Origin of the sequence: Pseudomonas sp. NBRC 111133, from assembly GCF_001320605.1 — a bacterium.
GTDB classification, from domain to species: domain Bacteria; phylum Pseudomonadota; class Gammaproteobacteria; order Pseudomonadales; family Pseudomonadaceae; genus Aquipseudomonas; species Aquipseudomonas monteilii.
This window is the reverse complement of sequence record NZ_BCBJ01000031.1, coordinates 1-56,479: the sequence shown is the minus strand read 5'-3', so window position 1 is coordinate 56,479 and position 56,479 is coordinate 1. Positions and strand designations below refer to the sequence as shown.

General features: G+C 61.5%; 49 protein-coding genes and 2 pseudogenes (1 of these 51 cut by a window edge). 23 read left to right on the top strand and 28 right to left on the bottom strand.

Annotation, left to right across the window (positions count from 1 at the left end):
• On the bottom strand, positions 1-591 hold the start of the coding sequence (gene pyk / locus APH36_RS06655; RefSeq protein ID WP_016713620.1) for a pyruvate kinase. Its footprint begins 864 nt before the window's first position; the window shows 591 of its 1,455 coding nt (coding positions 1-591); its start codon is at positions 589-591; the stop codon falls past the left edge of the window.
• Positions 592-821: 230 nt separating this feature from the next.
• On the opposite strand from pyk, the gene APH36_RS06650 reads away from it, so the two are divergent.
• From APH36_RS06650 to sbcB, 3 genes are all read left to right on the top strand, one after another.
• Positions 822-1,208 carry a hypothetical protein gene (locus tag APH36_RS06650; protein WP_016713621.1) on the top strand — a complete coding sequence of 129 codons (387 nt, stop codon included), beginning with the start codon at positions 822-824 and terminating at the stop codon, positions 1,206-1,208.
• A 123-nt stretch (positions 1,209-1,331) separates the two neighbouring features.
• Entirely contained in the window at positions 1,332-1,691 is a 360-nt protein-coding gene (locus tag APH36_RS06645) for a PilZ domain-containing protein (protein WP_060497981.1), read from the top strand.
• Positions 1,692-1,733: 42 nt separating this feature from the next.
• Positions 1,734-3,167 (top strand): exodeoxyribonuclease I, encoded by a 1,434-nt coding sequence (gene sbcB / locus APH36_RS06640; RefSeq protein ID WP_060497980.1) that lies wholly within the window; start codon positions 1,734-1,736, stop codon positions 3,165-3,167.
• Positions 3,168-3,240: 73 nt separating this feature from the next.
• Here the strand turns inward: sbcB and mvaT are convergent, their stop codons facing one another.
• Positions 3,241-3,618, bottom strand: coding sequence for a histone-like nucleoid-structuring protein MvaT (gene mvaT / locus APH36_RS06635; protein WP_060497979.1), 378 nt, complete (start codon positions 3,616-3,618; stop codon positions 3,241-3,243).
• A gap of 285 nt (positions 3,619-3,903) precedes the next feature.
• Between mvaT and purU the strand changes: the two genes are divergently transcribed.
• Positions 3,904-4,755, top strand: coding sequence for a formyltetrahydrofolate deformylase (purU, locus tag APH36_RS06630; RefSeq protein WP_016713625.1), 852 nt, complete (start codon positions 3,904-3,906; stop codon positions 4,753-4,755).
• Positions 4,756-4,960: 205 nt separating this feature from the next.
• Here the strand turns inward: purU and APH36_RS06625 are convergent, their stop codons facing one another.
• From APH36_RS06625 to APH36_RS33110, 5 genes and pseudogenes are all read right to left on the bottom strand, one after another.
• Complete coding sequence (locus tag APH36_RS06625; RefSeq protein WP_060497978.1) at positions 4,961-5,953, bottom strand: lysylphosphatidylglycerol synthase transmembrane domain-containing protein; 993 nt, start codon at positions 5,951-5,953, stop codon at positions 4,961-4,963.
• The gene (locus tag APH36_RS06620) at positions 5,950-6,714 is read right to left on the bottom strand and encodes a DUF2334 domain-containing protein (protein ID WP_060497977.1); all 765 of its coding nucleotides are present in this window, start codon (positions 6,712-6,714) and stop codon (positions 5,950-5,952) included. Before APH36_RS06620 ends, APH36_RS06625 begins: the two co-directional genes overlap by 4 nt.
• Positions 6,707-7,828 carry a glycosyltransferase family 1 protein gene (locus APH36_RS06615; protein ID WP_060497976.1) on the bottom strand — a complete coding sequence of 374 codons (1,122 nt, stop codon included), beginning with the start codon at positions 7,826-7,828 and terminating at the stop codon, positions 6,707-6,709. The genes APH36_RS06620 and APH36_RS06615 overlap by 8 nt, the downstream gene beginning before the upstream one ends.
• Before the next feature lie 222 nt (positions 7,829-8,050).
• Positions 8,051-8,647, bottom strand: a pseudogene (locus APH36_RS33115) (methyl-accepting chemotaxis protein); the annotation flags it as partial.
• A 261-nt stretch (positions 8,648-8,908) separates the two neighbouring features.
• Positions 8,909-9,868 (bottom strand): annotated as a pseudogene (locus APH36_RS33110) (cache domain-containing protein); the annotation flags it as partial.
• 225 nt (positions 9,869-10,093) lie between these two features.
• Between APH36_RS33110 and APH36_RS06605 the strand changes: the two are divergent.
• Complete coding sequence (locus tag APH36_RS06605) at positions 10,094-11,569, top strand: helicase HerA-like domain-containing protein (RefSeq protein WP_060497974.1); 1,476 nt, start codon at positions 10,094-10,096, stop codon at positions 11,567-11,569.
• Positions 11,570-11,684: 115 nt separating this feature from the next.
• Positions 11,685-12,020, top strand: coding sequence for a DUF2834 domain-containing protein (locus tag APH36_RS06600; RefSeq protein WP_060497973.1), 336 nt, complete (start codon positions 11,685-11,687; stop codon positions 12,018-12,020).
• Between the two features lie 107 nt (positions 12,021-12,127).
• Here APH36_RS06600 and APH36_RS06595 read toward each other — a convergent pair whose 3' ends face one another.
• On the bottom strand, positions 12,128-13,600 hold the full coding sequence (locus APH36_RS06595) for an inorganic phosphate transporter (RefSeq protein ID WP_060497972.1): 1,473 nt from the start codon (positions 13,598-13,600) through the stop codon (positions 12,128-12,130).
• 323 nt (positions 13,601-13,923) lie between these two features.
• The gene (locus APH36_RS06590; protein WP_003259583.1) at positions 13,924-14,124 is read right to left on the bottom strand and encodes a hypothetical protein; all 201 of its coding nucleotides are present in this window, start codon (positions 14,122-14,124) and stop codon (positions 13,924-13,926) included.
• A gap of 477 nt (positions 14,125-14,601) precedes the next feature.
• Between APH36_RS06590 and pcaR the strand changes: the two genes are divergently transcribed.
• From pcaR to pcaC, 7 genes are all read left to right on the top strand, one after another.
• Positions 14,602-15,477: a pca regulon transcriptional regulator PcaR gene (gene pcaR / locus APH36_RS06585; protein ID WP_016713633.1), complete on the top strand. Its 876-nt coding sequence runs from the start codon at positions 14,602-14,604 to the stop codon at positions 15,475-15,477.
• 321 nt (positions 15,478-15,798) lie between these two features.
• Positions 15,799-17,145, top strand: coding sequence for an MFS transporter (locus APH36_RS06580; protein ID WP_060497971.1), 1,347 nt, complete (start codon positions 15,799-15,801; stop codon positions 17,143-17,145).
• Positions 17,146-17,364: 219 nt separating this feature from the next.
• The gene (gene pcaF / locus APH36_RS06575; RefSeq protein WP_016713635.1) at positions 17,365-18,567 is read left to right on the top strand and encodes a 3-oxoadipyl-CoA thiolase; all 1,203 of its coding nucleotides are present in this window, start codon (positions 17,365-17,367) and stop codon (positions 18,565-18,567) included.
• A gap of 201 nt (positions 18,568-18,768) precedes the next feature.
• Positions 18,769-20,058, top strand: coding sequence for an MFS family transporter (locus tag APH36_RS06570; protein ID WP_025753926.1), 1,290 nt, complete (start codon positions 18,769-18,771; stop codon positions 20,056-20,058).
• A 9-nt stretch (positions 20,059-20,067) separates the two neighbouring features.
• Positions 20,068-21,420 (top strand): 3-carboxy-cis,cis-muconate cycloisomerase, encoded by a 1,353-nt coding sequence (locus APH36_RS06565; RefSeq protein WP_060497970.1) that lies wholly within the window; start codon positions 20,068-20,070, stop codon positions 21,418-21,420.
• An 11-nt stretch (positions 21,421-21,431) separates the two neighbouring features.
• Positions 21,432-22,223: a 3-oxoadipate enol-lactonase gene (pcaD, locus tag APH36_RS06560; protein WP_016713638.1), complete on the top strand. Its 792-nt coding sequence runs from the start codon at positions 21,432-21,434 to the stop codon at positions 22,221-22,223.
• A gap of 10 nt (positions 22,224-22,233) precedes the next feature.
• Positions 22,234-22,626: a 4-carboxymuconolactone decarboxylase gene (pcaC, locus tag APH36_RS06555; protein ID WP_010952489.1), complete on the top strand. Its 393-nt coding sequence runs from the start codon at positions 22,234-22,236 to the stop codon at positions 22,624-22,626.
• 3 nt (positions 22,627-22,629) lie between these two features.
• Here the strand turns inward: pcaC and APH36_RS06550 are convergent, their stop codons facing one another.
• The 6 genes from APH36_RS06550 to ttgA form a co-directional block, all read right to left on the bottom strand.
• Positions 22,630-23,139 (bottom strand): DUF962 domain-containing protein, encoded by a 510-nt coding sequence (locus APH36_RS06550; RefSeq protein WP_060497969.1) that lies wholly within the window; start codon positions 23,137-23,139, stop codon positions 22,630-22,632.
• A 74-nt stretch (positions 23,140-23,213) separates the two neighbouring features.
• Positions 23,214-24,137: a LysR family transcriptional regulator gene (locus APH36_RS06545; protein ID WP_060497968.1), complete on the bottom strand. Its 924-nt coding sequence runs from the start codon at positions 24,135-24,137 to the stop codon at positions 23,214-23,216.
• A gap of 140 nt (positions 24,138-24,277) precedes the next feature.
• The gene (locus APH36_RS06540; RefSeq protein ID WP_060497967.1) at positions 24,278-25,531 is read right to left on the bottom strand and encodes an OprD family porin; all 1,254 of its coding nucleotides are present in this window, start codon (positions 25,529-25,531) and stop codon (positions 24,278-24,280) included.
• Positions 25,532-25,781: 250 nt separating this feature from the next.
• Positions 25,782-27,236, bottom strand: a complete 1,455-nt coding sequence (locus APH36_RS06535; protein WP_060497966.1) for an AdeC/AdeK/OprM family multidrug efflux complex outer membrane factor — start codon at positions 27,234-27,236, stop codon at positions 25,782-25,784.
• Positions 27,233-30,385, bottom strand: coding sequence for a multidrug efflux RND transporter permease subunit TtgB (gene ttgB, locus APH36_RS06530; protein WP_060497965.1), 3,153 nt, complete (start codon positions 30,383-30,385; stop codon positions 27,233-27,235). The genes APH36_RS06535 and ttgB overlap by 4 nt, the downstream gene beginning before the upstream one ends.
• Before the next feature lie 3 nt (positions 30,386-30,388).
• Entirely contained in the window at positions 30,389-31,543 is a 1,155-nt protein-coding gene (gene ttgA / locus APH36_RS06525) for a toluene efflux RND transporter periplasmic adaptor subunit TtgA (RefSeq protein ID WP_060497964.1), read from the bottom strand.
• Positions 31,544-31,800: 257 nt separating this feature from the next.
• Between ttgA and ttgR the strand changes: the two genes are divergently transcribed.
• Complete coding sequence (gene ttgR / locus APH36_RS06520) at positions 31,801-32,433, top strand: efflux transport transcriptional regulator TtgR (RefSeq protein WP_021785779.1); 633 nt, start codon at positions 31,801-31,803, stop codon at positions 32,431-32,433.
• Between the two features lie 83 nt (positions 32,434-32,516).
• On the opposite strand, the gene APH36_RS06515 is transcribed toward ttgR, so the two are convergent.
• Entirely contained in the window at positions 32,517-33,968 is a 1,452-nt protein-coding gene (locus APH36_RS06515) for an MDR family MFS transporter (protein ID WP_060497963.1), read from the bottom strand.
• Positions 33,969-34,331: 363 nt separating this feature from the next.
• Between APH36_RS06515 and APH36_RS06510 the strand changes: the two genes are divergently transcribed.
• Entirely contained in the window at positions 34,332-35,201 is an 870-nt protein-coding gene (locus APH36_RS06510) for an oxaloacetate decarboxylase (RefSeq protein WP_003259571.1), read from the top strand.
• Positions 35,202-35,458: 257 nt separating this feature from the next.
• On the opposite strand, the gene APH36_RS06505 is transcribed toward APH36_RS06510, so the two are convergent.
• Positions 35,459-36,364, bottom strand: coding sequence for a LysR family transcriptional regulator (locus tag APH36_RS06505; RefSeq protein WP_060497962.1), 906 nt, complete (start codon positions 36,362-36,364; stop codon positions 35,459-35,461).
• A gap of 102 nt (positions 36,365-36,466) precedes the next feature.
• On the opposite strand from APH36_RS06505, the gene APH36_RS06500 reads away from it, so the two are divergent.
• Together APH36_RS06500 and APH36_RS06495 are read left to right on the top strand one after the other, a co-directional pair.
• Positions 36,467-37,342 carry an MBL fold metallo-hydrolase gene (locus APH36_RS06500; RefSeq protein WP_060497961.1) on the top strand — a complete coding sequence of 292 codons (876 nt, stop codon included), beginning with the start codon at positions 36,467-36,469 and terminating at the stop codon, positions 37,340-37,342.
• Positions 37,343-37,369: 27 nt separating this feature from the next.
• Positions 37,370-37,984 carry an NAD(P)-dependent oxidoreductase gene (locus APH36_RS06495; RefSeq protein ID WP_060497960.1) on the top strand — a complete coding sequence of 205 codons (615 nt, stop codon included), beginning with the start codon at positions 37,370-37,372 and terminating at the stop codon, positions 37,982-37,984.
• A gap of 35 nt (positions 37,985-38,019) precedes the next feature.
• On the opposite strand, the gene APH36_RS06490 is transcribed toward APH36_RS06495, so the two are convergent.
• On the bottom strand, positions 38,020-38,895 hold the full coding sequence (locus tag APH36_RS06490; RefSeq protein ID WP_060497959.1) for a LysR substrate-binding domain-containing protein: 876 nt from the start codon (positions 38,893-38,895) through the stop codon (positions 38,020-38,022).
• Between the two features lie 114 nt (positions 38,896-39,009).
• Here APH36_RS06490 and APH36_RS06485 point away from each other — a divergent pair, with 114 nt between their 5' ends.
• Entirely contained in the window at positions 39,010-40,647 is a 1,638-nt protein-coding gene (locus APH36_RS06485) for a 5-guanidino-2-oxopentanoate decarboxylase (protein WP_060497958.1), read from the top strand.
• Positions 40,648-40,720: 73 nt separating this feature from the next.
• Here APH36_RS06485 and APH36_RS06480 read toward each other — a convergent pair whose 3' ends face one another.
• Positions 40,721-41,641: an AraC family transcriptional regulator gene (locus tag APH36_RS06480; protein ID WP_060497957.1), complete on the bottom strand. Its 921-nt coding sequence runs from the start codon at positions 41,639-41,641 to the stop codon at positions 40,721-40,723.
• Positions 41,642-41,843: 202 nt separating this feature from the next.
• Between APH36_RS06480 and APH36_RS06475 the strand changes: the two genes are divergently transcribed.
• Entirely contained in the window at positions 41,844-42,137 is a 294-nt protein-coding gene (locus tag APH36_RS06475; RefSeq protein WP_016713654.1) for a putative quinol monooxygenase, read from the top strand.
• Between the two features lie 16 nt (positions 42,138-42,153).
• Positions 42,154-42,420: a hypothetical protein gene (locus APH36_RS06470; RefSeq protein WP_016713655.1), complete on the top strand. Its 267-nt coding sequence runs from the start codon at positions 42,154-42,156 to the stop codon at positions 42,418-42,420.
• On the opposite strand, the gene APH36_RS06465 is transcribed toward APH36_RS06470, so the two are convergent.
• Together APH36_RS06465 and APH36_RS06460 are read right to left on the bottom strand one after the other, a co-directional pair.
• Positions 42,421-43,026, bottom strand: a complete 606-nt coding sequence (locus APH36_RS06465) for a flavin reductase family protein (RefSeq protein WP_016713656.1) — start codon at positions 43,024-43,026, stop codon at positions 42,421-42,423.
• A 117-nt stretch (positions 43,027-43,143) separates the two neighbouring features.
• Positions 43,144-43,509 carry a hypothetical protein gene (locus APH36_RS06460; RefSeq protein ID WP_060497956.1) on the bottom strand — a complete coding sequence of 122 codons (366 nt, stop codon included), beginning with the start codon at positions 43,507-43,509 and terminating at the stop codon, positions 43,144-43,146.
• A 342-nt stretch (positions 43,510-43,851) separates the two neighbouring features.
• Here APH36_RS06460 and APH36_RS06455 point away from each other — a divergent pair, with 342 nt between their 5' ends.
• A complete protein-coding gene (locus APH36_RS06455; RefSeq protein WP_060497955.1) occupies positions 43,852-44,604 on the top strand; it encodes a hypothetical protein in 753 nt (250 codons plus the stop codon).
• 164 nt (positions 44,605-44,768) lie between these two features.
• Here APH36_RS06455 and APH36_RS06450 read toward each other — a convergent pair whose 3' ends face one another.
• The 4 genes from APH36_RS06450 to bglX form a co-directional block, all read right to left on the bottom strand.
• The gene (locus APH36_RS06450) at positions 44,769-46,088 is read right to left on the bottom strand and encodes an MFS transporter (protein ID WP_060498004.1); all 1,320 of its coding nucleotides are present in this window, start codon (positions 46,086-46,088) and stop codon (positions 44,769-44,771) included.
• 255 nt (positions 46,089-46,343) lie between these two features.
• The gene (locus tag APH36_RS06445; RefSeq protein WP_060497954.1) at positions 46,344-47,678 is read right to left on the bottom strand and encodes a sigma-54 dependent transcriptional regulator; all 1,335 of its coding nucleotides are present in this window, start codon (positions 47,676-47,678) and stop codon (positions 46,344-46,346) included.
• Positions 47,672-49,429, bottom strand: a complete 1,758-nt coding sequence (locus tag APH36_RS06440) for an ATP-binding protein (RefSeq protein WP_060497953.1) — start codon at positions 49,427-49,429, stop codon at positions 47,672-47,674. Before APH36_RS06440 ends, APH36_RS06445 begins: the two co-directional genes overlap by 7 nt.
• Positions 49,430-49,512: 83 nt before the next feature.
• Positions 49,513-51,804, bottom strand: a complete 2,292-nt coding sequence (bglX, locus tag APH36_RS06435; RefSeq protein ID WP_060497952.1) for a beta-glucosidase BglX — start codon at positions 51,802-51,804, stop codon at positions 49,513-49,515.
• A gap of 187 nt (positions 51,805-51,991) precedes the next feature.
• Here bglX and APH36_RS06430 point away from each other — a divergent pair, with 187 nt between their 5' ends.
• Positions 51,992-52,609: a TPM domain-containing protein gene (locus APH36_RS06430; protein WP_060497951.1), complete on the top strand. Its 618-nt coding sequence runs from the start codon at positions 51,992-51,994 to the stop codon at positions 52,607-52,609.
• Positions 52,610-52,665: 56 nt separating this feature from the next.
• Positions 52,666-53,880: an SAM-dependent methyltransferase gene (locus APH36_RS06425; protein ID WP_060497950.1), complete on the top strand. Its 1,215-nt coding sequence runs from the start codon at positions 52,666-52,668 to the stop codon at positions 53,878-53,880.
• Between the two features lie 18 nt (positions 53,881-53,898).
• Here APH36_RS06425 and APH36_RS06420 read toward each other — a convergent pair whose 3' ends face one another.
• The 3 genes from APH36_RS06420 to APH36_RS30615 are packed head-to-tail and all read right to left on the bottom strand — an operon-like array spanning position 53,899 to position 56,383.
• On the bottom strand, positions 53,899-54,810 hold the full coding sequence (locus APH36_RS06420) for an EamA family transporter (protein WP_060497949.1): 912 nt from the start codon (positions 54,808-54,810) through the stop codon (positions 53,899-53,901).
• Complete coding sequence (locus tag APH36_RS06415) at positions 54,807-55,538, bottom strand: hypothetical protein (RefSeq protein WP_060497948.1); 732 nt, start codon at positions 55,536-55,538, stop codon at positions 54,807-54,809. Before APH36_RS06415 ends, APH36_RS06420 begins: the two co-directional genes overlap by 4 nt.
• A gap of 17 nt (positions 55,539-55,555) precedes the next feature.
• Positions 55,556-56,383, bottom strand: a complete 828-nt coding sequence (locus APH36_RS30615; RefSeq protein WP_082426351.1) for a saccharopine dehydrogenase C-terminal domain-containing protein — start codon at positions 56,381-56,383, stop codon at positions 55,556-55,558.
• Positions 56,384-56,479: the final 96 nt, after the last annotated feature.

Sequence of the window (56,479 nt, the reverse complement as noted above, 5' to 3'; positions counted from 1 at the left end):
ACGCGGGAAGGACACGGCCAGGTAGTCCAGGTCCATTTCCGCCGCCAGCTTGATGTCGGCCTTGTCTTTTTCGGTCAGGGCCGGTGCGGTCAGGCCGCCACCTTTGCGGTTGATGCCTTTGTGGTCCGACAGCGGGCCACCGATGATCACCACGCAGTGCAGGGCATCTGCAGTGGCGGTTTCGACGCGCATGACCACGCGGCCATCGTCCAGCAGCAGTTCGTCACCGACGCCGCAGTCCTTGACCAGGTCGGGGTAGTCGATACCGACGATGTCCTGGTTGCCTTCGGTCAGCGGGTGGGCGGTAGAGAAGGTGAACTTGTCACCGATCTTCAATTCGATGCGCTTGTTGGCGAACTTGGCGATGCGGATCTTCGGACCCTGCAGGTCGCCCAGCAACGCTACATGGCGGCCGTTCTTGGCGGCGATGTCACGGATCAGGCGCGCGCGGGCCTTGTGCTCGTCCGGAGTGCCGTGGGAGAAGTTCAGACGTGCCACGTCCAGGCCAGCGAGGATCAGCTGTTCGATCACTTCCGGCGAGTTGCTGGCGGGGCCAAGGGTGGCGACGATTTTGGTACGGCGGATGCTCATGCACAGACTCCTATAGTGAAGCGCAGCGAAAGGCTACTCCTGAATCTCGCTGTAGTCATTGTTCCATTGCACTACCTGCGACCTTCTGGGTAGGGCAGCTGCAAGCTACAAGCGGCAAGCTACAAGTAAAAGCGCGAGTGGCGCAGGCGCTGCTTTTTCTTGCAGCTTGCAGCTCGCAGCTGAAGAAAACCCGATAGCGGCCGATATACTTCCCATCTAAGGAGATCCCCATGCGAGCCCTGATCGTTTTAGCCCTGGCCGCCAGCGTCGTCGGCTGTACCCGCTGGTCGATGGACCACCACCTGAACAATGCCTACCGTGCCTACGACCGTGGCGATTGCGCCCGGGTCATGCTGGAGCTGTCGCAGGTCGACCGCACCAGCCGTGCGCGGCCATTTATCCACCCCGAGGTGTCGCTGCTACGCGGCCAGTGCCTGGAGCGCCAGGCGCTTTATGTGGATGCCGCGCAGACCTATCAGTACCTGATCCAGCAGTACCCGGGCAACGAGTATGCCTATCGCGCCCAGGCCCGCCTGCAGACGCTGGAGAAACTGGGCCATTTGCGCGGCGGTGAAACGGCGGTGGCCAAGCCGGTGACGACCGTACCTTGGCGTTAACACCAAGGTGTGGTTTATTTCACGAGATTTGCAGCGCGTGCTGCGCTAATCTGTAACTCAGCTGTTACAACAACCGCCAGTTCCTTGTATTCCTGGCATCAGGTACGGAATACACTCGCGATCATGTTCAACAAGCGCCATATCGAACGCCATCAGCTGCCTTGTGTCCTCAAGGTGTTCAACCGGTTTACCAATCAGGAAATCGGCCAGCTAGGCAATGCCTCCGAAGATGGCTTGATGGTCATCAGCCAGCTGCCCGTGCTGGTCGGGCCGGATTACGAGCTGCAACTGCGCATGCCATTGGTCGGCGGAGGGCATCAGTTCGTCAACCTCACCGCCAGTTGCCTGTGGTGCCGTGAAGACCAGACGCCCGGGCACTATGATTCGGGCTTCATGCTGCTGCAGGCCCCGCGCGAATACGACGAGTTCGTGCATTCGTTGCGTGACTACTTCAGCTTTCACCCCGCCAACGCTTCTGTCTGAGGCTGCGCTAGAATCGGGTCGACCTCGATACAGGACGACCCCGTGACCTCCAGCATTTTCTGGCACGACTACGAAACCACCGGCATCAACCCGCGCTGCGACCGCCCACTGCAGGTGGCCGGTGTGCGCACAGACTTTGACCTCAACGAGATTGACGAGCCGATCAGCCTTTATTGCCGGCCCTCCGACGATATCCTGCCGCATCCGGCCGCTTGCCTGGTGACCGGCATCACGCCACAGCTGCTGGCCGAGCAGGGGCTGTGCGAAGCCGAGTTCATGACCCGGGTGCATGCACAGCTGGCTCAACCGGGCACCTGTGGTGCCGGCTACAACACCCTGCGCTTTGACGATGAAGTGACCCGCTACAGTCTGTACCGCAACTTTTTCGACCCTTATGCCCGTGAGTGGCAGGGCGGCAACAGCCGCTGGGACCTGATCGATATCGTGCGTACTGCCTATGCCCTGCGCCCGGACGGTATTGAATGGCCGCAGCAGGACGGCCGCACCAGCCTGCGCCTGGAGCTGCTGAGCAAGGCCAATGGCATTGATCACGGGCATGCCCACGAAGCGCTTTCCGACGTACGGGCAACCATTGCCCTGGCCCGCCTGATTCGGCAGAAGCAGCCCAAATTGTATGAATGGCTGTTCCAGTTACGCAGTAAGCATAAAGTGATGGAGCAAATCCGTTTGTTACAGCCGCTGGTGCATATATCCGGGCGCTTTTCGGCGGCGCGTAATTACCTGGGTGTCGTATTGCCACTGGCCTGGCACCCGCGTAATCGCAATGCACTGATTGTGTGCGACCTGCATCAGGAAACCCTACCGTTACTACGGGAAAGTGCTGAAGTTTTGCGCCAGCGTTTGTACACCCGGCATGATGAATTGGCCGAGGGTGAATTACCGGTACCGCTCAAACTGGTGCAGATCAATCGCTGCCCGGTACTGGCGCCGTTGTCGGTATTGCGCCCGGTCGATCAACAGCGATTGGGCCTGGACTTGACGTTGTTACAATTGCGCGGTGAAGCGTTGGCCAATCAACAGGCGCAATGGCAAGACAAGCTGGAGCACATCTATGGCAAGGATGAGTTTGCCCCGAGCGAGGACCCGGAACAGCAATTGTACGAGGGTTTTATTGGTGACCGTGACCGACGCTTATGCGAACAAGTTCGTGCGCTGGAACCGGCGCAGTTGAGCCATGGGCAGTGGATGTTCGATGACCCGCGCTTACCGGAACTGTTGTTCCGCTATCGGGCGCGCAACTTCCCCGATACCTTGAATAGCGAAGAACGCCAGCGCTGGCATGGCTTCTGCCAGCAGCGCCTGAGCGACCCGCGATGGGGGGCACCGAATACGCTGGGTGACTTTGAGCAAGCACGCCAGCAAGCCTGGGAGGGCGCTGACGAAGCGGGCCGGCGTGTGCTGGAGGCTTGGCAAGTGCATGCCCGGCAATTGCAGGCACAATTTGCAGTTGGCTGATCACCAGACAAACAAAAACGCCGGCGATGTGCCGGCGTTTTTGTTGCGATAAGCAAAAGGCGTAGATGGACAATCAGTCCAGTAGGGTCGCCCAGCTTTCAACCACATCGCCACCCCAAGTGGCTTTCCACTCTTTCAGGGTTTTGTGGTTGCCGCCTTTGGTTTCGATCACTTCACCGTTGTGCGGGTTTTTGTATTGCTTGACCTTGCGTGCACGCTTGGTGGCAACAGCCTTGACCGCACCACGAGGTGCCTTGCTCAGTTTCGACTCTGGGTCGAGCAGGGCAATCACGTCGCGCAGCGACTTGGAGTACTCGCCCATCAGCGTGCGCAGTTTGCCTTCGAACTCCAGTTCTTTCTTCAGCTTGTCATCCTGCGACAGGTTGGCCAGGCGGGCCTGAAGTTCCTTGATGGCTTCTTCGGTGGCGCGGTACTCGTTGATCAGGGACATGGAGTGTTCCTTAATGCGTGTTCAGAAATGTGTGGGGCAATAATAGACAGGCGATAGTCGCAAGTAAACATGCTATTGGGCAGTTAACTGTTAATTAAGCTGTGACAACATTTCTCCAGGTGAACAAAAATTTACATAAAGGCCCGCTATTTCGTCATGTCTGTCAGACAAGGCGCGCTGCTGCGTTTGCTGGCCAGCATTGATCCACGCGGCTGCGATCAATACTGCGTTTTTTCTGTCGGGCCGCTAGAATAGGCGCCTTTGCGAAGTTCTGGAGTCTCATTCATGCGCACCTATCGTCTGGTGATCGCCTGCCCCGACCGCGTAGGCATCGTGGCGAAAGTCAGTAATTTCCTGGCCTTGTACAATGGCTGGATCAACGAGGCCAGCCACCACTCTGATGAGCACAGCGGCTGGTTCTTCATGCGCCATGAAATCCGCGCCGAATCGCTGCCGTTCGGTATCGAAGCCTTCCGCGAGGCGTTTGCGCCCATTGCCGAAGAGTTCTCCATGACCTGGCGCATTACCGACTCGGCGCAGAAAAAGCGCGTGGTGCTGATGGCCAGCCGCGAGTCGCACTGCCTGGCCGACCTGCTGCATCGCTGGCATACAGACGAGCTGGACTGCGAGATCCCCTGCGTGATCTCCAACCACAACGACCTGCGCAGCATGGTCGAGTGGCACGGTATTCCGTTCTTCCATGTACCGGTCGATCCCAAGGACAAGGCCCCGGCCTTTGCCGAAGTGTCGCGCCTGGTCAATGAGCATGCTGCTGACGTGGTAGTGCTGGCCCGCTATATGCAAATCCTGCCGCCGCAACTGTGCCAGGACTATGCCGAGAAGGTGATCAACATTCACCACAGCTTCCTGCCGTCGTTCGTTGGTGCCAAGCCTTACCATCAGGCCGCTCTGCGTGGCGTGAAGCTGATCGGTGCGACCTGCCACTACGTTACCGAAGAGCTGGACGCCGGCCCGATCATCGAGCAGGACGTGGTACGCGTCAGCCATGCCGACAGCATCGAAGACATGGTCCGCTTTGGCCGCGATGTAGAAAAGATGGTGCTGGCCCGTGGCCTGCGTTATCACCTGGAAGACCGGGTGCTGGTGCATGGCAACAAGACCGTGGTGTTTGACTGATACTGGCCGGTTGGCTCTGAGACTCTGGGGCGCAAAGCGCCCCCGGGAATCTTGAAAGGAACTTCCATGGCCAAGCAACGTAACACCCCCACTGCTTCACCCCCGCCCACCCTCGGCGAAGGCTGCCTGGCCCGCTACGACCCCGAAGCCCTGGATGACACTGACGGCACCGACTTCCCTGGCGCCGCCGAACTCTGGCAGCAGCTCAACCCGCCTGACGCCGCCAGCGCTCCAGCAACGGACGCGCCAGCAGGCACACGAACACCGGCCCACCCGCCAGCAGATAAAAGTAGTAAGTAACTGCCCGCCATATCAGGACCGCCGCCGCTGCGGTCGAACTGCCCACCAAGGGCGTCAGCAGGCTGGCCGACGTCAACTCGGCGGCCCCTGCCCCTCCAGGCAACAGGCTGAACTGGCCGGCACTGAGCGATAGCATCTGCACCAGAAAGCTGGGTATCCACGCCAGGTCCACACCCAACCCTCTCAATACCAGGTACAGCACGCTGTAGCGCAGGCCCCAGTGGGCGCAGGTCAGGGTGAATACCAGGCTCAGGGTGCGTTTGGGCAGGCGCCAGGTCTGCGCCAGTGCATCGATGAAGTGCAGCAGTTTGCGCGCCCAGCGGCGCTGGCGCAGCCGGCCTACGCCCAAGTGCTGCAGCAGCCTGCCGTTCATGCGCATTACCATGCGCCGGTAGCGCAACAGCCCGATCACCCCGGCCAGTGCCGTGCAGAGCAGCAGTGCGCTGCCCAGCAGCATGCTTTCCTGGCTGCGGCCCAGGCTGTGGAACAAGGCGTAGCCGGCTATCGCGAGCATTGCGCAGAAGAAGAACGCCAGATCGTTCAGCTGGTCCATGGCGAACACGGCGCCGCTGCGTGCCGGGCCGATGCGGTGACGCGCCAGCAGGGCCATCAGGGTCAATGGCCCGCCACTGCCACCGGGTGTCGTGCAGATGGCAAACTCCGTGGCCATGACCACGCCGAGGCTGCGTGCGTGGCTTAACTGTTTTGCCTGCTCACCCAGCAACAAGCGCAAGCGCAGCGTGTTGATGACCCAGCACGACAGAATCATGCCAAACAATATGAGCAGCAGTTGCGGGTCGAACCGGCTTAGTCTGGGAAGCAGCTGGCTACCTCCCAACAGCGCTGGCACCAGCGCTGCGCCCAACAATGCCAGCGTCAGCAAGGCCCAGCGGTTCATGCTGCCACCTGGCGCTCCAGCCAGGCCGATTTGGTCAGCGGTTCGCGGCCATCCTTCAGCAGTTGTTCCAGTGTTCGCAGCCAATAGTCGCGGGACGAGCGATGGCGCATGTCTACCGGGTGCAGCCCCAGGCGTAATGTGGTCGCGCCTTTCCAACGACGGCATTGCCAGTCGCACAGCACGCGGGACAACGTGCGACGCCATGCACTGCGGGCGCTCCAGACAAGGCCTGGTGCATCGATGGGGATGAAGTCAGGCAAACGGTACAGATGCTGCGGTGTGCTGGTGTACTTCAGCGGCAGGCGACGCAACGCTTGCCGAGTGCCCTGGCTCATGAGCCAGGCCGGTGCGACAAACCCTGCCACAGGCCAACCTTGGCCCTCGAACAGTGCCAGGCCCTCCTGCAGGCGGGTAAGTGCTTCGGCTTCATCGAGGCTGTAGAACTCGCCCTCATGGGTATAAATGCGCCGCATGAAGTAGTCGATGGGGCGGCGCGGTGGCGGCCCTTCGTCAGCATGGGCGTAGCCGTGCAGCGCCAGTTCGTCCCCGTTGGCCAGGCGTTTGTCCAACAGACGGCAGAACGAGGGTGCCAGGTGCAGCGGATTGCGCCGATGGAAGTCCGGAACCACTAGCCATGTCATGGGCACATTGCCCAGCGCATCGACGGCCTCTACGAACGGCTCGTAGTCCGGCCAGGTTTCCGGGGCTACATCATGCAGTACCAGCATGAGGCTGCGGTGGCTGGAGGCGGGCTCAGGCATGGGCACGCACCTGTGGCTGATAGCCGAGCACGGCCTGGTAGTGCTGGAGCAGGCCCGCGACCACGTTATCCCACGAGTAATGCTGTTCTACATGCCGACGGGCCTGCGCCCCCAGCTTGCCTACGCCAGCCTCGAACGCTTCGCGCACAGCGGTTGCCATGGCGCGGCCATCGTTGGCGCGGCACAGGAGGCCGCACTGATCATTGATGATTTCACCAAAGGCACCCGCGCGCACGGCCACCACCGGCGTAGCGCTGGCCATGGCTTCGAGAAGGACCAGGCCGAACGTTTCCTGGTCGCCCGCGTGCACCAGCAGGTCGGCGCTCGCCATCAGCCGGGCCACCTCTGCAGCCGGGCAGAAGTGGTCGATGACGCTGACATTGTGTGGCACGTTGGCGGGCATGCTCGAACCTACCAACACCAGGTGGTAGGGGGCGCCGAGCTGCTGCATGCAGTCGAGCAGCACCGGCAGGTTCTTTTCCCGCGAACCGCGGCCGGCGTAAATCAACAGGCGGCTGGTGTCGGCAATGCCCAGCTGCGCACGCAAGTGCGGGTCGCGCTGGTCGGGGTTGAACGTGGCCAGGTCCACGCCCAGGCGTTGCACATGCACGTCGCGTATGCCCAGGCGGCGCAGTTTGTCGGCCATGACCTGGCTGGGCGCCAGCACCCGGTCGAAATTGCCGTACAGCTTGCTCACGTAGGCCTCGACATTGGGCGTGAACCAGTTGCCCATGCGGTTGCTGACCAGCAACGGCAGGTCGGAATGGTAGAAGCCGATCACCGGCACATCCAGTTGGCGCCTTGCCTCCAGTGCCGCCCAGGCGGTCAGGTAGGGGTCGCCGACTTCGATCAGGTCGGGTTTGAGCGTACGCAGTGTCTTGCACCAAGGGGCCAGGCGTACCGGAAACCGGTAGCCCTTGCCAAACGGCAGGGGTGGGGCGGGTACCTGAAAGATGCCATCGGCATGCCGGGCGCTGGCCCCGGGAATCAACAGGCTATGGCGTACGCCGTGGATGGCGTCGAGGCGGTGGTGTTTGGCATCAAGATAGGTACGTACGCCACCGCTGGCTGGGGCGTAGAACATGGTGATGTCGGCGATGTGCACGATCAGCATCCCTCCGGGATCGTCTTCGGGTCTGTCATCCGGCGGTAACGGGCCGGCGATGACACGCCTAAAGGTTGACCTTTCAGAAGGATAGTTTGTTCGATCGGGGTTGGGCGGGGAGCGGCGTTGGCTTCTTCGCGGGTAAACCCCTATACAGGAGGCCGCGCAAGTATCAAGGCCTGCGCTGTCTCTGTGGGGGCTTGCCCGCGAAGCAGGCGACGCGGTACGTGCTTAGATGCGGAAGCTGCCCACCAGATGTTTAAGGCGACCAGCCTGCTGCTCCAGGTCGGAACAGGCGCGCAGGGTGGCCTGGAGGTTCTCCACGCCTTCCTGGTTGAGCATGTTGATCTCGTTGATGTCCATGTTGATGGCCTCGACCACGGCGGTCTGCTCTTCGGTAGCCGTGGCCACGGACTGGTTCATGCCGTCGATCTCGCCAATGCGCACCGTCACGCTGTCCAGCCGCTCACCGGCCTGGTTGGCGATCTGCACACTGTCCTGGCTGTGACGCTGGCTCTGGTCCATGGTCTCGACCGACTCACGGGCGCCGACCTGCAGCTCTTCGATCATGGTCTGCACTTGTTGCGCCGATTCCTGGGTGCGGTGCGCCAGGTTGCGTACTTCATCGGCGACCACGGCAAAGCCACGCCCGGCTTCACCGGCGCGGGCCGCCTCGATAGCGGCGTTCAGCGCCAGCAGGTTGGTCTGCTGGGAAATGCTGGTAATCACTTCGAGGATCTGGCCAATATTCACGGTCTTGCTGTTCAGCGTTTCGATATGCTCGCTGGACGTGACGATCAGGTCGGACAGGCGGTTCATCGCGGCAATGTTGCGCTCGACCACTTGCTGGCCTTCCTCGGCCAACAGGCGCGCGGAGCTTGCATGCTGTGAAGCCTGGGCAGCGTTGCCGGCAATTTCCTGGGCGGCGGCACCCAGTTCGTTGATGGCGGCTGCCACGCTGTTGGTACGGTTGGACTGCTCGTCGGAGTTGGTCATCGACGAATTCGAAGCACTGATCACACGCAGGGCCACTTCGTTGACCTGCTCGGTGGCCGAGGACACTTCGCGGATGCTGCTGTGAATGCGCTCGACGAACCGGTTGAAGGCGTTACCGAGGATGCCGAACTCGTCGTGGTTGTGAATGCGCAAGCGTTTGGTCAGGTCGCCTTCACCTTCGGCAATGTCTTCCATGGCGCGCGTCATGGTGTGCAGCGGCTGCATCAACACGCGGATCAGCAGGCCCAGCAGGCCGATGATGATCACCACCGCTACCACCGTGGCGATCACCGCCGAGGTGCGGAAAGTGCTGAGCATCGAGAAAGCCTTGTCCTTGTCCACCGACAGGCCGATGTACCAGTTGGCCGACGGCAGGCCGGTAATCGGGGTGAAGGTCAGCAGGCGGGCCTGACCATCGCTCTGCACTTCGGTCAGTTCGCCGGTCAGTTTCGGCGTGTGCTGCGGGAACAGGTCCGACAGCGACTTCATCACCAGGTCTTTGTCCGGGTGCACCAGGACCTTGCCTTGATCGTTGACCAGGAAGGCGTAGCCCATGCCGCCGAAGTTCAGCGAGTTGATGATCTGCACCAGGCCGTCCAGGGCCAGGTCGCCACCCACCACGCCGACACTGCTGGACACCTTGCTGAGGATGCCAATGACCATCTTGTTGGTGGTCATGTCGATGTACGGCTCGGTCAGGGTCGCGCCTGCCGCATTCATGCCGTCCTTGTACCAGGGGCGGGTGCGCGGGTCGTAGCCATCGGGCATCTTGGCGTCCGGGCGTACGCTGAAGCCGCCGTCGGTTTTGCCCAGGTAAACGGTAAGAAAGCTGGAAATCAGGGCATTCTGGCCCATCAGTGTTTCGGCCTTGGTCGGGTCCTGGGCAATGTTCTGCGCCAGGTTCTCTACCAGTTTGATACGGCCTTCGAAAAGGTTACGAATGTTGGTCGACGTGGAGGCGCCCATTTCAGCCAGATAGTTTTCCAGGTCCTCGCGGATCGCATTACGCTGGAGGTAATCGTTGTAGAGGGTGAAAAGGCTGAAGGCGAGCATCACGATCAGTGATGCGGCCAAAAGAATCTTGTGGCTGAAACGAAGGCTTTTGTTCATGGCGTAATCGGTTCCGCTAAGGTGTTATATCAGGCGTCCGCTCCAGAGGAGCGCAAGGCAGTGCAACATCCCGAAATCTCCCTTTTCGGTTGTTCCTCTCTATTAAGGCGAATATCACCCGAAGGTATCGGCCGAATTAAGGTAAAGCTTGAGCAGAGGATTAATGAGATGTCGGAATCTTCGACCATTGTTGTAGGCGCTGGCCCGGATGGCCAGCCAGTCGGGCAAGCGATGCGGCTGGCCAACCGTCACGGTCTGGTGGCAGGTGCAACGGGCACGGGCAAGACCGTCACTCTGCAGCACCTGGCGGAAGTGTTCAGTGACGCAGGGGTGGCCGTGTTCGCGGCCGACGTCAAAGGTGACCTCTGTGGCCTGGGGACTGCCGGTGCGCCACAGGGCAAGGTGGCCGAGCGCATCGCCGGCATGCCCTGGCTGGGGCATACGCCTCGGGCCTATCCCGTGAGCTTGTGGGATATAGCGGGGCAGTCCGGCCACCCCTTGCGCACCACGCTCAGTGAGATGGGGCCGCTGCTGCTGGGCAACCTGCTGGAGCTGACCGACAGCCAGCAAGCCGCGCTGTACGCCGCCTTCAAGGTTGCCGACCGCGAGGGCCTGTTGCTGCTGGACCTGAAAGACCTCAAGGCGCTGCTCGCGCACCTCAAGGACAATCCGCAACTGCTGGGCGAAGACAGCGCCCTGATGACGACTGCCTCAACCCAGGCGTTGTTGCGGCGGCTGGCGACCCTGGAGCAGCAGGGCGCCGAGGCACTGTTCGGTGAGCCGGCATTACAGCTTGAAGACCTGCTACGGCCGGACCCGGATGGCCGTGGGCGCATCCACCTGCTCGATGCCAGCCGGTTGGTGCACGAAGCGCCCAAGGTTTACGCCACCTTTCTGCTGTGGCTGCTGGCGGAGTTGTTCGAGCAGTTGCCCGAACGTGGGGATGCCGACAAACCGGTGCTGGCATTGTTCTTCGATGAAGCGCACTTGCTGTTCAGCGGCACGCCCAAGGCGTTGCAGGACCGGCTGGAGCAGGTGGTGCGGCTCATTCGATCCAAGGGTGTGGGGGTGTACTTCGTTACCCAGTCGCCCGGCGACCTGCCGGATGCGGTGTTGGCCCAGCTGGGTTTGCGTATTCAGCATGGCTTGCGGGCCTTTACCGCCAAGGAGCAGAAGTCGTTGCGAGCGGTGGCCGATGGCTTTCGCCCCAACCCGGCGTTCGACACCCTGGCAGTGTTGACCGAGCTGGGGATTGGCGAGGCGCTGGTGGGTACGCTGGAAGAGAAGGGCACGCCGGCCATGGTGCAGCGGGTGCTGGTTGCACCGCCGCAGTCGCGCATCGGACCATTGTCTGCGGCTGAGCGCAGTGCGCTGATTGCCGCTTCGCCGCTGGCGGGGCGTTATGACAAGCCGGTGGACCGTGAGTCGGCTTATGAAATGCTGACCCAGCGCAAGGGCGAGGCCGTGGAACCGGCGCCGCAGCCAAAGGCGGATGAGGAGAGCTTTGCCGACAAGGCGGGGGACTTCTTGCAGAGTGCGGCGGGGCAGGCGATCAAATCGGCGGTGCGGCAGGCGGCCAATCAGCTGGGGCGGCAACTGGTGCGCGGGTTGATGGGGTCGTTGCTGGGGGGTAAGAAAAGGTAGTTGGCCTGTACCCACGAAGAAGTCGGCAAAGGCTTGCGCTCTTTCATACGGAAAGCACCCGATACGGCCAGCGGTCGGCGTGTTCTACATAAGGTTTGGATCGACAGGAGTCAATATGCAGGTCATCTACATTATTCTGTGTTTTGCGGGCGCGGCTTTGCCACTTTCGCAATTTATTCCGTGGCTCGCTGTTCACGGCCTCAGCATACCGCTACTGGTGCAACAGGCAACTTCCGACAATATCGCTGCATTCGCTTGGGCTGATGTACTCATTTCAGGAATAGTGGTTGTTGTATTCGTGATAGTAGAAGGTCGTCGGCTGGGAATGCGCCGACTGTGGGTGCCGCTGTGTAGCCTTGCTGTTGGTCCTTCCTTGGCGTTGCCACTTTTTCTTTTCTTCCGGGAGCGTCATCTTGCGGCTACCGGGCTTGACGCAGCTGTTCTGGATTAACCCTTCATCACCCTGCACTGCGGTTGCTGGAGAGCGTGCGACGGACCAGGCCGCATTGTGGAATGAAAAAAGGCGCCCATGGGCGCCTTCGTTCAGAGCGTTATCACTCAGCCAATGGCTTTCGATGCCAGCCAGAACAGGCCGGCCGCCAGGCCCATCGAGGCCGGCAGGGTGAGGACCCAGGCCAACAGGATGGTCTTCACGGTGCCGCCTTGCAGGCCGCTTTTGTTGGCGACCATGGTGCCGGCCACGCCGGACGACAGCACGTGGGTGGTCGATACCGGCAGGGCGAACACGTTGGCCATGCCGATGGCGCAGGCTGCGGTGATCTGTGCCGACATACCCTGTGCATAGGTCATGCCCTGCTTGCCGATCTTCTCGCCGACGGTCAGTACCACGCGTTTCCAGCCAACCATGGTGCCCAGGCCCAGGGCCAGGGCGACGGCCACGATTACCCAGAACGGGGCGTATTCGGTAGTGGCAGTGAGGTCTTTGCGCAGTTTTTCCAGGTCGGCCTTTTCACGGGCCTCCAGGCCTGGCAGCTTGCCAACCTTCTTCGCCGTGTCATCCAGGCACAGCAGGTAGCGACGCACTTCGACACGCTTGTCGGCACTCAGGCTGTGGTAGTCGGTCACGCCTTGCAGCGAGGCCTGCAGCGCGGCAATGGTCGGCTCGGTCTGCTGCGGGTTGCAGCTGAACTGCTCCGGCAGGTCGCTGGACTTGGCTTTGCCCAGCGCCAGGAACTCGCCCAGGGTGGCGGCGTTGCGCTGATAGAACTGGCTCATGTGCAGCGTGGCGTCGCGGGTACGCTCGATCTGGTAGGTGGTGCTGTTCAGGTCGAGGACGAACTTGGCCGGGACGATACCGATGAGCACCAGCATGATCAGGCCGATGCCTTTCTGGCCGTCGTTCGAGCCGTGCACGAAGCTGACGCCCATGGCGGAAACCACCAGCACCATGCGGTTCCAGAACGGCGGGTGTTTCTTGTCGTCGAGCTTGCGGCGCTGGTCGGGGGTTTTGTGCATCTTCGACAGCGGGCGCCACCACTTCAGGCCGATCAGCACCAGGGCGGCAACGGCGAAGCCGGCCATTGGCGAGACCACCAGCGACATGGCGATGTCGATCGCCTTCTGCCAGTTGACGCCGTCACCCAGCGGAATGTCGTTGATCAGGGCGTTGGCCAGGCCGACGCCGAGAATGGAGCCGATCAGCGTGTGCGAGCTGGAAGCGGGGATGCCAAAGTACCAGGTGCCCAGGTTCCAGGTGATGGCCGCAGCCAGCAGCGAGAAGACCATGGCCAGGCCGTGTCCGGTGTTCACGTTGATCAGCAGCTCTACCGGCAGCAGGTGCACGATGGCATAGGCCACCCCAACACCGCCGAGCAGAACGCCAAGGAAGTTGAACACGCCGGAGAAGAACACGGCGAGGTGCGGCGGCATGGCTTTGGTATAGATGACGGTAGCTACCGCGTTGGCGGTGTCATGAAAGCCATTGATGAACTCGAAGGCGAGTACGAAGGTCAAGGCGAGCAGCAGGCTCACCAACACCCAGGCATCCAGTCCGCTGAATAAATCGATCATGAAGGTTGTCTGGCGGTCATAGGGGGGCGGGATTATGCCAGAAAACCTTGGCAATCGATGCACCTGCTACAGACCGATGGCGATCTTCATGGCGTGGGTGCGCTGTGCAAGGTGGGGTCTTCAGGCAGGGAAATATCGGCTAAAAAGCGTAAAGTTTGGCGAAATCAGGCATAAAAGCCAAGAAAATGCTGGTTTGCCACCATTCAAACGATCGTATGAAATTTGTGTAATTCCATTTCATCATCGGTCAGGCGGTAAAGATCGAATCAATTTTGACCGCGCCCGGGCTGGCCGGGCGACGACGCGATGGCGTAGTACTGGGGTCAGGGGGTGTCGCTGCGCAGTTCCTTTTCCATGCGTTCCAGTTCCTGGCTGAAAGCCTGGTCCCGCACACTGGCACGTTTGCGCCAAGGTTTGCGTTCCGGATCCGGTTGTGCGGCATAAGTGGTGACTTCGCCGCCGTAAACATCCTTGTAACGTTCAGCCTGGCGCTCGAGTTCTGCGCGCAGTTCATCTTTCGTCACATGCAGTACCTGAATTAAGAGTAATGACTGTTGTTATGCACTGTGCAGCATGCACAGGCCATGCGGGCCGCAACGGCTGGATACAACGGAAGGTTCCTTGACCACGCTGGTGTCGGGGCCTGCGCAATCGATTATAGCAACCGGTAATTCGCCGAACATCGTTATTTACCCGGTCCTGGCATCATCTGACGTAAGTAGTGGGATGTGCCTGGAAACAGTTTGGACCTTTCGTACAAGTTTGAAAGACAAGGCGGATAAAAGTTCGCTGCAACGCCGGGATGAGGCCCGAATGAAAAACGGCCTCGCCAGAAGGCGAGGCCGTTGCCTGGGGACTTCTACGGTGGGTACCTGACCAGTCTCTCCAAAGAAGCCACAAGTGGCATGAGAAAGGTATAAGCAAAAGTGTCGGCGGTCAATTGCGATTATCGGCCGTTTGTTCGATAATCGCACGAACCGGCGTTTTTTTTGAGGTGTGCGATGAGTGACGAAACCCTGGGCAACGATTCGGGCAATCCGGAGGTAGCACGGCCTGCTTCGGCTGCCATGGCGCCCCCGATCGTGGCTTCTCCTGCCAAGCGCATCCAGGCCTTTACCGGCGACCCGGACTTCATGACCTCCCTGGCACGTGGCCTGGCCGTGATCCAGGCGTTCCAGGAGCGCAAGCGCCACCTGACCATCGCCCAGATCAGCCACCGTACGGAAATCCCTCGTGCAGCGGTGCGCCGTTGCCTGCATACGTTGATCAAGCTGGGTTACGCCACCACCGACGGGCGTACCTATTCGCTGCTGCCCAAAGTGCTGACCCTGGGGCATGCCTACCTGTCGTCGACACCGCTGGCGATTTCTGCCCAGCCATACCTGGACCGCATCAGCGACCAGTTGCACGAGGCGGCCAACATGGCCACGCTCGAAGGTGACGACATCCTTTATATAGCCCGTTCGGCCACGGTGGAGCGGCTGATTTCGGTCGACCTGTCGGTGGGAGGGCGCCTGCCGGCCTACTGCACGTCGATGGGGCGCATTCTGCTGGCGGCCCTGGACGACACCAGCCTGCGCGAGTACCTGGAGCGTGCCGACCTGAAAGCGCGCACCAGCCGTACCCTGCATGACCCTGAATCGTTGTTCGCCTGCATCCAGCAGGTGCGCGCCCAGGGATGGTGCGTGGTGGACCAGGAGCTGGAGCAGGGGCTGCGATCGATTGCGGTGCCGGTGTATGACGCTTCGGGGCAGGTGTTGGCGGCGTTGAACGTGAGTACCCACGTAGGGCGTGTAACGCGCAGTGAGTTGGAGCAGCGCTTCTTGCCGATTTTGCTCGCTGCCAGCCGCGACCTTTGCCATCAGTTGTTTGGTTGAAATTGGCGGGGCCGCAAGGCGGCCCCAAAATAGAACAGGCAAAACCGTTTCCTGTGCGATAAACGCACAGTGTCGTTACGGGTGAATTGCTTCACCTGCGCCCGCTGATTAATGTTTCTCGCAACGGTCGGCCCTGCCTACCGAACAAGAAAAACATAAGAGGCACATAACATGAATACTGTCCCCTCGCTGCCGCGGCCGCACCCGCGCGCAGTACCGTTGTATCCAGGCTGACGCAGGCCATATTCCCCACTCATCGCCCTCTGTGCCGGTTGCCCGTGTGCAGTGGTCTGGCTGTGCCCTACATTCTGGATAACAACAATGAACCAAGCGCAAAATAACGTCGGCAAAAGCCTCGACGTTCAGTCGTTCATCAATCAGCAGCCGCTGTCCCGCTATCAGTGGCGGGTTGTGCTGTTGTGCTTCCTGATCGTCTTCCTCGATGGCCTGGACACTGCCGCCATGGGCTTCATCGCCCCGGCCCTGTCGCAGGAGTGGGGGATCGACCGTGCCAGCCTTGGCCCGGTCATGAGTGCCGCATTGATCGGCATGGTGTTCGGCGCCCTGGGTTCCGGGCCGCTGGCTGACCGTTTCGGCCGTAAAGGTGTTCTGGTGGGCGCGGTGCTGGTGTTCGGCGGTTTCAGCCTGGCTTCGGCCTATGCCACCAACGTCGACCAGTTGCTGGTACTGCGCTTTCTGACGGGCCTGGGCCTTGGTGCCGGTATGCCCAACGCGACCACGCTGCTGTCCGAATACACCCCTGAGCGCCTCAAGTCGTTGCTGGTCACCAGCATGTTCTGTGGTTTCAACCTGGGCATGGCGGGTGGTGGTTTCATTTCTGCCAAGATGATCCCGGCCTACGGCTGGCACAGCCTGCTGGTTATCGGTGGGGTCCTGCCGCTGCTACTGGCGTTGGTGCTGATGGTCTGGCTGCCGGAGTCGGCGCGGTTCCTGGTGGTACGCAACCGAGGCACCGACAAGGTGCGCAAGACCCTGTCGCCCATCGCGCCACAGGTGGTGGCCGAGGCCGGCAGCTTCACCGTACCGGAACAAAAGGCCGTGGCCGCACGCAACGTGTTTGCGGTGATCTTCTCCGGCACTTATGGCCTGGGCACCCTGCTGCTGTGGCTGACGTACTTCATGGGCCTGGTCATCGTCTACCTGCTGACCAGCTGGCTGCCAACCCTGATGCGAGACAGCGGTGCGAGTATGGAGCAGGCCGCGTTCATCGGTGCGCTGTTCCAGTTTGGTGGTGTGCTCAGTGCGGTCGGCGTGGGTTGGGCCATGGACCGTTTCAACCCGCACAAGGTCATCGGTATTTTCTACCTGCTGGCCGGGGTGTTTGCTTACGCCGTGGGGCAGAGCCTGGGCAACATTACCGTGTTGGCCACGCTGGTACTGATTGCGGGTATGTGCGTGAACGGCGCGCAGTCGGCAATGCCTTCGCTGGCGGCACGCTTCTACCCGACCCAAGGCCGGGCCACGGGTGTATCGTGGATGCTGGGCATTGGCCGCTTTGGCGCGATTCTCGGGGCCTGGAGTGGCGCAACGCTGCTGGGCCTGGGCTGGAACTTCGAGCAGGTGCTGACGGCATTGCTGGTGCCGGCGGCGCTGGCGACCGTGGGCGTGATCGTGAAAGGGCTGGTGAGCCACGCAGACGCGACCTGAGGCCGGTAAAGGGCAAGAAGGGGATCGGTAGGTTTGCAACAAATGGTTCGATAATCGCACAAATAGTCGATTATCGGATTGTAAGCAACCTGTCAGTCTCCTTAATCTGAGCTCACTGAAGCACCCTGACCAGTAGCCTCCAGCAGACCACCCCCGAACCACTGAAGTCGAGCCGTCCGCCCTGCGTGACCTCGAAGCCCGTACCGCAGGAGAAGCTTAATGCGCGACGTATTTATCTGTGACGCCATCCGCACCCCGATCGGCCGCTTCGGCGGCGCCCTGGCCGGCGTGCGTGCCGACGACCTGGCTGCCGTGCCGCTGAAGGCGCTGATCGAACGCAACCCGAGCGTACAGTGGGATCAAGTTGACGAAGTGTTCTTCGGCTGCGCCAACCAGGCCGGTGAAGACAACCGTAACGTGGCGCGCATGGCGCTGCTGCTGGCCGGCCTGCCCGATAGCATCCCGGGTGTTACCCTGAACCGCCTGTGCGCGTCGGGCATGGATGCCATCGGCACTGCCTTCCGCGCCATCGCCAGCGGCGAAATGGAGCTGGCGATTGCCGGTGGCGTCGAGTCGATGTCGCGTGCCCCGTTCGTCATGGGCAAGGCCGAAAGCGGCTATTCGCGCAACATGAAGCTGGAAGACACCACCATCGGCTGGCGTTTCATCAACCCGCTGATGAAGAGCCAGTATGGCGTGGACTCCATGCCGGAAACCGCCGACAACGTGGCCGACGATTATCAGGTTTCGCGTGCTGACCAGGATGCGTTCGCCCTGCGCAGCCAGCAGAAAGCGGCAGCCGCCCAGGCCGCCGGTTTCTTCGCCGAAGAAATCGTGCCGGTGCGCATTGCGCACAAGAAAGGCGAAACCATCGTCGAGCGTGACGAACACCTGCGCCCGGACACCACACTGGAAGCCCTGACCAAGCTCAAGCCGGTCAACGGCCCGGACAAGACAGTGACCGCTGGCAATGCCTCGGGCGTGAACGATGGTGCTGCGGCGCTGATCCTGGCGTCGGCTGAAGCGGTGAAGAAGCACGGCCTGACCCCACGCGCCCGCGTTCTGGGCATGGCCAGTGGCGGTGTCGCCCCACGGGTAATGGGCATAGGCCCGGTGCCGGCGGTACGCAAGCTGACCGAACGCCTGGGTGTGGCAGTCAATGATTTCGATGTGATCGAACTGAACGAAGCCTTTGCCAGCCAAGGCCTGGCGGTGCTGCGTGAGCTGGGTGTGGCCGATGACGCGCCGCAGGTGAACCCTAATGGCGGTGCAATCGCCCTGGGCCACCCGCTGGGCATGAGCGGTGCGCGCCTGGTGCTGACGGCACTGCACCAGCTGGAGAAGAGTGGTGGGCGCAAGGGCCTGGCAACCATGTGTGTAGGGGTTGGCCAGGGTCTGGCTTTGGCTATCGAGCGGGTTTGACCTGTACCGGCCTCTTCGCGGGCAAGCCCGCTCCCACAGGATGATTGTTGCCCACTGCACAACGAAAACCCGTGGGAGCGGGCTTGCCCGCGAAGAGGTCGGTCTTGTTAGACACAAGGCCAATTGCCAGCCAGAGAGCGGAACGAGTGTGTTACCAGGTATGTCTAGACTTACCTGGGACCCTCTAGGAGTAAAACCGTCATGACCTCAACCTATTACACCGGCGAAGAACGCAGCAAGCGCATCTTCGCTATTGTCGGTGCCTCATCAGGCAACCTGGTGGAATGGTTCGACTTCTACGTCTACGCGTTCTGCGCGATCTACTTTGCCCCGGCCTTCTTCCCTTCTGACGACCCTACCGTGCAGCTGTTGAACACGGCAGGTGTTTTCGCCGCAGGCTTTTTGATGCGCCCAATCGGTGGCTGGATCTTCGGCCGCCTCGCTGACCGCCATGGTCGCAAGAATTCCCTGATGATCTCGGTGCTGATGATGTGCTTCGGCTCCCTGATGATCGCCTGCCTGCCCACTTACGCCAGCATCGGTACCTGGGCGCCAGCGCTGTTGTTGCTGGCCCGCCTGATCCAGGGGCTGTCGGTGGGCGGCGAATACGGCACCACTGCCACCTACATGAGTGAAGTGGCGTTGCGCGGTCAGCGCGGCTTTTTTGCTTCGTTCCAGTACGTCACCCTGATCGGCGGCCAGTTGCTGGCGGTGCTGGTGGTGGTGATCTTGCAACAGTTGCTCACAGAAGACGAGCTGCGTGCCTGGGGCTGGCGTATTCCGTTCGTGGTTGGCGCCATTGCGGCGCTGATCTCGCTGATGCTGCGCCGCTCGCTGCACGAAACCAGCAGCGCCGAAACCCGTCAGGACAAGGACGCCGGCACCATCAAGGGCCTGTTCCGCAATCACGCCGCGGCCTTTGTGACCGTGCTTGGCTATACCGCGGGTGGTTCACTGATCTTCTACACCTTCACCACTTACATGCAGAAATACCTGGTGAACACGGCCGGCATGACGGCAAAAAACGCCAGCTACGTGATGACCGGTGCGTTGTTCCTGTTCATGGTGCTGCAGCCGTTCTTCGGCATGCTGTCCGATCGCATCGGCCGGCGTAATTCGATGCTGCTGTTCGGGGCGCTCGGTACCCTGTGCACCGTGCCGCTGCTGATGGCGCTGAAAACGGTGACCAGCCCGTTCATGGCCTTTGTACTGATCAGCCTGGCGTTGTGTATCGTCAGTTTCTACACCTCGATCAGCGGCCTGGTGAAGGCCGAGATGTTCCCGCCGCAGGTGCGTGCGCTGGGTGTGGGCCTGGCCTATGCAGTGGCCAACGCGGCATTCGGCGGCTCTGCCGAGTACGTCGCCCTGGGCCTGAAGACCCTGGGTATGGAAAACACTTTCTACTGGTACGTGACGGCCATGATGGCGATTGCCTTCCTGTTCAGCCTGCGCCTGCCGAAGCAGGCGGCGTACCTGCACCACGATGATTAAGGACGTGGCATGACCAACCAACTGTTCGACGCCTATTTCACCGCGCCGGCCATGCGTGAGATCTTCTCCGACCATGGCCGCTTGCAGGGCATGCTCGATTTCGAAGCTGCGCTGGCCCGTGCCGAAGCCGCTGCCGGTCTGGTGCCGCATAGCGCCGTGGCCGCCATCGAGGCCGCTTGCCAGGCCGAGCGCTATGATGTTGGCGCGCTGGCCAATGCCATCGCCACCGCGGGGAACTCGGCAATCCCGCTGGTGAAGGCGTTGGGCAGGGTGATTGCCAGCGGCGTGCCCGAGGCCGAGCGCTATGTGCACCTGGGCGCGACCAGCCAGGATGCGATGGACACCGGGCTGATCTTGCAGCTGCGCAATGCCCTCGACCTGATCGAAGCCGACCTTGGCAAGCTGGCCGATACCCTGTCGCAGCAAGCCTTGAAGCATGCTGATACCCCACTGGTAGGCCGCACTTGGTTGCAGCATGCCACCCCGGTGACCCTGGGCATGAAACTGGCTGGCGTATTGGGTGCCTTGACCCGCCACCGCCAGCGCCTGCAGGAACTGCGCCCGCGCCTGCTGGTGCTGCAGTTCGGCGGTGCTTCGGGCAGCCTGGCGGCCTTGGGCAGCAAGGCGATGCCGGTGGCCGAGGCCCTGGCGGAACAGTTGAAGCTGACGCTGCCGGAGCAACCCTGGCACACCCAGCGCGACCGCCTGGTGGAGTTTGCCTCGGTGCTGGGCCTGGTGGCCGGCAGCCTGGGCAAGTTCGGCCGCGATGTCAGCTTGCTGATGCAGACCGAGGCGGGGGAGGTGTTCGAGCCTTCCGCGCCAGGCAAGGGCGGTTCGTCCACCATGCCGCACAAGCGCAACCCGGTGGGCGCTGCCGTGCTGATCGGCGCCGCCACCCGTGTGCCGGGCCTGGTGTCGACGCTGTTCGCCGCCATGCCCCAGGAACACGAGCGCAGCCTGGGCCTGTGGCATGCCGAGTGGGAAACCCTGCCGGATATCTGCTGCCTGGTTTCCGGCGCGCTGCGCCAGGCCCAGGTCATTGCCGAGGGCATGGAGGTGGATGCAGCGCGCATGCGCCGTAACCTCGATCTTACCCAAGGCCTGGTGCTGGCCGAAGCGGTGAGCATCGTGCTGGCCCAGCGTCTGGGCCGCGACCGTGCCCACCACCTGCTGGAGCAATGCTGCCAGCGCGCCGTGGCCGAACAGCGTCACTTGCGTGCCGTGCTGGGTGACGAACCGCAGGTCAGTGCCGAGCTGTCTGCCGAAGAACTTGATCGCCTGCTCGACCCTGCCCATTACCTGGGCCAGGCGCGCGTCTGGGTGGCGCGCGCCGTGACCGAACATCAACATTTCACTGCCTGAAGGAGACCGCTGTGGCGCACTTGCAACTGGCCGATGGCGTTTTGAACTACCAGATCGATGGCCCGGAAAACGCCCCGGTACTCGTCCTGTCCAACTCGCTGGGCACTGACCTGGGCATGTGGGACACCCAGATTCCACTGTGGAGCCAGCACTTCCGGGTGCTGCGCTACGACACCCGTGGCCACGGTGCCTCGCTGGTCACTGAAGGCCCCTACAGCATCGAGCAACTGGGGCGGGACGTGCTGGCCCTGCTCGATGGTCTGGACATTCAGAAAGCGCACTTCGTCGGCCTGTCGATGGGCGGCTTGATCGGCCAGTGGCTGGGCATCAACGCCGGTGATCGCCTGCACAGCCTGACCCTGTGCAACACTGCCGCCAAGATTGCCAACGACGAGGTGTGGAACACCCGTATCGACACCGTGCTCAAAGGCGGCCAGCAGGCCATGGTCGACCTGCGCGATGCGTCCATCGCCCGTTGGTTCACCCCAGGCTTCGCCCAGGCCCAGCCCGCGCAGGCCCAGCGCATCTGCCAGATGCTGGCGCAAACCAGCCCGCAAGGCTATGCCGGCAACTGTGCAGCGGTGCGTGATGCCGATTACCGTGAGCAACTGGGCCGCATCCAGGTGCCGGCGCTGATCGTTGCCGGTACCGAAGACGTGGTGACCACCCCTGAGCATGGCCGCTTCATGCAGGCCGGTATCAACGGTGCCGAGTACGTCGACTTCCCCGCCGCACACCTGTCGAACGTCGAAATCGGTGAGGCCTTCAGCCGCCGCGTGCTCGACTTCCTGCTGGCTCACTGAGGACAACGCCATGGACGAGAAACAACGTTACGACGCCGGCATGCAAGTGCGCCGCGCGGTGCTGGGCGATGCCCATGTGGACCGCAGCCTGGAGAAGCTCAACGACTTCAACGGCGAATTCCAGGAGATGATCACCCGCCATGCCTGGGGTGATATCTGGACCCGCCCGGGCCTGCCGCGCCATACCCGCAGCCTGATCACCATCGCCATGCTGATCGGCATGAACCGCAACGACGAGCTGAAACTTCACTTGCGCGCGGCAGCCAACAACGGCGTGACCCGCGACGAGATCAAGGAAGTGCTGATGCAAAGCGCGATCTACTGCGGCATCCCGGCGGCAAACGCCACCTTCCACCTGGCGGAGTCGGTGTGGGACGAGCTGGGCGTAGAATCTCGCCAGTAAGCGTTATTGCTGAAGCCTGACCGGCCCTGCAGAGGTTTCCACGGCCGACTTCAAGGCCGGGCACAGGCCCAGCATGAACGCAGCTTCTGCCACCACGAACAGCGGCCCGATGATCAGGCCGCTGACATCGTCGACAAAGGCCGGTTTACGGCCTTCGTAGTAATGGCCGACGAACTGGATGATCCAGCCCAGCACGAATGCCCCCAGCCCGGCGCTTAGCCACAGCATTGTGGTCTGCATTGCCAGCACCTGGCCTACCCACAGGCACAGCCCCAGCAACAAGCCCATCACCAGCCCGAAGCGCAGGTCCAGACGCAGGTAGAACCATACCGAGGCCGCAGCGGCCAGCAGGGCAGGGGATAGCCACATGCCGGCCACCTCCCAGCCAGGGCGCGATAGCAAGATGGTGACGGCCAGCACGATCATGGGGATGCCGACGAAGTGGGTGGCAATGTTGCGTGGATCCCGGTGGTAGCTGGCGTATTGGCTCAGGTGGTCGACGAGGTTTTTCATTGTTGTGCCTCCCTGTTCAGCTTTGTGTTGCCTGATAGTGAACAGGATAGCCCGCAGCTAACAGCATCATCAGCTCAGCGAATGGCGGCAGCCTGCACTGGCATATCCAGCCCTACTAGTGTCTCGATCATCGCCCGCGCCGCTGGCGACAGCCGATAGCCACTGCGACTGACTATTCCACAGCGCACGCTCAGTACCTCCAGCGCCGGTGGCAGGTTGCGCCAGTGCAGGCGCACCAGTGTGCCGGCGGCCAGGTCTTCGGCCACGGCCTCTTCGCTGGCGGTACCGATGGCATCGCTGGTCTGCACAACGCTGCGCAGTACTGCCAGGTGCTCGGTTTGCAAGTGCGGGGTGAAGTCGCTGCGCCCGCTTAGGTTGGCCAGGCGCTTGCGCACACCGGGGGCGAGCAGGGCGCTGGCCAGCGGGTAGCTGAACAGGTCGTTGGTCGACAGGCTGTCCTTGGCCAGCAGCGGATGGCCCGGGCGGCAAAAGAACAGCCCTGGGCGTGGTGACAGGGGCTCGGTGTGGAAGTTGGGGTCGGCTTCGAACGGGCGGATATCATCCACGAAAAACTCGATCTGCTCGCGGCGCAAGGCCTGACCGAGGCGTTCGCTGTTGTCTACCAGCAGGGAAGTGCGGATACCGGGATGGCGCTCGATGAAGTGGCGCAGAGCGTCGGGCACCAGGCGCACGGCCAGGGCTGGGCCGCTGCCGAAGTGCAACTCGCCGGCGTCGAGCTTGGTCATTTGCAGCACTTCGTTGCTCAGCTGCGCGGCGCCTTGAACCAACCGACGGGCATGTTGCAGTACCACCAGACCTTCGGGTGTAGGGGGCAGGGCTTTGCTGGCGCGGTCGACCAGCGGGCAGCCGAAGGTGTGTTCCAGACCTTGGATGGCACGGCTGAAGGCGGGTTGGGTGATGCCCATGGCCTCGGCGGCACGGACGAAACTGCGGTATTCGGTAAGGGCGATGAAGTAGCGCAGCTGGCGGAGGTCCATGTCACGGCTCTGGGGCGGGGGGCAGGGGCCTATTCAAGCTGTTACAGATTATGTCGTCAAAGAAGGTTTTTAGATTTGTTTATAGCTTAAAGTTATTTAATTGAACATCTGGCCTCTTCGCGGGCGCGCCCGCGAAGAACTTAAAGGAGATTCAGCGGGTAACTCACAATCAACCGGTTCTCATCGAACGCGTTGGTGCTGAAGTCCCGGCGCATGGTGGAGTTGCGCCATTTCACCGACAGGTCCTTGAAGCTGCCCGACTGCACCACGTACGCCAGTTCGGTCTCCCGTGCCCACTCCTTGCCATCATCCACGCTGCCCACGGTGACGTTGTCACCCTTGATGTAGCGGTTCATCAACGTCAACCCAGGCACGCCAACGGTGGCGAAGTTGAAGTCATGGCGAACCTGCCAGGAGCGTTCCTTGGCATTGTCGAAGCTGGAGTTGTAGCTGTCGTTGGCCAAGGTGCCGCCACTGGTGCCGTTGACCCGCATCCAGGCATTGTCGCCGCTGACCTTTTGCAGGCCGACGTAGAAGGTGTGGCCTTGGTAGCGCGCCGAGAGCATGGCCGAGGCGGTGCGGTTGTCCAGTTTGCCGGCGCGTTCGGCACCGTCTTCCTTGCCGATGAAGTAGCCCAGGTTGGCACCCAGGCTCCAGTCGCCCAGCGGTTGGCTGTGCGTCAGGTTGAGGTATTGCTGGCGGTAGATGTCCTTGAGCTGGGCATCCCACAGGCCAACCATGGTGCGCTTATCGTTGAAGGTGTACTCACCGCCGCCGAAGTTGAAACGGTCGGAGGTGAACCCGCCTTTGCCGTTCATCGACATGTCTTCCATGCTGGCGTCGTTACGCGGACTGTTGCCGCGGAACTGGCCGGCGTACAAGGTCAGGCCGGCGATTTCCTTCGAGGTCAGCTGGCCGCCGCGGAAGGTCTGTGGCAGCGAGCGCCCATCGTCCGAGCGCAGGATGGGCAGTACCGGCATCCACTCACCGACTTTCAGCTCGGTTTCGGACAGCTTGGCTTTCAGCGCCACACCCAGTCGGCCGAAGTCATCAGCTGGGCGGCCGTCATCATGCACGGGCAGCAGGTGCGTGTTGGTGGTGCCTTTGCCGCCGTCAAGCTTGACCGAATACATGCCTAGGACGTCCACGCCGAAACCGACGGTGCCCTGGGTGAAGCCGGAGCGGGCGTCGAGAATGAAGCTTTGTGTCCATTCTTCGGCCTTGGCCTGCGGGTGGGCGGGGTCGACGAAGTTGCGGTTGATGTAGAAGTTGCGCAGGTTGAGGGTGGCCTTGGCGTCCTCCATGAAACCGCCTTCGGCGGCGAACAGCGGGAAGGCGCAGGACATGGCCAACAGGCCGGGCAGCAGCTGGCGTGCGGGTTGCAAAGTGCTCATCTGTCGTGGATCTCTTGTTTTTATGGGGCGAGCCGGTGCACTGCTGGATCGAGCCTGCAGGTGCGGGTCTTTTGGATGAACTTGGGCAACGTTGCGTGAGGGGATGGTGCGGGGTTGTGCGGGGGTGAGGCAATTCGCCGCAAACGGAATGGGGCGATAATCGAACGGAATGTTCCGGTTGGTTAATTAATTTCCTCCGGCAAACAAAAGGCCCACCGCAAGGGTGGGCCTGATGCTGTTACACCATGAGTCAGCTTTTCGGTACATCTACCGATGCCTGCTGGTTGGCCTGCCCGGTCTGCTCATACCAGCCACCACCAAGTGCTTTGTACAGGTTGACCTCGCTGGTCAGCTGCGACAGGCGATCGGTGATCAGCGATTGTTGGGCACTAAACAGGTTGCGCTGGGCATCGAGGAAGGTCAGGTTGCTGTCGATCCCGATGCGGTAGCGGCGTTCGGCCAGGCGGTAGTAGTCCTGGTTCGCCTGCACCAGGTCACGCTGGGCCTGCAGTTGCTCTTCGAAGGTTTTTCGCGCCGCCAGGCCATCGGAGACTTCCTGGAAGGCGGTCTGGATGGTTTTTTCGTACTTGGCGACGTTGATGTCCTTCTGGATCTTCGAGTAGTCCAGGCTGGCCTTCAGGCTGCCGGCGTTGAAGATCGGCAGGTTGATCTGCGGCTGGAACAGCCAGGTGCCCTGGCCGCCCGAGAACAGGTGGCCCATGTCGGGGCTCAGGCTGCCAGCGTTGGCCGTCAGGCTGATGCTCGGGAAGAACGCTGCGCGGGCGGCGCCAATATTGGCGTTGGCGGCCTTGAGCAGGTGTTCGGCTTCCTGGATGTCCGGGCGACGCTGGAGGATGTCTGACGGCAGGCCGGCTGGCACTTCGGCCAGTTGGTCGGCATCGAGCTGCAGCGGCTTGGCCAGGTTGGCCGGAATACCGGTGCCCAGCAACACGGTCAGGCTGTTGACGTCCTGGGCGACCAGGCGCTGGTACTGCGAGTACTTGACCCGGGCGCCTTCCACGGCGGTGCGCGCCTGGCTGACATCCAGTGCCGAAGCCACGCCGACTTCGTTGCTGCGACGGGTGAGGTTGTAGCTTTCCTCGTAGGTCTTCAGCGTTTCTTCGGTCAGCTTGAACAGCGCCTGATCGGCCTGCCAGGTGTAATAGGCGTTGGCCACGCTGGCCACCAGGGCGATCTGCGTGGAGCGGCGCGCCTGCTCGCTGGACAGGTAGGTTTCCAACGCCTGCTCGGTCAGGCTGCGCACACGGCCAAACAGGTCCAGCTCATAGGCACTGACGCCCAGGGTGGCCGAGTACTGGCTGGTTATACCCGATTCACCGGTTTGCGACATGTTTGCCGGCACGCGCTGGCGGCTGCCACTGCCGGTGGCCGAAACCGCCGGGAACAGGTCGGCACGCTGGATGCGGTATTGCGCGCGGTAGGCGTCAATGTTCAACGCGGCGACGCGCAGGTCGCGGTTGTTGACCAGCGAGGTCTGGATCAGTTGCTGCAGTGCCGGGTCGTGGAAGAACTGGCGCCAGCCCTGTTCGGCGGCGGCAACGTCTGCCGACTGGGTCGGCGAGTACGCAGGGCCTTGCGGCCACTGCGCTGCCACCGGCGATTCCGGGGTCTGGTAGTCGGGAATCAGCGAGCAGCCGCCAAGAATGAAAGCGGTTACCGCCAGGGACAACAAAGACTTGGTCATTGCCCAGCCTCATAACGTGGAGTTTCAGGGGTGACGTCTTTTTCCGGCTCTTTGCTGCCGAACAGCGACGACACTGCGACGAAGAATAGCGGTACCCAGAAGATAGCCAGCACGGTCGCACTGATCATGCCGCCGATCACGCCGGTACCAATGGCGTGCTGGCTGCCGGCGCCGGCGCCACTGGCGATGGTCAACGGTACCACGCCGAGGATGAACGCCAGCGAGGTCATGATGATCGGGCGCAGACGCATGCGGCACGCTTCGATCGCCGCGTCGTACAGGCTGCGGCCTTGCTCGTGCAGCTCCTTGGCGAACTCGACGATCAGGATGGCGTTCTTCGCTGCCAGGCCGATGGTGGTCAACAGGCCGACCAGGAAGTACACGTCGTTGGACAAACCGCGCAGGCTGGTGGCGATCAGGGCACCGATGATACCCAGCGGTACTACCAGCACCACGGCGATCGGGATCGACCAGCTTTCGTACAGGGCTGCCAGGCACAGGAACACGAACAGTACCGAGAGGGCGAACAGCGCCGGCATTTGCGAGCCGGAGAGTTTTTCCTCGTAGGACATGCCGGTCCAGGAGAAGCCAATGCCGCTTGGCAGTTCGCCAGCAATGCGCTCGACCTCGGCCATGGCTTCACCGGTACTGTAGCCCGGTGCTGGTGCACCCAGAATTTCCATTGCCTCGACACCGTTGTAGCGCGACAGCTTGGGCGAACCGTAGGTCCACTCGCCCTTGGCGAAGGAAGAGAACGGCACCATCTCGCCAGCGCCATTGCGCACATACCACTTCTGCAGGTCTTCCGGGCTCATCCGGGAGTTTGGTTCGCCCTGGATGTACACCTTCTTGACCCGGCCACGGTCGATGAAGTCGTTGACGTAGCTGGCACCCAAGGCAATCGACAGGGTGTTGTTGATGTCGGCGATGGTCACGCCCAGGGCGCTGGCACGTTCGTCATCGATGGTCAGCTGGTACTGCGGCTCGTCGTTCAGGCCGTTGGGGCGCACGGCACTGAGGATCTTGCTTTGTGCTGCCTTGGCCAGGAACTGGTTGCGCGCTTCCATCAGCTTCTCATGGCCGACACCGCCGCGGTCCTGCAGGAACACGTCGAAGCCGGTGGCGTTACCCAGTTCGAGCACTGCTGGCGGGGCGAAGGCGAACACCATGGCATCGCGGAAGGTGAAGAAGTGCTGCTGGGCACGCTGGGCCAGGGCGAACACGCTGTTCTCCTTGGAGCGCTCATCCCAAGGCTTGAGCATGATGAACGCCATACCCGAGCTCTGGCCGCGACCGGCGAAGTTGAAGCCGTTGACGGTGAACACGGATGCCACGGTGTCGGCTTCTTCCTTCAGCAGATACTCACGCATCTGGTCGACCACCACCTGGGTACGCTCGGCACTGGAACCGGCCGGGGTCTGTACCTGGGCGAACAGTACGCCTTGGTCTTCCTCAGGCAGGAAGGCGGTAGGAATACGGGCGAACAGCCAGATCATGCCAACGACGATCAGTGCATAGGCCAGCAGGAACGGCACCTTGTTGCGCAGGATGGTACCAACGCTGCGTTCGTAGCCGGTTACGCTGCGGTCGAAGTTGCGGTTGAACCAGCCAAAGAAGCCACGCTTGGCCACATGGTGCTCGCCCTTCTTCAGCGGCTTGAGCATGGTGGCGCACAGGGCCGGGGTGAAGATAAGCGCCACCAGCACCGACAGGCCCATGGCCGAGACGATGGTGATGGAGAACTGCCGGTAGATCACACCCGTGGAACCCCCGAAGAACGCCATGGGCAGCAGTACCGCCGACAGCACCAGGGCAATACCCACCAGGGCGCCCTGGATCTGCTCCATCGAGCGCTTGGTCGCTTCCTTGGGCGGCAGGCCTTCTTCGGACATTACCCGCTCGACGTTCTCCACCACGACGATGGCGTCGTCCACCAGCAAGCCGATGGCCAGGACCATGGCGAACATGGTCAGGGTGTTGATGCTGAAGCCCGCAGCGGCCAGGATGCCGAAGGTACCCAGCAACACCACCGGAACGGTCATGGTGGTGATGATGGTGGCGCGGAAGTTCTGCAGGAACAGGTACATCACCAGGAACACCAGGACCACGGCTTCGATCAGGGTGTGGATCACACCGCTGATCGATTCGGTGACCACCGGGGTGGTGTCATACGGGAATACGGCTTTCACCCCCGGCGGGAAGAACGGTTCCAGGTCGGAGATGGTCTGGCGCAGCGCCTTGGCGGTGTCCAGGGCGTTGGCGCCGGTTGCCAGTTTTACCGCCAGGCCGGAGGCCGGCTTGCCGTTGAACTGGGCACTGACCGCGTAGTTTTCACCGCCCAGGCCTACCTGGGCGACATCACCCAGACGTACCTGCGAACCGTCGCTGTTGACCTTGAGCAGGATCTTTTCGAACTGCTCGGCAGTCTGCAGACGGGTCTTGCCGATGATGGTGGCGTTCAGCTGGGTACCCGGCAACGCTGGCAGGCCGCCGAGCTGACCGGAAGACACCTGCACGTTCTGCGCGGCCACGGCGGTCTTGACGTCGACCGGGGTCAGCTGGAACTTGTTCAGCTTGGCCGGATCGAGCCAGATACGCATGGCGTACTGGGCACCGAACACCTGGAAGTCACCCACGCCCGCAGTACGCGAGATCGGGTCCTGCATGTTGGAGACGATGTAGTTGGCCAGGTCGTCCTTGGTCATGCTGCCGTCTTCGGACACCAGGCCGATCACCAGCAGGAAGTTTTTAACGGCCTTGGTAACGCGGATACCTTGCTGCTGCACTTCTTGCGGCAGCAGCGGGGTGGCCAGGTTCAGCTTGTTCTGTACCTGCACCTGCGCAGTGTCGGCGTTGGTGCCTTGCTCGAAGGTAGCGGTAATGGTCATGCTGCCGTCGGAGTTACTCTCCGACGACACATAACGCAGGTTGTCGATACCGTTGAGCTGCTGCTCGATCACCTGTACCACGGTGTCCTGCACGGTTTGCGCCGAGGCGCCCGGGTAGGTCACGGCGATGGCGATGGCCGGCGGAGCGATGCTGGGGTACTGGTTGATCGGCAACTTCAGGATCGACAAGGCACCGACCAGCATGATCACCAAGGCGATCACCCAGGCGAAGATCGGGCGATCGATAAAGAACTTCGACATGGTTTACTCCGCTTTGGCGTCTGCTTTCGCCGCGTTGGCCTGATCAGGGCTGGCCGGCTTCTTGACGTTGGTGGCTTCGCTGACCTTCACTTCGACGCCCGGGCGCACGTACTGCAGCCCTTCGGTGATCAGGCGGTCACCCGGGTTGAGGCCTTCCTCGATCAGCCAGTCGCTGCCCAGGGTACGGTTGGCTTTGAGCTGGCGCAGCTCGACCTTGTTCTCCTGGTTGACCACCAGCGCGGTCGGCGCGCCTTTGAGGTCGCGGGTCACGCCCTGTTGCGGTGCCAGGATGGCGTTGGCGTTGACACCGGCCTTCAGCCGCGCATGCACGAACATGCCAGGCAGCAGGGTGTGGTCGGGGTTGGGGAAGATGGCGCGCAGGGTGACCGAGCCGGTGGTCTCGTCGACCGCGACTTCGGAGAACTCCAGGCGACCTTCCTGCTTGAACAGGCTGCCGTCTTCCAGCACCAGCTGTACCGAGGCGGTGTTGTCGCCGGCCTTCTGCAACTGGCCGCTTTCCAGGTCACGGCGCAGCTTGAGCAGCTCGGCGGTGGACTGGGTGACGTCGACGTAGATCGGGTCGAGCTGCTGGATGGTGGCCATGGCGTTGCTCTGGCCATTGCTCACCAGCGCACCTTCGGTGACCGAAGAACGGCCGATACGGCCACTTATCGGTGCCAGCACCTTGGTGTAGCGCAGGTCGATCTGGGCGCTTTTCAGCGAAGCCTCGGCCTGCAATCGTTTGGCATTGGCGTCGTCGTATTCCTGTTTGGAAACGGCTTGCTCGTCGATCAGTTGCTTGTAGCGCTCAGCCAGCGAGCGGGTAGCCTGCAGGTTGGCCTGGGCATTGGCCAGGGTGGCTTCGTACACGGCTGGGTCGATCTGGTAGAGCTGCTGGCCTTCCTTGACCTCACTGCCTTCCTTGAACAGGCGCTTGAGGATAATGCCGTTGACCTGCGGGCGCACTTCGGCGATGCGGTAGGCACTGGTACGCCCCGGCAATTCCGAGGTCAGGGTGAAGGCTTGGGGCTGGATGGTCACGACGCCGACCTGAGGAGCCTGCGCCGCTGGCGCTGCTTCTTCTTTCTTACAGCCACTGAGCAGGGTTGCCAGGGCGACGGCGGAAACCAGAGCGGTAACGGCTGGCTTGAATTGCATGAGGATCCTCGGGTCGCTGGAGCAGGGAGACGCTCAAGAGTAGTGGAAGTGTCTTGATCTGGAAAAGATGCTATCCGGTAGATAAATAGCTTGCTAAGGAATATACTTACATTCATGGTTGTTTGTAAATACCGCTGAGTTGTACTTAGGTACCGCCACAGCCCTTGATTAGCTCATCCGCGAGGCCCCCTGCAGAGGTGCCCCCGGAGCGTTTCCCGTACGCGCTGCGCGTTCGGGCCAGATGAGGTTGTACTGCCATGGTCCGTCGAACCAAAGAGGAAGCCCAGGAAACCCGCGCCCAGATCATCGAGGCGGCGGAAAAGGCCTTCTACAAGCGCGGGGTTGCGCGAACCACCCTGGCCGACATCGCCGAACTGGCGGGTGTGACGCGCGGGGCGATCTACTGGCACTTCAACAACAAGGCCGAGCTGGTGCAGGCGCTGCTCGACAGCCTGCACGAGACCCATGACCATTTGGCGCGGGCCAGCGAAAGCGAGGATGAGGTCGACCCGCTTGGCTGCATGCGCAAGCTGTTGTTGCAGGTGTTCAACGAGCTGGTGCTCGATGCCCGAACCCGGCGTATCAATGAAATCCTGCATCACAAGTGCGAGTTCACCGATGACATGTGTGAAATTCGCCAGCAGCGCCAGGGCGCGGTGCTGGATTGCCACAAGGGCATCACCCTGGCGCTAGCCAATGCCGTGCGCCGGGGCCAGTTGCCTGGCGAGCTGGATGTCGAGCGCGCGGCGGTGGCCATGTTTGCCTATGTCGATGGCCTGATCGGGCGCTGGCTGTTGCTGCCTGACAGTGTCGATCTGTTGGGTGATGTCGAAAAATGGGTCGACACCGGGTTGGATATGCTGCGCTTGAGCCCGGCGCTGCGCAAATGACACTTTGTTAAGGATTGTGAGGGAGTGTTTCCCCTTTGTATTAAGCGGGGATTAAAGGCGGGGCCGGCGGGTGGCCCCGGGCTTCATCGCCCCCGCAGTTGCCGGTCGGGCAATGCCACTGCGGCTACTAGCCCGAGCACCGCAATCAGGGCACTCCCCATCAGTAAATGACGGAATGTTTCAGTCAGGCGCGCCTGTGTCACCAGGTCCACTTCACCGGCCTTCAGGCTCCCCAGCAACGGGTTACCCAGCATTTCGAATCCGCCCTGATGCAGCAGCGCCAGCAACAGGCTGGACATGCACGCCACGCCCATGGCCCCGCCCAGCGAACGGAACAGGTTGGTGGTGCTGGTGGCCACACCAATGTCTTTGCTTTCCACCGCGCTTTGCGTGCCCACCAGCGATGTCGGGAACTGCAGCCCGCAGGCGATGCCGGTCAGCAGCATGAACAGCGCGCTGAGCAAAGCCGATTGTGGCGGCGTTAGCGCCATGGCGAAAATGGCCACGGGCATCAACAACGCACCGGCCAGAATCTGCGGCTTGTAGCGCCCCGTGCGGCTGGTCATGCGACCGCCGGTGAAGGCGCCAAGGGGCAGGCCCATGGCCAGTGGCAACAGGTGCAGCGCGGCGCTGTCGGCGCCAGCACCCGTGATGCCCTGGTAGCGCAACGGCATGAGCATCGTCAGGGAAATCGACTGGAAGCTGGCGAAGAAGATCACCCCCCAGCACAGCACCGCCACCCGATTGCTGAACAAGCCCAAGGGCAATAGCGGCTCCGGGCAGCGCCGCTCATGGGCGATGAACAACGCCAGGCCCAGTACAGCGCAGGCGAACAGGGCCAGTACGGCAGGATCAATCCAGGCGTGGCCCTGACCGACCAAGGTGATGCCCAGCAACAAGCTGCCCAGGCCGAGTATCAGCAGCACGGCGCCGAGGTAATCCACCTGGGCCTCGCGTCGCTGCGCCGGCATGCCACCGAGGGCACGGCGGATCGCCCACAAGGCAACCAGCCCCAGCGGCAGGTTGATCCAGAATACCCAGCGCCACGACAAGTACTCGGTCAGCCAGCCGCCCAGCACTGGCCCGGCGACGCTGGCTACGGCGTACATGCTGCTGAAATAACCCTGGTAGCGGCCGCGCTCACGCGGTGGCACGAAATCGCCGATGATCGCCTGGCTGACAGAGACCATGCCGCCCGCGCCAATGCCCTGCAGTACACGGGCCAGCACCAGCTGTTGCATGTCCTGGGCCATGGCGCACGCGATGGAGGCCAGGGTGAACAGGCTGATACCGGTCAGGATCATCCGCCGCCGCCCGTACAGATCGCCCAGTTTGCCGTAGATCGGCACGGCCACGGTCATCGCCACCATGTAACCGGAGATCACCCAGGCCAGCAGGCCGACATCGTTGAACTGGGCGGAAATCGCCGGCAGCGAGACGGCGACGATGGTCTGGTCCAGTGCGCCGAGGAAAATGGCCAGCATGAGAGCGGTGAGCACATTGCGCAGGGTGGTGGGGGGCAGGGCGGCGGTCACGGGAATACCTTGTCTGTCTGTTACGGCCTCTTTGTGGGCACGTCGGATTGTAACCTGAGTTAGGTAGCTTCCTATGTACTATCTGCATCCCCTATGCTGAATCGGCATTGGCGCATTCATCCAGTGCTGCATGGCTGCGTGATATCGTTGGTATGCCACAGAGGCTGAAATTCGCGGCCTGCACCAGCTTGGTGCAACATTATGCCGCAGGTTTTTCAGTGTGCTGTCTCCCACACCTTTTATTCCTCTGCCTGCATGTCGAGCATGACCGCCCAGATGGCGACGGTTGGAACAGGTCAGGTAGACCCGATTACAGGGGTCGGTAGTTACCGTTCAAATTTCAACTTAAATTGCGGAGTGATCATGCCCAAGGCTTCCCATCAAGATCTGCGTTTTGCCTTCCGCGAGCTGCTCGCTTCAGGTTCCTGTTACCACACTGCATCGGTGTTCGACCCGATGTCGGCGCGCATTGCCGCAGACCTCGGCTTCGAGGTCGGTATCCTCGGTGGTTCCGTTGCTTCATTGCAGGTATTGGCCGCGCCGGACTTTGCCCTCATTACCCTCAGCGAGTTCGTCGAGCAAGCCACCCGTATTGGCCGGGTAGCGCAACTGCCCGTGCTGGCTGACGCCGACCATGGCTATGGCAACGCGCTGAACGTGATGCGCACGGTGATCGAACTGGAGCGCGCCGGCGTGGCTGCGTTGACCATCGAGGACACCTTGCTGCCTGCCCAGTTCGGGCGCAAGTCTACCGACCTGATTCCGGTCGAGGAGGGCGTTGGCAAGATTCGTGCGGCGCTGGAGGCACGGGTCGATTCGTCGTTGTCGATCATTGCCCGCACCAACGCAGGCGTGCTGACCACCGAAGAAATCATCGTGCGCACCCAGAGCTACCAGAAAGCCGGTGCCGATGGCATCTGCATGGTGGGGGTAAAGGACTTCGAGCAGCTTGAGCAAATTGCCGAGCATCTGACCGTGCCGCTGATGCTGGTCACCTATGGCAACCCGAACCTGCGCGATGACGAGCGCCTGGCGCGCCTGGGCGTGCGTATCGTGGTCGATGGCCACGCGGCCTACTTTGCTGCGATCAAGGCCACCTACGACTGCCTGCGCCTGCAACGCGGCCAGCAGAACAAGTCGGAAAACCTCAGCGCGACCGAACTCTCGCACACCTACACCCAACCCGAGGACTACATCCGCTGGGCCAAGGAATACATGAGCGTGGAAGAGTGACCGGCGGCGCGCCGTCAACTCAACGGACGGCGCTCAAGGTTGCGGTGTGAGGCACGCAATGTGCCTGCTCGCAGCTGTTGGCGGCACTGGGCTGGCTGCGTAGCAGCTCGGCGCGCCAACAGGCTGAGCCGTACAGCCCTGCGACAGCAGTCAGGGCCATGACAAGGGCGACTCTTCTTGATTTGATGCCCATGGTACTCACCTCCAGTTACAGCGACAGGTGATACCGTTAAGCGTAGGTCATTTCTCACGTTACATCAGAGATCCCGGTCCCACTCGGGTTCGTTCTTGAACCGCTGCACCAGAAAATCCAGCATGCTGCGCAAGGTTGCCGGCATGTGCTTGCGTGACGTGTACACCGCATTCAGGTTCAGTTCGCGGGGCTTTGCCTCGGGCAGCAGGCGCACCAGTTCGCCCCGGCGCAGGGCGTCGGCGGCCTGGTAGGTTGGCAGCATGGCGATACCCGCGCCAGCCAGCGCGGCCTTTTGCAATGTCATGGCTTCGTTTGCACTGATATTCCCCGTCACCGGCACGGCGATCTGTTGGCCGCCCACGTCGAAATGCCACAGGCTATGGCCGAAATAGGCATGGGTCAGGCAGTTATGCCGGCTCAGTTCTTCGACCCGCTGTGGGGTGCCATGCTCAAGCAGGTAGGCGGGGGACGCACACACCACCGAGCGGCATATGCTCAGGCGCCGGGCGATCAGGTTGGGGTCCAGGTCGTTGCTGGTGCGGATGGCCAGGTCGATACGCTCGTCCACCAGGTTGACGGTGCGGTCGAGCATCTGCAGTTCCACGTTCACACCTGGATAGCGCCGCACATAGGCCGCCACCGCATCCACCAGCTGCGCCTGGCCAAAGGATGTACTGACGCTGATGCGCAATGCGCCCTTGGGCGCGTCATCCGGCTGTTGCACGGCAGCCTGCAGGTCACCGGCCAACTCCAGCAACTGCCGACAGCGTGGCAGGGTTTCCTGGCCGGCGGCGGTGAGGCTGAGCTTGCGTGTGGTGCGCTGCATCAGGCGCGCGCCCACCCAGTCTTCCAGCGCTGCCAGATAGCGCGACACCACCGGCCGCGATAGCTGCAAATGATCCGCCGCTGCCGACTGGCTACCCAGGTCGACGACGGTGACGAAAACGCGCATGGCGTTGAGACGGTCCATGATTTGCCCGGTTTCAGAAACAAACTATGTTCGAGCATCGCATTTTTTGTCATGGATCGGGCAACTAAGCTGTTGGCCATCGTTATCTGGAAGGCGTTGCCAATGTCCCTGTTCACTCCCTTGCGTGGCCTGCTGCTGGCCTGCGTTACCCTGGCCGGCCCGGTGCTGGCCGCCGAACCCTTGAAGCTGGAAGTCTACAACCCTGGGCATGAGGCCATCTTCCCGGTCAGTTCGGTGATTGTCAGTGGCGAGCACGATGCCGTGCTGGTCGATGCCCAGTTCGGTAAGGCCCAGGCCCAGCAACTGGTGCAGCGCCTGCGAGCTGGTGGCAAGCACCTGACTACCATCTATATCAGCCACGGTGACCCGGATTACTACTTCGGCCTGGACACCCTGACAAATGCTTTCCCCGACGCCAAGGTGCTGGCCTCGGCCGCCACTGTCGCGCATATCCGTCAGACCATGGACCCCAAGCTGGCGTACTGGGGCCCGCAGATGGGGGCAGACAAACCGGCACGGCTGGTGCTGCCACAGGTACTGGAAGGCAACCGATTGACGCTGGAAGGGCAGGCCCTTGAGGTGGTTGGCCTTGACGGTCCGCAACCAGACCGCAGCTTTGTGTGGATCCCGTCGATCAAGGCGGTGGTCGGCGGCGTGGTGGTGTCCGAGCACATTCATGTGTGGATGGCCGATACCCAGACGGCCCAGTCGCATACCGACTGGCTCGGCACCCTGGCGCACATCGAATCGCTGGCGCCGCGTACGGTCATCCCGGGCCATTACCTGGGGAACAGCAGCCGCTCGCTGGAGGCTGTGCGTTTCACGGCGAACTACATTCGTGACTTCGATGCCCAAGCGGCCAAGGCAAAAGACGCGGGTGCCTTGATCGAGGCGATGAAGCAACGTTACCCGGGCCTGGCCGATGAAAGCTCCCTGGAGCTGGGTGCCAAGGTCGCCAAGGGCGAGATGAAGTGGTAATTCCGTTCAATTGATGGAGAGTATCCCATGAGCAAGATCGCAATCATCGGTGCCACTGGCCGTGCTGGCAGCCAGTTGCTGGAAGAGGCCCTGCGCCGTGGCCACAGTGTATTGGCCATCGCCCGTGACCCTTCGAAACTGGAGGGCCGGGAGGGAGTGACCGTCAAGGCGCTGGATGCCAAGGACGGCGCGGCCCTGCAAGCCGCGGTCACGGGCGTGGATGCCGTGCTGAGCGCTGCGCATTTCTCGACCATCGAGCCGCACGCGATCATCGAGCCGGTCAAGCGGGCCGAGGTCAAGCGCTTGCTGGTGGTGGGCGGTGCGGGCAGCCTGCTGTTGCCGTCGGGGCACCGGGTGATCGACAGCCCGGACTTCCCGGAAGCCTACAAGGCCGAGGCCACTGCCGGGGTGCGTTTTCTGGAGGCGCTGCAACGGGAGCCGAACCTGGACTGGACCTTCCTGTCGCCGTCGGCGGAGTTTGTCGAAGGTGAGTGCAGCGGGCGGTACACGCTGGGCAAGGATCATCTGCTGATTGGTGCGGATGGCAAGAGTTGGATCACCTTTGCCGATTATGCGATTGCCATGATCGATGAGCTGGAAAAGCCGGCGCATTCGCGGCAGCGTTTTACCGTCGGGTATTGAGTCGCCCCCTTCGCGGGCATGCCCGCGAAGGGGCTTCATAGGCTGGCCTGGCTCTCCAGCCAGTCCAGCAATTCCACCAACCCCGGCGGCAAGCTTCTGGCCTGGCTCACCAGGTAATACCCCTTGCCGGTCATCACCTTCAGCGCAAACGGCATGCATAGCCGCCCCCCGCGCAGGTCATCCCCAATCAGCGACCAGTCGCCAATTGCCACCCCGGTCCCCTGCGAGGCCATGGCCATCGCCATGTCCAGCGTCTCGAAATGCTGCTTGGGCCCATGAGCGGCCAACGTCACCCCGGCCGCCTGCAACCACAACCGCCAGTCATGTTCATCCCGTGATGGATGCAGCAGCATGTGCCGCGCCAGGTCCTCCACCTGGCGCAATGGTATCGGCCCGTCGCATAGCGAGGGCGCACACACCGGCGTCAGCTGTTCATCGAACAACTTGCGCACCTGTAACCCGTGGTTCGGCGTGTCGCCATACACCACCGCCGCATCAAAGCCCTCCCGGCGGAAGTCCACCCCGTGCTGCACCGTGGTCGTCAGCTCCACCGGCACATCCGGGCGCAGTGCTTGCCACTCCATCAGGCGTGGCAGTAACCAACGCATCACGCAGGTGGGCGCCTTGAGCTGCAAAGTCGTGCTGCGTCCGCCCACCTCATTCACGCCTTGTTCGATCAGTGCGAACACCTGCTGCACCCGTGGCAGCCAGTCCTGGCCTTCACGGGTCAGGCTCAGCCCACGGGCCTGGCGCTGGAACAACGCATACCCCAGGTGCTCCTCAAGGGCCGCGATCTGGCGGCTGACGGCGCCTTGCGTGATGTGTAGCTGTTGCCCGGCACGGGTGAAATTGCAGTGCTGGGCGGTCACCAGAAAGGTGTGCAGGGCGGCTAAGGGCGGTAGGCGTTTCATTGCGATAAGCCATGATTACAGGACATGGCTAGTATGTGTTTTTTTGCATTGTGGTGGTAGTCATGGGTTGGGTCCAATAAGCACATAACCCAACCAGATTCATGGTGAACCCTGATGGCAACGTGCGGCGAAGTACTGGTCAAACTCCTTGAAGGCTATGGCGTGGACCATGTCTTCGGCATTCCCGGTGTACATACCGTGGAGCTCTATCGCGGCCTGGCGGGTTCGTCCATTCGCCACATCACCCCGCGCCACGAGCAGGGTGCCGGGTTCATGGCTGACGGCTATGCGCGCACCCGTGGCAAACCCGGAGTGTGCTTCATCATCACTGGCCCTGGCATGACCAACATCACCACGGCGATGGGCCAGGCCTATGCCGATTCGATCCCGATGCTGGTGATTTCCAGCGTGCAGTCCCGTGACCAGTTGGGCGGTGGCCGTGGCAAGCTGCACGAGCTGCCCAACCAGGCGGCGCTGGTGTCGGGTGTGGCTGCGTTTTCTCACACCTTGATGAGTGCAGCAGACCTGCCGCAGGTGCTGGCCCGGGCATTTGCCGTGTTCGACAGTGCCCGACCACGCCCGGTGCATATCGAAATCCCGCTCGACGTGCTGGTCGAACCGGCTGATTTCCTGCTGCCGGGCCGGCCCGTGCGCGGTAGCCGTGCGGGGGCTGCCCCGCAAGCTGTAACACAGATGGCTGAGCGCCTGGCCTGTGCAAAGCGGCCGTTGATTCTGGCTGGGGGGGGCGCGTTGGCAGCCGGTGCTGCCCTGGCACGCCTGGCCGAACACCTTCAGGCACCGGTGGCGCTCACCATCAATGCCAAGGGTTTGCTGCCGGCCAGCCACCCGCTGCAAATCGGTTCGACCCAGTCGTTGCCTGCCACGCGGGCGCTCGTCGCCGAGGCCGACGTGGTGCTGGCGATCGGTACCGAACTGGCTGAAACCGATTATGACGTGACGTTCAAGGGTGGCTTCGAGATCCCGGGAAGCCTGCTGCGCATCGACATCGACCCGGACCAGACCGTGCGCAATTACCTGCCGGAGCTGGCGCTGGTGGCTGATGCCGAATTGGCCGCCGAAGCGCTGCTCGGTGCTTTGCAGACTCAGCTGCAACCCGTGCGTGAAAGCACCTGGGGTGTGGCCCGGGTGGCCAATCTGCGCCAGGCTCTGGCGGCAGGCTGGGACCAGTCGACACTGAGCCAGACGCGTTTGCTGAGCGCCATTCTTGAGCGCCTGCCCAATGCCATCCTGGTGGGCGATTCGACCCAGCCGGTGTACACCGGCAACCTGACCCTGGACATGGATCAGCCACGTCGCTGGTTCAATGCCTCGACCGGCTACGGCACCCTGGGTTATGCGCTACCTGCGGCCATGGGCGCCTGGCTCGGGAGTGCGGAGCAAACCGGACAGCGTGCGCCTGCGGTGTGCCTGATTGGCGATGGTGGTATGCAATTCACCCTGCCGGAGCTGGCCAGCGCGGTGGAGGCGCAGGTGCCGCTGATCGTGCTGCTGTGGAATAACCAGGGGTACGAGGAAATCAAGAAGTACATGGTCAACCGGGCGATCGAGCCTGTTGGTGTGGATATTCATACGCCGGACTTCATCGGCGTGGCGCGGGCGTTGGGCGCGGCGGCGGAGAATGTGGCGGATGTGGCGCAGTTGCAGGCGGCGCTGGGGCAGGCGGTGGAACGCAAGGGGCCGACCTTGATTCAGGTGGACCAGAATCAGTGGCAAGGGACAGTTTCGGGTTGAACTGAAGCTGTTGCCTGTACCGACCCTTTCGCGGGCGAGCCCGCGAAGAGGCCGGTACAGCCACCAAAAAGTTTTAGACAGCAGTGGCTCTCAATCTGGCCACATCCCGAATCGGCGGCGCTCCATACAGCCTGCTGTACTCCCGGCTGAACTGCGACGGGCTCTCATACCCCACCCGATAAGCCGCCACCGCCGCCTCCAGCCCGTCATTGAGCATCAACCTCCGCGCCTCCTGCAGGCGCAGCTGTTTCTGGTACTGCAACGGGCTCATCGACGTCACTGCCTTGAAGCGGTGATGCAGGGTCGAGGTGCTGAGGTTGACCTCCCGGGCCAGGTCCTCGATACGCAGCGGCTGTTGATAGTTGTTGTTGAGCCAGGTAATGGCCTGGCAAACCCGGTGCGTCTGGCTGTTGGCCAAGGCAATCTCGTACAGCCGATAACCCTGCGGCCCGCGCAACAAACGGTAGAGAATTTCACGGCGGAACAACGGCGCCAACATCGCGATATCGCGCGGTGTGTCCAGCAGTCGGATCAGCCTCAGCAGGGCATCCAGCAATGGCGCATCGGTTCTGTCCACATACAAACCGCGACCGGAAGGCCGGTTGGGCACCAGCATCGGCCCGCTCTCGGCAATCAGCTGGCTGATCTCTGCCGGGTCCAGGTCTATGCGCAATCCAAGGCTGGGGTGTTCGGGGCTGGCGTCGAGCTTTACGCCGCTCAGTGGCAGGGTTACCGAAACCACCATGTAGTGCAGCGGGTCGTAGGCATATTGTTCGTCACCGAGGAACAGGCTTTTGCTGCCCTGGGCCAGGATGCACAGCGCGGGTTGAGCGAGGGTCGGCACCGAGCGCACGTTCTCGGTGTAGCGCACCAGGAACAAGCCATCGATGGCCGAGGCCGGGCCGTGGGGCTCGCCGGCATGGCGGCGGATCAGTTCCGCAAGCTCCTGGCGCTGCAATTCCAGGGGTGGGTCGATGGGTGTCGGTGTGGTCATGGTAGATTTCCTCTGCTGACCGACGCAGCATAGGTTTGGGCAATGGCGGGCGCTAGTCGAAAGCTGCACGTCGATTGCCTGATCCTGCCGCGCTGCAGGATCAGGCAATCGGCATGCAGTAATGGCCTAACGCGCCGCGCGAGGCAGCCCCTAACCTTGGCAGCCTGGCTTTTCCGTCCGCCTGCTTCAAGGAGATTGTGCAATGACCTCAAAACAACCGGTCACCCACCTTGCTTTCATCCGTGCCAGCAGCGGGCGCTCGGCCGAGTTGGGGGCGCGACTGCGTGACCTGCTCGAACCCTCGCTGCGAGCGCCGGGCTGCCTGAGTTTCACGGTACAGCGCTCCCAGGCGGATGCCGACCTTTGGTTGCTCAGCGGTAGCTGGCAGGACCAGCAGGCGATGAGTGGCTACTTCGCCTCGCCAACGTTGGAGGTGTTTGGCGAGTTGGTGCAGGCACAGGTGGTCAGCAGCTTGGACCTGCATACCTTCGATTGATCAGTGATGGGGTAAAATGACCGCCTTGTTCAACCAGGTGGATAGCAACATGGCACGTAGGGAATTCCCGCATTTCGAAGCGGTTTCGGCAATGGTCCCGGTCGAGGGGGGCGGCTACAACGCGGCCATTGCGGTCAAGGCCTTGGGCATGGGCGGCGCGCCGCGTTTTCACAAGGTACTGGACGGGCAGGTGTTCAAGGGGGCCGTAGCCGCCGACGAAGCGGCTACGGCCGAGCTGCAACGCCTGCAAGGCGTCAGCGAAGAGGGCGAGCTGATCTGGTGATCAGGCCGGCGGGCGGGCCATCTTGAACAGGTTGCCCAGCTCGAAGTAGTCCGCCGGGCCACCGCCACGCAGGATCGGTTCGGCGGCAGCGGTGTCGTAGATGCCGTTTTTCAGCAGGTGCTCGGCAATGTGCACCGCCACCACCTCACCCAGGATCAGCCAGCTGGGCACTAGCGCCTGGTCTGCCCGCTTGAGCTGCACGATCTGGCTGACCTTGCACTCGAAGGCCACGGGGGTTTCCCCCACGCGCGGTACGTTGACGATGCTCGACGGCGTGGCAGTGAGGCCGCTCAATTCAAATTCGTTTACTTCGGCCGCAACCGGTGCGCAGCTCTGGTTCATCTGCTCAGCCAGCGGGCGGGTGGCCAGGTTCCAGACAAATTCGCCGGTCTGTTCGATGTTGTTCAGGCTGTCTTTGCGCCCGACGCTGCAGAAACCGATGATTGGCGGGATGTAGTTGAACGCGTTGAAAAAGCTGTAGGGCGCCAGGTTCAGGCGGCCTTCACGGTCTTGCGAGGAGATCCAGCCGATGGGGCGGGGGCCGACGATGGCGTTGAACGGGTCGTGGGGCAGGCCGTGGCCTTTTGCGGGTTCGTAGTAATACATCTGTGCTGGGCTTGCTGGCCCACCTCCTGGGTTGCGAGGTGCCTAGTGTGCCAAGCCTGTGCCCGTCTGCAAATGATCAAGCCCGGCCAAAGCCGGGCTGGGTGCTCGCATCGGGGATCAACTGATGCGGTGGGCGTTGGTGCGGTCGAAACCGTCTTCGGCGAAGCGTTGGCCACCGGTGCGGTCGAAACCGTCTTCGGCGAAGCGTTGGCCACCGGTGCGGTCGAAGCCGTCTTCGGCGAAGCGTTGGCCACCGGTGCGGTCGAAGCCGTCTTCGGCGAAGCGTTGGCCACCAGTGCGGTCGAAGCCATCTTCGGCAAAGCGTTGGCCACCAGTGCGGTCGAAACCATCTTCAGCGTAGGTAGCGGACTGGCTCTGTACCGCTGCAAACGTGTGGGCGTTGGTACGGTCGAAGCCATCTTCGGCGTAAGCGGCAGCTGCGAAAACCGAGAGGGCCAGGGTAAGGATCAGTTTGTTTTTCATGGTCGTTGCTCCAAGGGCTACAAGGGTTGTTTGTTTCTATGGGTTTAATCCTACGCCGATTAATTTGATTAAAAAGCGCAAAAAATAGCGATTAAAAATCTAATTATTCGATGTATATGGGAGCGCTTCGCGTGAATCACGCTGTGGCATCACCCAAGAGCCGCATGCCCGCGCGTCGTCGTTCTGTCAGCTATTTCAGCTTGAAGGGTGGGAATTAATGGGACGTTAAGAACGAAATATTTTGTTTCAAAGATCTATCAACACTTTTTTCATGCATCACCAACCGATTTTTCAGGCCTCGATCAGCACCATCGCCGCACCTCAAACTGGAGCGGCACAACAATGAACAAACTCCCGCAAATCACCTTGGCCTTCTGGGTCATGAAGATCTGCGCTACCACCCTTGGCGAAACGGCGGGCGACTTGCTGTCGATGACGCTGAACGTTGGCTATGCCGTCAGCTCGCTGCTGTTGATCAGCGTGTTCCTGCTGACCTTGCTCGGCCAGCTCTACTCGCGCCGCTACCACCCGATGCTGTATTGGCTGGTGATCCTCTCCACCAGTACCGCCGGCACCACCATGTCCGACTTCATGGACCGCACCCTGGGCCTGGGTTATGCCACGGGGTCGGCCTTGCTCATCGGCATCCTGCTGCTGACCTTCCTGCTGTGGCGCCTGAGCGGCAACCCACTGGATGTCACCCGAATCAAGAACCGCACGGGCGAGCTGTTCTACTGGGTGGCGATCCTGTTTTCCAACACGCTTGGTACCGCCCTGGGCGATTACCTGGCCGATGATTCGGGGCTCGGTTTTGCTGGCGGCGCGTTGCTGATCGGCAGTGCCATTGCCTTGGTAGTGGTGGCCCGCTACTGGACGCGTATTCCAGGCGTCGTGCTGTTCTGGGTGGCGTTCGTGCTTACCCGCCCGTTTGGCGCCACGCTGGGCGATGTCCTGACCAAACCCCATGAAAAGGGTGGCCTGGACTTTGGCACGGTCGGCTCTTCGGCTGTGCTGGGCGGGGTGTTGCTGGTGCTGGTGCTGATGGCCAGCTGGTACCAGCGCCGTGAGCCGCGTCAGGCGTTGGAGATGTCTTGAGCCAGGTTTCAGGAGCTGGTGAGCCGATTAATTGAGCTATTCGGCTCACATGATGAGCCGAATAGGATTAATCATTGGCTCATCGAATCACATCATGCATTCACAATGCATGAAAAAAGGGCGCCCGAAACGGTGCGCCCTTCTTCATTGCGGCAGGCTCAAACTCACTCAGTTGTAATCCGCGAGTGCTGCTTGGTGTCCTTCATGGTTGCATATACCAGAAGCGAACAGGCGATGCAGGCGGTGACGTACCAGTAGAAGCCGCTCTCCATGCCAGCGCTCTTGAACCACAGGGCCACGTATTCGGCGGTGCCGCCGAAGATGGACACGGTCAGGGCGTACGGCAGGCCCACGCCCAGGGCGCGAATTTCCGTCGGGAACAGCTCTGCCTTGACCACTGCGTTGATCGAGGTGTAGCCGCTGACGATGATCAGCGCGGCCATGATCAGGAAGAACGCGCCCCACCAGGTCTGGATGGTGTGCAAGGTGCTGAGGATCGGGACGGTGAACAGGGTGCCGAGCACACCGAAGGCGATCAGGATCGGGCGACGGCCGATCTTGTCGGACAGCCCACCAATCACCGGCTGCAGACACATGAACAGGAACAGTGTGGCGGCCGAGATGGTGGTCGAGTCGCTGATGCTCATGCCCACGGTGTTGACCAGGTACTTCTGCATGTAGGTGGTGTAGGTGTAGAAGGCTAAGGTGCCGCCCATGGTCAGGCCGACCACGGTCATCAGCTCTTTGGGGTGGCGCATCAGGGTGCGCATCAGGCTTTCCTTGGCCTTTTCCTTCTTGGTGAACGAGGCGGTTTCTTCCATGCCGCGACGCAGGTACAGGGCCACCACGGCGCACAGCGCACCGATCACGAACGGCACACGCCAGCCCCAGGCGTACAGCTGCTCGGTGGTCAGGGTCTGCTGCAGGATGATCAGTACTGCCAGGGCGATGAGCTGGCCGGAGATCAGGGTCACGTACTGGAAGCTGGAGAAGAAACCACGGCGGTCCTTGCTGGCCATTTCGCTGAGGTAGGTGGCCGAGGTGCCGTATTCACCACCCACCGACAGGCCCTGCATCAGGCGCGCAATCACCAGCAGGATCGGTGCGGCGACACCGATGGTTTCGTAGCCCGGGGTCAGGGCGATGACCAGCGAGCCTGCGCACATCAGCAGTACCGAAGCCATCAGCGCGGCCTTGCGGCCCTTGCGGTCGGCGTACAGGCCCATCAACCAGCCACCGATCGGGCGCATCAGGAAGCCCACGGCGAAGATCGCGGCGGTGTTGAGCAGTTGTGCGGTGGAGTCGCCGGCCGGGAAGAAGGCCTTGGCGAAGTACAGCGAGAATGCGGCGTAGACGTACCAGTCGTACCATTCGACCATGTTGCCGATGGACCCGCTGAAGATCGACTTCAGGCGGCTGGCGGTGGTTTTTTCCGCGGCGGGCGCAGTGGCCGCCCCGGCGGGCAGGGAGGTGGCGTTATCCATCAGGGATACCTTCTCGTTGTTTTTGTGGAGCGCGCCGTGGCGCAGCTTGCCAAGGCAATTGCAGAAGGTGTGCCAAATGGGTGCGGGGTGATTCATTTGGGGGCGTTGCGAGCTCCGCGAACCCCGTAATAGCAAGCCTTGCAAGGCCCTTGCAGGAGCGGCCTTGCGTCGCGATGGGCTGCAAAGCAGCCCCAAAATCTTGAGTTGATAAGCGGAATCTCGCCTACTAAATCCTGGTCATAAGCGGATTTCCGCTCATTCTCGCCCGACAAAATCCTCGCGCACCAACCCGTGCCGCTGCATCTTTTCATTAAGCGTGCGCCGCGGCAGCTGCAAGGTCTCCATTACCGCCTTGATCTCGCCCCCATGCTGTCGCAACGCTGCGCGCAGGCATTGCGCCTCGAACGCCTCCATCTGCTCGCCCAGCGATTGCCCGGCAGGCGCTACCTCGATGTTTGGCGAACCTAGCCCCAACGCGTGCCGCTCCGCCGCATTGGCCAGCTCGCGAACATTACCTGGCCAGTCATGCGACAGCAGTTGGGCCAGCTGTGGCCCCGACAGCGGCGGTGCGCAGCGTCCAAGCTTTTCGCCTGCTGCACGGGCAAAGTGTTCGAACAGCAGCGCAATGTCCTCGCGCCGCTCACGCAACGGCGCCAGGCGCAGTTCGGCCACGTTCAGGCGGTAGGCCAGGTCTTCGCGAAAACGCCCGGCACGGGCCTCGTCGAGCAGGTCGGGCTTGGTCGCGGCAATGATTCGCAAGTCGATGCTGATGCTCTGGTTAGCCCCCAAACGCTCCAGTTTCTGCTCCTGGATCACCCTTAGCAGCTTGGCCTGTTGCGCCAGTGGCATGCTCTCGATTTCGTCGAGGAACACCGTGCCACCGTTGGCGTACTCCAGTTTGCCGATGCGCTTGCCTTGGGCGCCGGTGAAGGCACCGCTTTCATGGCCGAACAGTTCGGCTTCGAACAGTGCTTCGGGGATGGCCGCGCAGTTGAGGGCAACGAATGGTTTGCCGGCGCGCGGGCCAAAATCGTGCAGGCAGCGGGCGACCCGCTCCTTGCCGCTGCCGGTTTCACCACGAATCAGCACGTTGACTGGCAGGCTGGCCAGGTCCAGCACCTGCCGGCGCAGTTGCTGCAGGCCCTGGGACATACCCAGCAGTGTGCCTTCCAGGCGTGACTTGAGGTCAGCCTGTTCGTGCAGCCGACGGTTTTCAAGGACCAGCTGGCGCTTTTCCAGTGCCCGGCGCAGGCTCCCCAGCAGGTGCTGCGGGGTGAAGGGTTTTTCCAGGAAGTCATAGGCCCCGTTGCGCATGGCTTCTACTGCCATGGGCACATCACCGTGGCCGGTCAGCAGGATCACGGGCAGGTCGGGGTCGTCCGTCTGCAGGCGCTCGAGCAATTGCAGGCCGTCCATGCCTGGCATGCGCACATCGCTGATGATCACCCCCGGAAAGTGCCGTGGCAGGTGTGCCAGGCATTCATCAGCGCGAGCGAACAACTGCACAGTGAAGCCGGACAGGCTCAGCCATTGCTCGACGGCAGTACGGATGCTGGCTTCATCATCGACGACGATCACTGAATTCAACATACAGGCTCCAGGTCACGGGGTAGGGTAAGGCTCAGGCGTGCGCCACCAGGTACGTTTTCGGCCAGCAGTTGGCCCCCGGCCTCGTGGACGATGCCGTAGGAAATGGCCAGGCCCAGGCCCAGCCCTTCACCCACCGGCTTGGTGGTGAAGAACGGGTCGAACACCTTCGCCAGGTCGGCCTCGGCGATGCCGCCACCCGAATCCAGCACGCTCAGGCGCCACAGCTCGCCATCTGGCTCGATGCGCACCTCCAGGCGTTTGTAGCGCTTGTCGGCCATGGCGTCGAGGGCATTGCGCAGCAGGTTGATCAGCACTTGCTCCAGGCGAATGGCATCGCCGCGTACCCAGGCCGGGCGTGCCAGGTACAAGGCCACCTCGACCTCGTCACTACGGATGCGGGTATCCAGCAGGTGCAAGGCCTGGTCGACCACGGTGGCCAGATCGAGGCGCTCGCGCAGGCCGACCGGGCTGTTGCGGGCAAAGGTTTTCAGGTGGCTGGTCAGTGCGGCCATGCGTGTGAGCATTTGCTCCAGCGGTTCCAGGGCCTGGCGCGCTTCGTCGTAACGGCCGTGGTCCAGCAGCAGCCGCAGGGTTTCCAGTTGCATGCGCTGGGTGGTCAGCGGCTGGTTGATCTCGTGGGCCATGGCGGCCGACATCTGCCCGAGGGCGGCCAGTTTGGCCGACTGTACCAGGCCCTCCTGGGCGGTGCGCAACTCACGGGTGCGTTCTTCGACCTGGCGTTTGAGCTCTTGCCGGCTGCGCTGGCGCAGGCGTGCCAGGCGCAGGCGCTGGCTGACGAACAGGGCGGCGAACACCAGGCTCAGCCACACGGCTGCGGCGCCCAGGGCGGCATTGCGGCCATCGGCGGCCACCTGTGGCTTGCGCAACAGGTGCAAGGTCCAGTGGTCACCTTCCAGCGGCAGGCTTTCCCACAGGTACTCGGCACTGCCCTGCGGGCCTTGCACGCGGCTAAGGGTGCTGTATTCGGCAAAACGGGTCAGCACCTGGTGCTGCAGGGGCACCAGCGGCTGTTTGTCGTACTGGCGTGTTTCAGCCAGCTCGGCACGGTCGGCACCATTCAGCGGCTGGAGCTCGCGGTAGCGCCAGCCATCCTGGTTGGCGATGAAGGTGATGCCACGGGCGTCGCTGACCAGCAGGATATCGCTGCCCTGGCGCCACTCGCGTTCCAGTTCGGGGAATTCCAGCTTGACCACCATAGCACCGAGAAAGCGGCCATGCTCGTCATTTACCGCGCTGGCGAGGAAGTAGCCCGGTACGCCACTGGTTACGCCCACGGCGTAGAAGCGGCCACTGCCTTGGCTGCGGGTTTGCTTGAAATAGGGGCGGAAACCGTAGTTGGAGCCGACGTAACTACTGGGCAGCCGCCAGTTGCTGGCGGCAATGGCCAAGCCGGTGCGGTCGAGCAGCTCGAGGGTAGAGGAATTGGCCGCGCCATTGATGCGCTCCAGCTTGCGGTTCAGGGCGTCCTGCACCTGTTCATTGACCGGGCCGCGCAGGGCGGCGATCAGTTCCGGGTCCAGCGCCAGTACGGCGGGCAGGGCGCGGTAGCGGTCGATCAGGGTGTGCAGGGCATTGGCGTACAGCCCCAGTTGCTGACTGGCACGCCGGGCGTCGTCTTCCATGGCCTGGCGCTTGGCCTGGTGCATGGCCCAGCCGGCACTGAGGGCGGTGCCCAGCAGGATGAGCAAGGTGATCAGCCCCAGACGCAGGGCGCGAAAGGAAAAGGGCATTGGGGCGGATCCGGATATATGCGATATCAGGGCCGGCCTCTTCGCGGGTGAACCCGCGAATGGGCCGGTGCAGGCGACCTCAGTTACAGCAGTTCAAAGCTCTGCTGTTGCACCGCCTGGGAGTCCAGCCCTACCTGGACATTGAACTCACCTGGTTCGGCAACCCGCTGCAGCTGGCCATTGTAGAACTTCAGGTCATCCTCGTTGATGCGGAAGGTCAAGGTCCGCGACTCACCCGGCTTGAGCATCAGCTTCTGGAAGTTTTTCAGTTCCTTGACCGGGCGGCTCATCGATGCCGACACATCTTGAAGGTACAGCTGCACCACGGTCTCGCCGGAGACCTTGCCGGTATTCTTCACCGTCACCTTGGCCTCCAGGTTGTCACCGCGCTTGAGGTCCTTGTGCGACAGCTTCAGGCCAGACAGCTCGAAGCTGCTGTAGCTCAGGCCATAGCCGAACGGGTACAGCGGGCCGTTAGGCTCTTCGAAGTACTGCGACGTGTAGTTACCCGGCTTACCCGGCGTGAACGGCCGGCCAATGCGCGTGTGGTTGTAATACATCGGGATCTGCCCGACCGAACGCGGGAAGGTGATGGCCAGCTTGCCGGATGGGTTGTAGTCGCCAAACAGCACGTCGGCGATGGCATTGCCGCCCTCGGTACCGGCAAACCAGGTTTCGAGGATGGCGTCGGCCTGCTCGCGTTCCCAGCCGATCGACAGCGGCCGGCCGTTCATCAGCACCAACACCAGCGGCTTGCCGGTCGCCTTCAAGGCCTTGATCAGCTCACGCTGGCTGGCTGGAATTTCCAGGGTGGTGCGGCTGGACGACTCGTGGGACATGCCACGCGACTCGCCAACAACCGCTACGACCACGTCGGACTGCCTGGCAGCCTTCACGGCTTCGTCGATCAGCACCGCAGGCGGGCGCGGGTCATCGACGATTTCCGGTGCGTCGAAGTTGAGGAAGTTCAGGTAATCGAATATCGCCTTGTCGCCGGTGACGTTGGAGCCTTTGGCGTAGACCAGCTTGGCTTTGCCTTCTACGGCGCGACGCAAGCCTTCACGCACTGTCACCGAGTGCACGGGTTTGCCGTCGGCAGCCCAGCTGCCCATCATGTCGATCGGTGCATCGGCCAGCGGGCCGACCAGGGCGATGGTGCCGGCTTTTTTCAGCGGCAGGGTCTGGTTGTGGTTTTCCAGCAGTACCAGGCTGCGGCGGGCCACATCACGCGCGGCTTCGCGGTGCAGGCGGTCGTTGCCGTAGTAGTCTTTCAGGTCGGTTTCGGCCTTGCCGATGCGCACGTACGGGTCCTTGAACAGGCCCATGTCGTACTTGGCTCCGAGTACTTCGCGCACCGCCTGGTCCAGCTCGACCTGGGTCACTTCACCGGACTTCAGCAGGCCTGGCAGCTCTTCGCCGTACAGGGTGTCGTTCATGCTCATGTCGATGCCGGCCTTGATCGCCAGCTTGGCGGCTTCGCGACCGTCGCGGGCGACACCGTGGCGGATCAGCTCCTGGATGGCGCCATGGTCGCTGATGGTCACACCCTTGAAGCCCCACTCCTTGCGCAGCAAGTCGTTCATCAGCCAGGTGTTGGCGGTGGCCGGCACGCCGTTGATCGAGTTCAGTGCCACCATCACCCCGCCAGCACCGGCGTCGAGGGCGGCGCGGTAGGGCGGCAGGTAGTCGTTGTACATCTTCGGCAGGCTCATATCGACCGTGTTGTAGTCGCGCCCGCCCTCCACGGCGCCGTACAGGGCGAAGTGCTTGACGATGGCCATGATGCTGTCGGGGTTGGCCGGGCTGCTGCCCTGGAACGAGCGCACCATCACCTGGCCAATCTTCGAGGTCAGGTAGGTGTCTTCACCAAAGCCTTCACTGGTGCGGCCCCAACGTGGGTCGCGGGCAATATCGACCATGGGTGCGAAGGTCATGTCCAGGGCGTCGGCCGAGGCTTCGATGGCGGCGGTGCGGCCAACCTTGGCCACGGCGTCCATGTCCCAGGTGGCGGCCATGCCCAGGCCAATCGGGAAGATGGTGCGCTCGCCGTGGACGGTGTCGTAGGCGAAGAACATCGGGATCTTCAGGCGGCTGCGCATGGCCGCGTCCTGCATCGGCCGGTTTTCGGGCGCGGTGCGTGAGTTGAAGGTGCCGCCGATGCGGCCGGCGGCGATTTCCTCACGAATCTTGTCGCGAGGCATTTCCGGGCCGATGCTGATCAGGCGCAACTGGCCGATTTTCTCGGCTTCGGTCATCTGGCTGATCAGATGGTCGATGAACGCCTGCTTGTCCTGCAGGGGCGGGGCGGTGGGGGCGGCGAGGGCCGCCTGACTGGCAAGGCCCATGGCCAGGCCCAGCAAAGACAATTTCATCATCAGTTCCGTTGTGGGGCCTCTGCCGTATCCAGCGGTGATACGTGCGCGGCCGAAGTTTTCAGGCGGCTATTGTTGTACGATTGACACGCTCGTTTTCCAGCGGCGGATTATGCCTGAATATGTCGCCTGGGGACGAAGCCCCGAATGCCGGGACAACAACTATAAGAACGCTCAAGAGACCGACGGCATGACCCCCTTAGACGAATACCATCAACGGCAGATTGCCGAAGCCATTGCCCGTGCTGAAAAGCGAACCGATGCCGAACTGGTGACGGTACTGGCGCGCCGTGCTGACGATTACGCGTATTGGCCGCTGTTGTGGGCCGCCGTGCTGGCGCTGGCTGTGCCGGGGCTGTTGCATTGGCTGCTGGGTTGGCCCAGCGTGCGTGGCTTGCTGGTGGCCAACGTGCTGCTGTTCGTCGGTTTGTGCCTGCTGCTGCGCAATCCGCTTCTGGCCGGCTGGCTGATTCCTCGTGCTTTGCGTCGCTGGCGCGCCTCACGGCTGGCCCGCCAGCAGTTTCGCGAACAAAACCTGCAGCGCACCGCAGCTGCCACGGGCGTGCTGATCTTCGTCAGCGAGGCGGAGGGGCACGTGGAGATCCTGGTCGACCGCGGTATCGAGCATTATCTGGATGCCAACGCGCGGGCGGCCATTGTCGCCCGCTTTGCCGAGCAGGTGCGTCAGGGGCGGACCTTGCAGGGGTTTGTCGAGTGCATCGACGCGTGCGGCGAGCTGCTTAGCGAGCATGTGCCGCCTACCCATGCGCGCAACGAGTTGCCCAACCGGTTGGTGATCCTGGACTGACTTGGAACCTGCAGGGTGTAGAATGCGGTTCCCGCTATTCGAGGCACCGTTTCTCCATGTCCGCCAGTTCTTCCGCCCCCTCTGCGTCAGATGCACGCGCCCGGTTTCTCGGCCTTCTGAATGCAGCCTTGCACGGCAACACCTTGGTCAAACTGGTGCTGGCGCGCCATGTCGGTGCCGACCAGACCTTGCAACGGATCATCGCCAAGCCGCTGCAGGTCAAGGGCCAGCCATGCCTGTCGCTGGTCTACCGCCATCAGACCCGCGACATTACCCGCAACCTGTCGCTGGAACAGGCGCAGGCGCTGGTAGCTGAGCTGCTGCCGGACAGCTTCCGCAATGCCCACCTGTTCGACGCAGATGGCGAAGTGCAACTGACCTTCAGCAAGAAGGGCAAGCCGATGTTGCAACGTCACGGCGCGCAGGCTCCACGGGAGGCCACGACGAGCAGCGGCCATGACCGCGAGAAGAAGCGCTACCTGGATTTGTCGAGGCCGTTCCTGCGTGACCTTGGCGTGACCGACGCACAAGGTGCATTGATCCCGTCCATGTCGCGCAAGTGGAAGCAGATCAACAAGTTCATCGAGGTCTTCGACCACGCCCTGGCCAGTGCGCCGGTACCTGCGGAGCAGGCGCTGCGGGTGGCCGACTTCGGCTCGGGCAAGGGCTACCTGACCTTCGCCATGCATGACTACCTGAGCAACAGCCTGGGCCGTGAGGCACAGGTCACCGGTGTAGAGCTTCGCCAGGACATGGTCGACCTGTGCAACGCCGCCCCTTCGCGCCTGGAGCACCCAGGCCTGGAATTCCAGTGCGGTGATGTACGTAGCGTGGTGCCCGAGGCCATCGAAGTGATGATCGCCCTGCATGCGTGCGATATCGCCACCGACTACGCTATTCACACCGGTATTCGCTGCAACGCCGCGATCATCATGTGCTCGCCGTGCTGCCACAAGCAGATCCGCCCGCAACTGCACAGCCCGGGGTTGCTGCAACCCATGCTGCAATACGGCTTGCACCTGGGCCAGCAGGCCGAAATGCTCACCGACAGCCTGCGCGCGTTGTACCTGGAAGCCTGCGGTTATGAAACCAAGGTGTTCGAGTTCATCTCGCTGGAGCACACCAACAAGAACAAGATGATTCTTGCGGTGAAGCGACGACAGCCGGTGGCTAACGGCGAGTTGCTGGAGAAGATTGGCCAGCTCAAGGCGTTTTATGGGGTGCAGGAGCATTGCCTGGAGACGTTGTTGCGGGCGGATGGGTTGCTTTGATTCGTCCCAGTTCTCTTTTCAGCTGTCATGCAAGGATATGACCACAACGCCAACCACGATCACCAGGATGGAGGTGATCTTGCGTGACATGCTGGTTGGCGCGATATCCTCGGTCAAAAAGGATGGGAAATAGCGTGTGGCTATGAACCCAAACAGTAGAACAAATAATGGGTGTATGCTGACGACGACGGACACCAGCGCAGCACCACCGCCAGCAGACAGCGCAGCCATAAAAAATATATAACCGCCAACATCGAAGGTGTTGGTGACGCCAAATACTCCAAATTGTCTGAGATTCAGCTGTTTCAGATCGCGTACGATCAGCTTTCGGCAGTGAGGTATCAAAAGTAGTAAGAAACCGCCGAGTGCATAACCAAGAAAGTTGAACAGTAGTACGGATTCCAGGCTTTTTAGCCTAAGTATTTCATCTGATATTACTGTTGAGGCTGCGCCGAAAAAGGCAGAAACCAGAATCATCAAGATGTGCTTTTTCTGGCCTAGCCCGTTTAAGGTCTTGCCTGAAACACATAGCAACAGGATGCCACCAGTTATAAAGAAAAAGCCGCCTGCCTGCCAGAGCGTAGGGATAGCATTGAAGAGAAATACTGACGCGATGAGGACGAACAGTGGCTCCGATTGGTGAATCGGGATCACGATCGATACGTCCATGCTTTCTAGCGAATAGCTATAGGCAAAATATTGCATGAATATAGCGAGGCCTGAAAGGATGTTTAGGGTTGCCGTTGTCAGGGCTATATCAGTTGGTGGTACTGCGGCATAAATTATGGCAGCGAAAAAAATATTCCCAATGCTGAGCAGGAATATGAATGAGATATAGTTGGATGTGATGTTGGTGATCGCGAATTTATCGATCATGTTGGATAGGCTCCACAATAATGGAGCCATGAGTGAAAGGTATAGCCAGGTCATGATGGTCTTCCCAGGATCTCAAGAATTGTGCATCTACTACGATTCAAGAGATCGATTGAGAAGTCGTCGGTGTCATGGTCGAAGATGAAGGTGTTTTGGTAATGGAACGTCTGGGCGGTCTCGAAGCTAACGATTTCATCCAGAAATTTTGATGCTTCCCCGAACCTTGAAGTGTGATGAAGTTTCAAGATTTTCATGGCGTTACCATAATGTGCTGCCTCGTCGCGGGCTGCATTTCTTATCCAGGTCGACAAGCAGTCGGGGCCAAGGCTGTCAAACAGATCAAAGTCCTGCTTGTAAGCTCTAGTGCTGGTGATCTCGTCGAACGCAATGGATAGTAGTATTGTGAATTCATCGCGAAGGAATGGTGATATTGAGCTAAAGTCTGGTTCTCTGGATTTTATTGCATGGTCAATAAATTCTTCACTTTGACTGTAAAGTACGCTATTTATTTTGCGAAGACCCCGGTAGTGATTTTGCTCGTCAAGATGCCATAAGCAAACAAACTCAAGGAATTCATCGCTGAGGCTCAAGTCTCTTCGTTTCATGAGGTAGGTAAGGAAGTGCTTTGAGTCGAATTCTGAGCTCATGTCGTGCCAGAAGTGTTGTTGGCGCTCCTCGATTTTTTTCTTACAGCCGACAATTGTTCTTGGGCTTAAATTTTTCAGCAGGTCGACAGATGACCAATCATAGCATTTCAGGCCGATTGCTGTTTTTGTATAGCTCATGTCGGTACTCCTTGTACTTACTCTAAGAAGTTTTCGAATTGCCAGATGTCGCTGGTATTGAACCTTCGTGGGAAAAGCCGTCCATCTTTGTCGACCGGAGTCCAGTCCGTGTAAGTGCCTACCATGTCGCCCAAGTAGCAGCGAGCAACGTCCAGTACAAATTGAAAATCCATTTCCTCCGACTCGACAATACCTTGTCTTGGATGTTTGATGGCCCACTTCACACCGGCAAGTACGCCAGCTGCTACTTGCAATGTGGTCGCTGAGCTTGCAGGGTTCAAATTTTGGGCGGTGGCGTTATTAAGTATGGAGCCGTACCAGTAAGCATTCTTCTCGTGCCCCATGAGAAGTACGCCGAGATAGTCAGCTCCATCACATATTTCATGCCCTTGCAATACACGTTTACGCTGCTGGGGTTGCAAGGAATTTCCATTGAGTTCATGGAGCGATAGAACTGCATCATTGCACGGGTGATAGGCGTAGGTTACGGTGGGCCTATAATCATTCGTGTCGTTTATTTCATATGTAAAATAGTCGGCTAAGGAAATCGATTCGTTATGAGTGATAAGAAAGCCTAGGCATGGCCCGCAAGCAGGTGTCCAGGTTTTTAATCGAACGGAGGCGCCTGGGCGGTTAAGGTAAATTGACTTTCTATAGGCAGGCGCATGGAAGCAGGCGCCTATGGGTAATGTCAGTTCATGAGTTCCCCAGCCAAGCTCTGAAGGTTGACAGCCTTCTCCAATGAACCCATCGACAGACCATGTGTTTATAAATTCGCCTGGTTCTTTCGCGATGTTGGCTGTTTGAGTATCATGTTCGGCTATGTGTATGGTTTTAATATTCAATTGCCACGCAAGTCGCGCTCATTCTTGGCGCGTAGCGGGGATATAGTCGCTGGTCCCGTACACGTCGTGTCGAAGGTTGAGTAGTGCTTGCTTGAC

What these genes read in the sequence shown, in the direction of transcription:
- APH36_RS06495 (WP_060497960.1), top strand. Translation starts at nt 37,370, where the DNA reads ATGAGCAAGATCGCAATCATCGGTGCCACTGGCCGTGCTGGCAGCCAG.
- APH36_RS06475 (WP_016713654.1), top strand. Translation starts at nt 41,844, where the DNA reads ATGACCTCAAAACAACCGGTCACCCACCTTGCTTTCATCCGTGCCAGC.
- APH36_RS06470 (WP_016713655.1), top strand. Translation starts at nt 42,154, where the DNA reads ATGACCGCCTTGTTCAACCAGGTGGATAGCAACATGGCACGTAGGGAA.
- APH36_RS06490 (WP_060497959.1), bottom strand. Translation starts at nt 38,895, where the DNA reads ATGAAACGCCTACCGCCCTTAGCCGCCCTGCACACCTTTCTGGTGACC.
- APH36_RS06465 (WP_016713656.1), bottom strand. Translation starts at nt 43,026, where the DNA reads ATGTATTACTACGAACCCGCAAAAGGCCACGGCCTGCCCCACGACCCG.
- APH36_RS06620 (WP_060497977.1), bottom strand. Translation starts at nt 6,714, where the DNA reads ATGCCTGAGCCCGCCTCCAGCCACCGCAGCCTCATGCTGGTACTGCAT.
- APH36_RS06600 (WP_060497973.1), top strand. Translation starts at nt 11,685, where the DNA reads ATGCAGGTCATCTACATTATTCTGTGTTTTGCGGGCGCGGCTTTGCCA.
- APH36_RS06605 (WP_060497974.1), top strand. Translation starts at nt 10,094, where the DNA reads ATGTCGGAATCTTCGACCATTGTTGTAGGCGCTGGCCCGGATGGCCAG.
- mvaT (WP_060497979.1), bottom strand. Translation starts at nt 3,618, where the DNA reads ATGTCCCTGATCAACGAGTACCGCGCCACCGAAGAAGCCATCAAGGAA.
- APH36_RS06565 (WP_060497970.1), top strand. Translation starts at nt 20,068, where the DNA reads ATGACCAACCAACTGTTCGACGCCTATTTCACCGCGCCGGCCATGCGT.
- APH36_RS06625 (WP_060497978.1), bottom strand. Translation starts at nt 5,953, where the DNA reads ATGAACCGCTGGGCCTTGCTGACGCTGGCATTGTTGGGCGCAGCGCTG.
- APH36_RS06580 (WP_060497971.1), top strand. Translation starts at nt 15,799, where the DNA reads ATGAACCAAGCGCAAAATAACGTCGGCAAAAGCCTCGACGTTCAGTCG.
- APH36_RS06510 (WP_003259571.1), top strand. Translation starts at nt 34,332, where the DNA reads ATGCCCAAGGCTTCCCATCAAGATCTGCGTTTTGCCTTCCGCGAGCTG.
- APH36_RS06595 (WP_060497972.1), bottom strand. Translation starts at nt 13,600, where the DNA reads ATGATCGATTTATTCAGCGGACTGGATGCCTGGGTGTTGGTGAGCCTG.
- pcaR (WP_016713633.1), top strand. Translation starts at nt 14,602, where the DNA reads ATGAGTGACGAAACCCTGGGCAACGATTCGGGCAATCCGGAGGTAGCA.
- APH36_RS06460 (WP_060497956.1), bottom strand. Translation starts at nt 43,509, where the DNA reads ATGAAAAACAAACTGATCCTTACCCTGGCCCTCTCGGTTTTCGCAGCT.
- APH36_RS06505 (WP_060497962.1), bottom strand. Translation starts at nt 36,364, where the DNA reads ATGGACCGTCTCAACGCCATGCGCGTTTTCGTCACCGTCGTCGACCTG.
- APH36_RS06535 (WP_060497966.1), bottom strand. Translation starts at nt 27,236, where the DNA reads ATGACCAAGTCTTTGTTGTCCCTGGCGGTAACCGCTTTCATTCTTGGC.
- APH36_RS06415 (WP_060497948.1), bottom strand. Translation starts at nt 55,538, where the DNA reads ATGAGCTATACAAAAACAGCAATCGGCCTGAAATGCTATGATTGGTCA.
- pcaF (WP_016713635.1), top strand. Translation starts at nt 17,365, where the DNA reads ATGCGCGACGTATTTATCTGTGACGCCATCCGCACCCCGATCGGCCGC.
- APH36_RS06430 (WP_060497951.1), top strand. Translation starts at nt 51,992, where the DNA reads ATGACCCCCTTAGACGAATACCATCAACGGCAGATTGCCGAAGCCATT.
- APH36_RS06420 (WP_060497949.1), bottom strand. Translation starts at nt 54,810, where the DNA reads ATGACCTGGCTATACCTTTCACTCATGGCTCCATTATTGTGGAGCCTA.
- APH36_RS06485 (WP_060497958.1), top strand. Translation starts at nt 39,010, where the DNA reads ATGGCAACGTGCGGCGAAGTACTGGTCAAACTCCTTGAAGGCTATGGC.
- bglX (WP_060497952.1), bottom strand. Translation starts at nt 51,804, where the DNA reads ATGATGAAATTGTCTTTGCTGGGCCTGGCCATGGGCCTTGCCAGTCAG.
- APH36_RS06440 (WP_060497953.1), bottom strand. Translation starts at nt 49,429, where the DNA reads ATGCCCTTTTCCTTTCGCGCCCTGCGTCTGGGGCTGATCACCTTGCTC.
- APH36_RS06650 (WP_016713621.1), top strand. Translation starts at nt 822, where the DNA reads ATGCGAGCCCTGATCGTTTTAGCCCTGGCCGCCAGCGTCGTCGGCTGT.
- pcaC (WP_010952489.1), top strand. Translation starts at nt 22,234, where the DNA reads ATGGACGAGAAACAACGTTACGACGCCGGCATGCAAGTGCGCCGCGCG.
- APH36_RS06445 (WP_060497954.1), bottom strand. Translation starts at nt 47,678, where the DNA reads ATGTTGAATTCAGTGATCGTCGTCGATGATGAAGCCAGCATCCGTACT.
- APH36_RS06570 (WP_025753926.1), top strand. Translation starts at nt 18,769, where the DNA reads ATGACCTCAACCTATTACACCGGCGAAGAACGCAGCAAGCGCATCTTC.
- APH36_RS06550 (WP_060497969.1), bottom strand. Translation starts at nt 23,139, where the DNA reads ATGAAAAACCTCGTCGACCACCTGAGCCAATACGCCAGCTACCACCGG.
- APH36_RS06615 (WP_060497976.1), bottom strand. Translation starts at nt 7,828, where the DNA reads ATGCTGATCGTGCACATCGCCGACATCACCATGTTCTACGCCCCAGCC.
- APH36_RS06425 (WP_060497950.1), top strand. Translation starts at nt 52,666, where the DNA reads ATGTCCGCCAGTTCTTCCGCCCCCTCTGCGTCAGATGCACGCGCCCGG.
- ttgB (WP_060497965.1), bottom strand. Translation starts at nt 30,385, where the DNA reads ATGTCGAAGTTCTTTATCGATCGCCCGATCTTCGCCTGGGTGATCGCC.
- APH36_RS06450 (WP_060498004.1), bottom strand. Translation starts at nt 46,088, where the DNA reads ATGGATAACGCCACCTCCCTGCCCGCCGGGGCGGCCACTGCGCCCGCC.
- APH36_RS06540 (WP_060497967.1), bottom strand. Translation starts at nt 25,531, where the DNA reads ATGAGCACTTTGCAACCCGCACGCCAGCTGCTGCCCGGCCTGTTGGCC.
- APH36_RS06455 (WP_060497955.1), top strand. Translation starts at nt 43,852, where the DNA reads ATGAACAAACTCCCGCAAATCACCTTGGCCTTCTGGGTCATGAAGATC.
- APH36_RS06645 (WP_060497981.1), top strand. Translation starts at nt 1,332, where the DNA reads ATGTTCAACAAGCGCCATATCGAACGCCATCAGCTGCCTTGTGTCCTC.
- ttgR (WP_021785779.1), top strand. Translation starts at nt 31,801, where the DNA reads ATGGTCCGTCGAACCAAAGAGGAAGCCCAGGAAACCCGCGCCCAGATC.
- APH36_RS06545 (WP_060497968.1), bottom strand. Translation starts at nt 24,137, where the DNA reads ATGGACCTCCGCCAGCTGCGCTACTTCATCGCCCTTACCGAATACCGC.
- purU (WP_016713625.1), top strand. Translation starts at nt 3,904, where the DNA reads ATGCGCACCTATCGTCTGGTGATCGCCTGCCCCGACCGCGTAGGCATC.
- APH36_RS06500 (WP_060497961.1), top strand. Translation starts at nt 36,467, where the DNA reads ATGTCCCTGTTCACTCCCTTGCGTGGCCTGCTGCTGGCCTGCGTTACC.
- ttgA (WP_060497964.1), bottom strand. Translation starts at nt 31,543, where the DNA reads ATGCAATTCAAGCCAGCCGTTACCGCTCTGGTTTCCGCCGTCGCCCTG.
- APH36_RS06480 (WP_060497957.1), bottom strand. Translation starts at nt 41,641, where the DNA reads ATGACCACACCGACACCCATCGACCCACCCCTGGAATTGCAGCGCCAG.